At 61.3% G+C, this 55,167-nt stretch carries 60 protein-coding genes (2 of these 60 running past the window's edge); 20 read left to right on the top strand and 40 right to left on the bottom strand.

Annotated features, from left to right (window positions below):
• Positions 1-438 carry the 5' end (the start) of a GNAT family N-acetyltransferase gene (locus tag H6M51_RS07320; RefSeq protein ID WP_185809211.1) on the bottom strand. It extends 456 nt beyond the left edge of the window, so the window shows 438 of its 894 coding nt (coding positions 1-438); its start codon is at positions 436-438; its stop codon lies beyond the left edge, outside the window.
• 121 nt (positions 439-559) lie between these two features.
• Here H6M51_RS07320 and H6M51_RS07315 point away from each other — a divergent pair, with 121 nt between their 5' ends.
• Together H6M51_RS07315 and H6M51_RS07310 are read left to right on the top strand one after the other, a co-directional pair.
• Complete coding sequence (locus H6M51_RS07315; protein WP_185809210.1) at positions 560-1,504, top strand: tyrosine recombinase XerC; 945 nt, start codon at positions 560-562, stop codon at positions 1,502-1,504.
• 90 nt (positions 1,505-1,594) lie between these two features.
• Positions 1,595-2,683, top strand: a complete 1,089-nt coding sequence (locus H6M51_RS07310; protein ID WP_185809209.1) for a TraB/GumN family protein — start codon at positions 1,595-1,597, stop codon at positions 2,681-2,683.
• Here H6M51_RS07310 and H6M51_RS07305 read toward each other — a convergent pair.
• From H6M51_RS07305 to sdhC, 18 genes are all read right to left on the bottom strand, one after another.
• Positions 2,664-3,164 carry a DUF2867 domain-containing protein gene (locus H6M51_RS07305; protein WP_185809208.1) on the bottom strand — a complete coding sequence of 167 codons (501 nt, stop codon included), beginning with the start codon at positions 3,162-3,164 and terminating at the stop codon, positions 2,664-2,666. The two genes, H6M51_RS07310 and H6M51_RS07305, sit on opposite strands and share 20 nt — an antisense overlap.
• A 17-nt stretch (positions 3,165-3,181) precedes the next feature.
• Entirely contained in the window at positions 3,182-3,682 is a 501-nt protein-coding gene (locus H6M51_RS07300) for a cytochrome b (RefSeq protein WP_185809207.1), read from the bottom strand.
• Positions 3,683-3,812: 130 nt separating this feature from the next.
• Positions 3,813-5,219 (bottom strand): dihydrolipoyl dehydrogenase, encoded by a 1,407-nt coding sequence (lpdA, locus tag H6M51_RS07295; RefSeq protein WP_185809206.1) that lies wholly within the window; start codon positions 5,217-5,219, stop codon positions 3,813-3,815.
• A gap of 25 nt (positions 5,220-5,244) precedes the next feature.
• A complete protein-coding gene (locus H6M51_RS07290) occupies positions 5,245-5,994 on the bottom strand; it encodes an SDR family oxidoreductase (RefSeq protein WP_185809205.1) in 750 nt (249 codons plus the stop codon).
• Positions 5,991-6,485 carry a hypothetical protein gene (locus H6M51_RS07285; protein ID WP_185809204.1) on the bottom strand — a complete coding sequence of 165 codons (495 nt, stop codon included), beginning with the start codon at positions 6,483-6,485 and terminating at the stop codon, positions 5,991-5,993. Before H6M51_RS07285 ends, H6M51_RS07290 begins: the two co-directional genes overlap by 4 nt.
• Before the next feature lie 8 nt (positions 6,486-6,493).
• Positions 6,494-6,907 (bottom strand): MAPEG family protein, encoded by a 414-nt coding sequence (locus H6M51_RS07280; RefSeq protein ID WP_185809203.1) that lies wholly within the window; start codon positions 6,905-6,907, stop codon positions 6,494-6,496.
• 12 nt (positions 6,908-6,919) lie between these two features.
• Positions 6,920-8,149: a 2-oxoglutarate dehydrogenase complex dihydrolipoyllysine-residue succinyltransferase gene (gene odhB, locus H6M51_RS07275; protein WP_185809202.1), complete on the bottom strand. Its 1,230-nt coding sequence runs from the start codon at positions 8,147-8,149 to the stop codon at positions 6,920-6,922.
• A gap of 57 nt (positions 8,150-8,206) precedes the next feature.
• Entirely contained in the window at positions 8,207-11,203 is a 2,997-nt protein-coding gene (locus H6M51_RS07270) for a 2-oxoglutarate dehydrogenase E1 component (protein WP_185809201.1), read from the bottom strand.
• A 2-nt stretch (positions 11,204-11,205) separates the two neighbouring features.
• On the bottom strand, positions 11,206-12,039 hold the full coding sequence (locus H6M51_RS07265) for a hypothetical protein (RefSeq protein ID WP_185809200.1): 834 nt from the start codon (positions 12,037-12,039) through the stop codon (positions 11,206-11,208).
• Positions 12,040-12,042: 3 nt separating this feature from the next.
• Positions 12,043-12,945: a succinate--CoA ligase subunit alpha gene (gene sucD / locus H6M51_RS07260; RefSeq protein WP_113379200.1), complete on the bottom strand. Its 903-nt coding sequence runs from the start codon at positions 12,943-12,945 to the stop codon at positions 12,043-12,045.
• A 17-nt stretch (positions 12,946-12,962) separates the two neighbouring features.
• The gene (sucC, locus tag H6M51_RS07255) at positions 12,963-14,156 is read right to left on the bottom strand and encodes an ADP-forming succinate--CoA ligase subunit beta (RefSeq protein WP_185809199.1); all 1,194 of its coding nucleotides are present in this window, start codon (positions 14,154-14,156) and stop codon (positions 12,963-12,965) included.
• A gap of 30 nt (positions 14,157-14,186) precedes the next feature.
• Positions 14,187-15,149, bottom strand: coding sequence for a malate dehydrogenase (mdh, locus tag H6M51_RS07250; protein WP_185809198.1), 963 nt, complete (start codon positions 15,147-15,149; stop codon positions 14,187-14,189).
• Between the two features lie 161 nt (positions 15,150-15,310).
• The gene (gene zapE / locus H6M51_RS07245; protein WP_185809197.1) at positions 15,311-16,486 is read right to left on the bottom strand and encodes a cell division protein ZapE; all 1,176 of its coding nucleotides are present in this window, start codon (positions 16,484-16,486) and stop codon (positions 15,311-15,313) included.
• A 60-nt stretch (positions 16,487-16,546) separates the two neighbouring features.
• Positions 16,547-17,074, bottom strand: coding sequence for a protease inhibitor Inh/omp19 family protein (locus H6M51_RS07240; protein ID WP_185809196.1), 528 nt, complete (start codon positions 17,072-17,074; stop codon positions 16,547-16,549).
• Positions 17,075-17,258: 184 nt separating this feature from the next.
• Entirely contained in the window at positions 17,259-18,038 is a 780-nt protein-coding gene (locus H6M51_RS07235) for a succinate dehydrogenase iron-sulfur subunit (RefSeq protein ID WP_185809195.1), read from the bottom strand.
• Between the two features lie 15 nt (positions 18,039-18,053).
• The gene (sdhA, locus tag H6M51_RS07230; protein ID WP_185809194.1) at positions 18,054-19,898 is read right to left on the bottom strand and encodes a succinate dehydrogenase flavoprotein subunit; all 1,845 of its coding nucleotides are present in this window, start codon (positions 19,896-19,898) and stop codon (positions 18,054-18,056) included.
• Between the two features lie 6 nt (positions 19,899-19,904).
• Positions 19,905-20,285, bottom strand: a complete 381-nt coding sequence (gene sdhD, locus H6M51_RS07225; protein WP_162548967.1) for a succinate dehydrogenase, hydrophobic membrane anchor protein — start codon at positions 20,283-20,285, stop codon at positions 19,905-19,907.
• An 11-nt stretch (positions 20,286-20,296) separates the two neighbouring features.
• Entirely contained in the window at positions 20,297-20,692 is a 396-nt protein-coding gene (sdhC, locus tag H6M51_RS07220) for a succinate dehydrogenase, cytochrome b556 subunit (RefSeq protein ID WP_162548968.1), read from the bottom strand.
• Between the two features lie 288 nt (positions 20,693-20,980).
• Here sdhC and H6M51_RS07215 point away from each other — a divergent pair, with 288 nt between their 5' ends.
• Entirely contained in the window at positions 20,981-21,340 is a 360-nt protein-coding gene (locus tag H6M51_RS07215) for a hypothetical protein (RefSeq protein ID WP_185809193.1), read from the top strand.
• Between the two features lie 269 nt (positions 21,341-21,609).
• Here H6M51_RS07215 and H6M51_RS07210 read toward each other — a convergent pair whose 3' ends face one another.
• The 5 genes from H6M51_RS07210 to tsaD are packed head-to-tail and all read right to left on the bottom strand — an operon-like array spanning position 21,610 to position 25,095.
• On the bottom strand, positions 21,610-22,254 hold the full coding sequence (locus tag H6M51_RS07210) for a methyltransferase (RefSeq protein ID WP_185809192.1): 645 nt from the start codon (positions 22,252-22,254) through the stop codon (positions 21,610-21,612).
• A 7-nt stretch (positions 22,255-22,261) separates the two neighbouring features.
• Positions 22,262-22,693, bottom strand: a complete 432-nt coding sequence (locus H6M51_RS07205) for an EVE domain-containing protein (RefSeq protein ID WP_185809191.1) — start codon at positions 22,691-22,693, stop codon at positions 22,262-22,264.
• 5 nt (positions 22,694-22,698) lie between these two features.
• Positions 22,699-22,992 (bottom strand): YciI-like protein, encoded by a 294-nt coding sequence (locus H6M51_RS07200; protein ID WP_185809190.1) that lies wholly within the window; start codon positions 22,990-22,992, stop codon positions 22,699-22,701.
• A gap of 22 nt (positions 22,993-23,014) precedes the next feature.
• Complete coding sequence (locus H6M51_RS07195) at positions 23,015-24,004, bottom strand: NAD(P)H-dependent glycerol-3-phosphate dehydrogenase (RefSeq protein ID WP_185809189.1); 990 nt, start codon at positions 24,002-24,004, stop codon at positions 23,015-23,017.
• Entirely contained in the window at positions 24,001-25,095 is a 1,095-nt protein-coding gene (gene tsaD / locus H6M51_RS07190; protein ID WP_185809188.1) for a tRNA (adenosine(37)-N6)-threonylcarbamoyltransferase complex transferase subunit TsaD, read from the bottom strand. The genes H6M51_RS07195 and tsaD overlap by 4 nt, the downstream gene beginning before the upstream one ends.
• A gap of 73 nt (positions 25,096-25,168) precedes the next feature.
• Here tsaD and hemC point away from each other — a divergent pair, with 73 nt between their 5' ends.
• From hemC to H6M51_RS07160, 6 genes are all read left to right on the top strand, one after another.
• Positions 25,169-26,098, top strand: a complete 930-nt coding sequence (gene hemC, locus H6M51_RS07185) for a hydroxymethylbilane synthase (RefSeq protein ID WP_185809187.1) — start codon at positions 25,169-25,171, stop codon at positions 26,096-26,098.
• 4 nt (positions 26,099-26,102) lie between these two features.
• On the top strand, positions 26,103-26,822 hold the full coding sequence (locus H6M51_RS07180) for a uroporphyrinogen-III synthase (RefSeq protein WP_185809186.1): 720 nt from the start codon (positions 26,103-26,105) through the stop codon (positions 26,820-26,822).
• A 90-nt stretch (positions 26,823-26,912) separates the two neighbouring features.
• Entirely contained in the window at positions 26,913-28,193 is a 1,281-nt protein-coding gene (locus tag H6M51_RS07175) for a COG4223 family protein (protein WP_185809185.1), read from the top strand.
• 3 nt (positions 28,194-28,196) lie between these two features.
• Entirely contained in the window at positions 28,197-29,831 is a 1,635-nt protein-coding gene (locus H6M51_RS07170) for a heme biosynthesis protein HemY (protein WP_210314738.1), read from the top strand.
• Positions 29,832-29,841: 10 nt separating this feature from the next.
• Entirely contained in the window at positions 29,842-30,321 is a 480-nt protein-coding gene (locus tag H6M51_RS07165) for a TerB family tellurite resistance protein (RefSeq protein ID WP_162548979.1), read from the top strand.
• Positions 30,311-31,045 carry a glutamine amidotransferase gene (locus H6M51_RS07160; RefSeq protein ID WP_185809184.1) on the top strand — a complete coding sequence of 245 codons (735 nt, stop codon included), beginning with the start codon at positions 30,311-30,313 and terminating at the stop codon, positions 31,043-31,045. The genes H6M51_RS07165 and H6M51_RS07160 overlap by 11 nt, the downstream gene beginning before the upstream one ends.
• Here the strand turns inward: H6M51_RS07160 and H6M51_RS07155 are convergent.
• Complete coding sequence (locus H6M51_RS07155; RefSeq protein ID WP_185809183.1) at positions 31,030-32,277, bottom strand: MFS transporter; 1,248 nt, start codon at positions 32,275-32,277, stop codon at positions 31,030-31,032. The two genes, H6M51_RS07160 and H6M51_RS07155, sit on opposite strands and share 16 nt — an antisense overlap.
• Before the next feature lie 124 nt (positions 32,278-32,401).
• Between H6M51_RS07155 and H6M51_RS07150 the strand changes: the two genes are divergently transcribed.
• Both H6M51_RS07150 and H6M51_RS07145 read left to right on the top strand, forming a co-directional pair.
• Positions 32,402-32,692, top strand: a complete 291-nt coding sequence (locus H6M51_RS07150) for a YggT family protein (RefSeq protein ID WP_185809182.1) — start codon at positions 32,402-32,404, stop codon at positions 32,690-32,692.
• Positions 32,689-33,003 carry a DUF167 domain-containing protein gene (locus H6M51_RS07145; RefSeq protein WP_185809181.1) on the top strand — a complete coding sequence of 105 codons (315 nt, stop codon included), beginning with the start codon at positions 32,689-32,691 and terminating at the stop codon, positions 33,001-33,003. The genes H6M51_RS07150 and H6M51_RS07145 overlap by 4 nt, the downstream gene beginning before the upstream one ends.
• A gap of 2 nt (positions 33,004-33,005) precedes the next feature.
• On the opposite strand, the gene ppa is transcribed toward H6M51_RS07145, so the two are convergent.
• Positions 33,006-33,542: an inorganic diphosphatase gene (gene ppa / locus H6M51_RS07140; RefSeq protein WP_185809180.1), complete on the bottom strand. Its 537-nt coding sequence runs from the start codon at positions 33,540-33,542 to the stop codon at positions 33,006-33,008.
• A gap of 126 nt (positions 33,543-33,668) precedes the next feature.
• Here ppa and H6M51_RS07135 point away from each other — a divergent pair, with 126 nt between their 5' ends.
• Positions 33,669-34,301 carry a hypothetical protein gene (locus tag H6M51_RS07135; RefSeq protein ID WP_246780428.1) on the top strand — a complete coding sequence of 211 codons (633 nt, stop codon included), beginning with the start codon at positions 33,669-33,671 and terminating at the stop codon, positions 34,299-34,301.
• A gap of 11 nt (positions 34,302-34,312) precedes the next feature.
• Here the strand turns inward: H6M51_RS07135 and H6M51_RS07130 are convergent, their stop codons facing one another.
• From H6M51_RS07130 to H6M51_RS07120, 3 genes are all read right to left on the bottom strand, one after another.
• Complete coding sequence (locus H6M51_RS07130) at positions 34,313-34,819, bottom strand: GNAT family N-acetyltransferase (protein WP_185809179.1); 507 nt, start codon at positions 34,817-34,819, stop codon at positions 34,313-34,315.
• Positions 34,820-34,997: 178 nt separating this feature from the next.
• Positions 34,998-36,827 (bottom strand): translational GTPase TypA, encoded by a 1,830-nt coding sequence (typA, locus tag H6M51_RS07125; protein WP_185809178.1) that lies wholly within the window; start codon positions 36,825-36,827, stop codon positions 34,998-35,000.
• A 158-nt stretch (positions 36,828-36,985) separates the two neighbouring features.
• Positions 36,986-39,049, bottom strand: a complete 2,064-nt coding sequence (locus H6M51_RS07120) for a M3 family metallopeptidase (protein ID WP_185809177.1) — start codon at positions 39,047-39,049, stop codon at positions 36,986-36,988.
• A 196-nt stretch (positions 39,050-39,245) separates the two neighbouring features.
• Between H6M51_RS07120 and H6M51_RS07115 the strand changes: the two genes are divergently transcribed.
• Both H6M51_RS07115 and H6M51_RS07110 read left to right on the top strand, forming a co-directional pair.
• Positions 39,246-39,674, top strand: coding sequence for a hypothetical protein (locus H6M51_RS07115; RefSeq protein WP_162548989.1), 429 nt, complete (start codon positions 39,246-39,248; stop codon positions 39,672-39,674).
• A 108-nt stretch (positions 39,675-39,782) separates the two neighbouring features.
• Positions 39,783-40,973 (top strand): multidrug effflux MFS transporter, encoded by a 1,191-nt coding sequence (locus tag H6M51_RS07110; protein ID WP_185809176.1) that lies wholly within the window; start codon positions 39,783-39,785, stop codon positions 40,971-40,973.
• A gap of 53 nt (positions 40,974-41,026) precedes the next feature.
• On the opposite strand, the gene H6M51_RS07105 is transcribed toward H6M51_RS07110, so the two are convergent.
• Positions 41,027-42,250, bottom strand: coding sequence for an argininosuccinate synthase (locus tag H6M51_RS07105; protein ID WP_185809175.1), 1,224 nt, complete (start codon positions 42,248-42,250; stop codon positions 41,027-41,029).
• 182 nt (positions 42,251-42,432) lie between these two features.
• A complete protein-coding gene (locus H6M51_RS07100) occupies positions 42,433-42,645 on the bottom strand; it encodes a type II toxin-antitoxin system ParD family antitoxin (RefSeq protein WP_185809174.1) in 213 nt (70 codons plus the stop codon).
• A gap of 42 nt (positions 42,646-42,687) precedes the next feature.
• Between H6M51_RS07100 and H6M51_RS07095 the strand changes: the two genes are divergently transcribed.
• Together H6M51_RS07095 and H6M51_RS07090 are read left to right on the top strand one after the other, a co-directional pair.
• Positions 42,688-43,551 (top strand): SDR family oxidoreductase, encoded by an 864-nt coding sequence (locus tag H6M51_RS07095; RefSeq protein WP_185809173.1) that lies wholly within the window; start codon positions 42,688-42,690, stop codon positions 43,549-43,551.
• Between the two features lie 74 nt (positions 43,552-43,625).
• Positions 43,626-44,267: a LysE family translocator gene (locus H6M51_RS07090; RefSeq protein ID WP_185809172.1), complete on the top strand. Its 642-nt coding sequence runs from the start codon at positions 43,626-43,628 to the stop codon at positions 44,265-44,267.
• Positions 44,268-44,300: 33 nt separating this feature from the next.
• Here the strand turns inward: H6M51_RS07090 and rlmN are convergent, their stop codons facing one another.
• The 4 genes from rlmN to H6M51_RS07070 all read right to left on the bottom strand — a co-directional run bounded on the left by rlmN (position 44,301) and on the right by H6M51_RS07070 (position 47,303).
• Entirely contained in the window at positions 44,301-45,482 is a 1,182-nt protein-coding gene (gene rlmN / locus H6M51_RS07085) for a 23S rRNA (adenine(2503)-C(2))-methyltransferase RlmN (protein WP_162549004.1), read from the bottom strand.
• 294 nt (positions 45,483-45,776) lie between these two features.
• A complete protein-coding gene (locus H6M51_RS07080; RefSeq protein WP_162549005.1) occupies positions 45,777-46,280 on the bottom strand; it encodes an invasion associated locus B family protein in 504 nt (167 codons plus the stop codon).
• Positions 46,281-46,544: 264 nt separating this feature from the next.
• Positions 46,545-46,925, bottom strand: a complete 381-nt coding sequence (locus H6M51_RS07075) for a YkvA family protein (RefSeq protein WP_162549006.1) — start codon at positions 46,923-46,925, stop codon at positions 46,545-46,547.
• Between the two features lie 75 nt (positions 46,926-47,000).
• Positions 47,001-47,303: a 4a-hydroxytetrahydrobiopterin dehydratase gene (locus H6M51_RS07070; RefSeq protein ID WP_162548993.1), complete on the bottom strand. Its 303-nt coding sequence runs from the start codon at positions 47,301-47,303 to the stop codon at positions 47,001-47,003.
• A gap of 27 nt (positions 47,304-47,330) precedes the next feature.
• On the opposite strand from H6M51_RS07070, the gene H6M51_RS07065 reads away from it, so the two are divergent.
• Complete coding sequence (locus tag H6M51_RS07065) at positions 47,331-47,789, top strand: low molecular weight protein-tyrosine-phosphatase (protein WP_162548994.1); 459 nt, start codon at positions 47,331-47,333, stop codon at positions 47,787-47,789.
• Here H6M51_RS07065 and thpR read toward each other — a convergent pair.
• Together thpR and H6M51_RS07055 are read right to left on the bottom strand one after the other, a co-directional pair.
• A complete protein-coding gene (thpR, locus tag H6M51_RS07060) occupies positions 47,738-48,328 on the bottom strand; it encodes an RNA 2',3'-cyclic phosphodiesterase (protein ID WP_185809171.1) in 591 nt (196 codons plus the stop codon). The genes H6M51_RS07065 and thpR overlap by 52 nt on opposite strands.
• A gap of 66 nt (positions 48,329-48,394) precedes the next feature.
• Positions 48,395-49,042, bottom strand: coding sequence for an arylesterase (locus H6M51_RS07055; protein ID WP_162548996.1), 648 nt, complete (start codon positions 49,040-49,042; stop codon positions 48,395-48,397).
• 73 nt (positions 49,043-49,115) lie between these two features.
• Between H6M51_RS07055 and H6M51_RS07050 the strand changes: the two genes are divergently transcribed.
• From H6M51_RS07050 to H6M51_RS07040, 3 genes are all read left to right on the top strand, one after another.
• Positions 49,116-49,829, top strand: coding sequence for an ABC transporter ATP-binding protein (locus H6M51_RS07050; RefSeq protein WP_162548997.1), 714 nt, complete (start codon positions 49,116-49,118; stop codon positions 49,827-49,829).
• Entirely contained in the window at positions 49,826-52,372 is a 2,547-nt protein-coding gene (locus tag H6M51_RS07045) for an ABC transporter permease (protein ID WP_185809170.1), read from the top strand. The genes H6M51_RS07050 and H6M51_RS07045 overlap by 4 nt, the downstream gene beginning before the upstream one ends.
• Before the next feature lie 175 nt (positions 52,373-52,547).
• Entirely contained in the window at positions 52,548-53,285 is a 738-nt protein-coding gene (locus H6M51_RS07040; RefSeq protein WP_162549007.1) for a Bax inhibitor-1/YccA family protein, read from the top strand.
• Between the two features lie 138 nt (positions 53,286-53,423).
• Here the strand turns inward: H6M51_RS07040 and H6M51_RS07035 are convergent, their stop codons facing one another.
• The 3 genes from H6M51_RS07035 to H6M51_RS07025 all read right to left on the bottom strand — a co-directional run.
• Complete coding sequence (locus tag H6M51_RS07035) at positions 53,424-53,996, bottom strand: CarD family transcriptional regulator (RefSeq protein WP_162548999.1); 573 nt, start codon at positions 53,994-53,996, stop codon at positions 53,424-53,426.
• Between the two features lie 384 nt (positions 53,997-54,380).
• Positions 54,381-54,719: a ferredoxin FdxA gene (gene fdxA, locus H6M51_RS07030; RefSeq protein WP_162549008.1), complete on the bottom strand. Its 339-nt coding sequence runs from the start codon at positions 54,717-54,719 to the stop codon at positions 54,381-54,383.
• A gap of 191 nt (positions 54,720-54,910) precedes the next feature.
• Positions 54,911-55,167, bottom strand: the 3' portion of a protein-coding gene (locus H6M51_RS07025; protein WP_162549000.1) for an RNA-binding S4 domain-containing protein. The gene runs 154 nt beyond the window's last position; the window shows 257 of its 411 coding nt (coding positions 155-411); the start codon falls outside the window, past its right edge; it ends in the stop codon at positions 54,911-54,913.

The following is a 55,167-nucleotide window of genomic DNA, read 5'->3' as shown; positions in this document are numbered from 1 at the left end:
CTCTGCAAGACGCGGATTGACCCTGACGGCATCGCGGTTCGCAAAGAAGGTCATGTCGGGACGACGATCTTTCAGCAGGTCATACATGGCCACCCCGTCGGCGATGCCCGTCGGATGGTTGCTGACCAGGATGAAGCCGCCGGATGACGGGATGCGGTCGGCATACCGGACCTGGATATCGAGACCGAGGGCCGCACTCAGATAGTCAAAGACCTGAGGGCCCGGCAGGTTGGCGACATCATTGGCGAACTGGATCGCCTTGTCATAGCGCAGCACGCTGTAAAGGAAGGGCCGCATGACGGGCCAGAGCGGATGCTGGACGAGCTTCTGCCCGCGCTCGGCGATCAGCGTGTCGACGATATGTCCCGGGCGCCCCTGTGATAGGAGCGAAAGCGTGTCGGTGACGGTCGCGAAGGTGGAGACGGGAGAACGGCGCATCAGCAAATACCTCGCCAGTGTTCCAGCGTTCTGGCAGCGCTTTGTGATCCGATCATGACAGCCCCGGCATTCGTCTTTCGTTAACCCTCCCGCGCCATCGTGAGCGGGGTGGCCAACATCCATGAACGCGAGAGGCCTGCAATTGATCCCGGCAGACGAAAAGATTCTCGGCGAGCGCGCCGCATGGCTGGAGAGCCTGGGCGCCGAGCGCCGCCTGTCGGCCAACACGCTTGAGGCCTACGAGCGCGACACGCGCCAGTTCCTGCAATTTCTCTCCGGTTATGTCGGCAGTACTGTGAAGATCGACGACATCAAGGCCCTGCGCCCTGCGGATCTACGCAGCTTCCTCGCCCACCGCCGAAAGGACGGTGCGGGTGCCCGCTCGCTCGGCCGACATCTGGCAGGTCTGCGATCCTTCCTGCGCCACTTGGAGCGCAAGGGGCTGGTGAATGCCGCAGGTGCGAGCGCCATTCGCTCACCAAAGCAGCCAAAGTCGCTGCCGAAGCCCCTGACCGGCAGTCAGGCCTTGGCAGTCGTAGATCAAGGCACACAGATGAACGAGGAACCCTGGATCGCAGCCCGCGATGCAGCCGTGCTCTCGCTTCTCTACGGCTGCGGTCTTCGCATATCCGAGGCACTCGGTCTGACGCCGGAGGTCTTCGAGGGCAGGCCGAAGAGCCTGCGCATCACCGGCAAGGGCGGCAAGACCCGGCTCGTCCCACTCTTGCCCGTCGTTATGGAAGCAGTTGAGACCTATTACGGTCTGTGTCCTTATCATCTCGAACCCGGCGCCCCGCTCTTCAGAGGCGCCCGCGGCGGCCCGCTGCAGCCGGCGATCATCCAGCGCGAGATGCAGAAGCTGCGCTCGGCGCTCGGCCTGCCGGACACCGCGACCCCGCATGCACTTCGCCATTCCTTCGCCACCCATCTTCTCGGCAGCGGCGGCGACCTGAGGACGATCCAGGAATTGCTCGGCCATGCGAGCCTGTCGACCACGCAGATCTATACCGGCGTCGACAGCGCCCGGCTCCTAGACATCTATGACCGCGCCCATCCCCGCGCCTGACGCGCCCCGAACGCCCCCGCGTTAACCAAGATCCTTAATCGATCGTGAGGGCGATCGCTTCTATTCTCCGCACTTCTGACAGGAGACGACATGAACGCGCATCGCCTTTTCTCGCTGCGGCCACACCTGCCGCGCCTTTCGCCGTCCGAGATCGGTCTCTGGATCGCCGGCGCACTGCCGCTCGCACTTGTCGCCTTCCTGCTCGCAGCGCTCCTTGCCGTCAGTCCCGCGCGCGCATCGGATGTCGCCTGCCATGGCGAAAACCTTCTCATTGCGATGGAGAAGGAAAAGCCGGACGAGCTTGCCAAAATCCGTGCGGAAGCGGCCAAGGTTCCGAATGGCCAGGGCATCTTCTGGAAGGTCGAGAAGGAGGGGCTGAAGCCCTCCTACCTGCTCGGCACCATGCATGTCACCGATCCCCGGGTTCTGACCATGCCGAAGGGTGCGCGAGAGGCCGCCGCCGCGGCCGATTTGGTGGTCATCGAGTCAGATGAAATCCTCGACGAGAAGAAGGCGGCAGCCTCTCTTCTGATGCATCCCGAACTCACCATGTTCACCGACGGCAAGTCGGTGAAGGACCATCTCGATGCTGCGGAACTGGAAAAGCTCGAAGCCGGCCTGAAGGAGCGCGGCTTGGCCCTCGGCGCCGTCGCCCGGATGAAACCATGGATCCTGGCAAGCTTCGTGGCGCTTCCCGCCTGCGAACTGTCCCGCAAGGCAGCGGGGGCATCCTTCCTCGACAAGCAGATCGCCGAGGATGCGGTAAAGGCCGGCAAGCCGGTCGCCGGACTTGAAACCCTCGTAGAGCAGCTCGAAGCCATGGCCGACCTGCCTGTCGATTTTCACTTCAAGGCTTTGATCGAGACCATCGCCCTCGGCGACAAGATGGAGGACGTCATCGAGACAATGACCGAGCTTTATCTCGCCGGCGATATCGGCATGACCATGCCGATGCTCAAGGCGGTCGCCCCGACATCCGGCGAGGACGAAAGCGCCTATGCCGCCTTCGAGACCCGGATCGTGCGCGACCGAAACCTGGTGATGGCCGAAGGCAGCAGGCAGCATCTGGAAAAGGGCAACGTCTTCATCGCCGTCGGTGCGCTGCATCTGCCGGGCGAAGAAGGTCTCATCGAACTGATCCGCAAACAGGGCTACACCGTCACGCGGATAGACGGCTGACGCTCCTGGAGGCGGCAAAGCGCTTGAGGAAGGTCTTTACGATCAGCCTGTGAAAGGGCGTGACGAAGAGGATGTAGATCCGGCCGAAGAGATTGTGTCGCTTGACGAGTGTCGTCAGCGACACATGCTGGTGCCTGGCACCCTCCGGCTCGACAGCAACGATGATCCGGAAATCGAGATGTTTGTCGTTGAAGCCGAGCAGTACGTGCCGGTCATCATGCGTCAGAACCGGAAAGCCGCCGATCCGGTCCTGGCCGGTCAGCTCAAGCTCGGCGGACTTCAATCCGAAGAACCCGACGATCACGTTGCGGATCTTGAGCAGAGCCGCGACCCAGCGCGGCGCTCGCCCCATCAACTCGCTCGCAACCTCCATCGGTACGAGATCGTTTCGATCGAGGCGGACACTGTAGCTGTCGGCCCAGTCGGCTCCGGGAAGATCGCGATGCGGAAGCGTGACACGCTGTTCAACGACGAGACCCATCCGCCCTCCCTTGGCATTCACCCCCGCGTCATGCGCGTGGCGATCGGCGTCTTCCAGTAAAACTGGTGTACCAGAAGCGCGAGGATGTGCACTGCGATCAAAAGCCACATCAGGCTTTTCAGCGGGCCGCCATGCAGAAAGCCAGCGGTTTCATTGCCGAAATAATAGGCGCCGATGCCGCTCAGCGGTATGAGGAAGAAGAGCGCATAGAAGGTGCCATGCGCAAGCTTCGCCGCCATCGCCAGGAGCGGCGGCTCCTCGGCCGGCGCCGGCGGGGCGCCACGGGTCAGCCGGATGGCGAGGCGAACAAGCCCGAGACAGAGGACGGCGATACCCACATAGGCATGGATATTGGCAAAGGTCAGATCGTCGGCCGATGGCACCTCGCCCCGTTCATACGCTTCGGCAACCTCTTCCATCGCTTCGGCGAAGATGAGGTTGAACAGGATGAGCAGGGCCATCAGCCAATGCAGGGCCTTCTGCGGGATCGAATAGGAGGTGGGAGCAGCGGCAGCCATGGGTCATTGCCTTTCGTGCGGTTCGAAGGGAGGCATTGCGACCACATGATAAAGGCCGCCACTTGCGGAACAAGCGACGGCCTTCAACCTTACCGAAATATAATATTTGACCTATGTCAGGTCGCTAGCATCACATGTGCAGCGGCTTGAAGAAGGTTGCGAGTGCTGCTTCCTTCACGGCCTCCGACATGGTCGGATGCGCATGGCAGGTGCGGCCGAGATCTTCCGAGGAACCGCCGAATTCCATCAGCACGGCCGCTTCGTGGATCATTTCGCCGGCGCCGAGACCGATGATGTGCACACCGAGAACACGATCGGTGTCCTTGTCGGCGAGTACCTTGACGAAGCCATCGGAAGCGAGCATCGCGCGGGCACGACCATTGGCCGTGAACGGGAACTTGCCGACCTTGTAGGATACGCCTGCGGCCTTGAGCTCTTCCTCGGTCTTGCCGACGGAGGCGACTTCCGGCTGGGTGTAGACGACGCCCGGGATGACTTCGTAGTTCACGTGGCCATGCTGGCCGGCAAGGATTTCGGCAAGCGCCACGCCCTCGTCTTCCGCCTTGTGGGCGAGCATCGGACCCTTGACCACGTCGCCGATGGCATAGATGCCGGCAACATTGGTGCGGTAGTGGCCGTCGATCTCGACGCGACCGCGATTGTCGAGGGCAACGCCCGCTTCTTCGAGGCCGAGGCCAGCCGTGTAAGGCTTGCGGCCGGTCGCGACGAGCACGACGTCGGCGTCGAGCGTCTGGGCTTCGCCGCCCTTGACCGGCTCGAACGTCACCTTGGCACCCTCACCCGACTTGACCACGCCGGTGACCTTGGCGCCGAGATTGAATTCCATGCCCTGCTTGGCAAGGATGCGCTGGAACTGCTTGGAGACTTCGCCGTCCATGCCGCCGAGGATCGTGTCGAGATATTCGACAACGGTGACCTTGGCGCCGAGGCGCGACCAGACCGAGCCGAGCTCAAGGCCGATAACGCCACCGCCGACGACGATCATCTTGGCGGGCACCTTTTCGAGGGCGATCCCACCGGTCGAGGACACGATGACCTTTTCGTCGATCTCCACGGCAACACCCGGGATGCCGGCGACGTCGGAGCCCGTGGCAATGACGATGTTCTTGGTTTCGAGGACCTGGACTTCACCGGCATCGTTGGTGACCTGTACCTTGCCGGCGCCGAGGATCTTGCCCGTGCCCTGGATGCCATCGATCTTGTTCTTCTTGAACAGGAAGGAAACGCCCTCGACGTTCGACTTCACGGTCGCGTCCTTGTGCGCCATCATCTTGGAAAGGTTGAGCGTCGGCGCGCCAACTTCCACTCCGAGATCGCCCATGCCATGGGCGGCGTGGTGGAAAACCTCCGACGCATGCAGCAGGGCCTTGGACGGGATGCAGCCGATGTTGAGGCAGGTGCCGCCATAGGTGGCGCGCTTCTCGACGACGGCAACCTTCATGCCGAGCTGGGCCGCCTTGATGGCGCAGACATAGCCGCCGGGGCCGGAGCCGATAACGATGACATCATAAGACATGGGGAGCTTCCTTCGATTTCGACGGTTACCGACCGCCGCTGACATTCAAGATGGCACCCGTCACATAGGATGCCTGAGGCGAGAGGAGATAAAGAACGCTGTCGGCCACCTCATCCGCCGTGCCGGGCCGCTGCATTGGAACGATGGGCGCAAGATCACGGGCACGGTTCGGCAGGCCGCCGGATGCATGGATTTCGGTGTCGATGATGCCGGGCCTGACAGCATTGACCCGGATGCCTTCGGTCGCGACTTCGCGCGCCAGTCCGAGGGTGAAGGTATCTACGGCGCCCTTGGCGGCGGCATAGTCGACATATTGACCGGGAGCACCGAGCACCGCCGCAATGGAAGACAGGTTGACGATGACACCGCCCGCGCCACCATGCTTGGTCGACATGCGCTTGACGGCTTCTGTGGCGCAACGGATCTTGCCGATCACATTGATGGCAAAGATCCGCTCGAGCCGCGCCCGGTCGAATTCATCGACCCGCGCGGTGACGTCGACGACGCCGGCATTGTTGACGAGACCGAAGAGCGGTCCCAGGCGATCGACAGCGGCAAACATGGCGGCGATGCCCTCTTCGTCAGAAGTGTCTCCCTGGACGATGTCGGCATGGGCGCCAAGCGCGCGGCAGTCGGCGGCGACGGCCTCTGCGGCCTGCTTGTCCGAACGATTGTTGACGAGGAGGTCGTAGCCCTGTGCTGCGGCCTTGCGGCAGACGGCAGCACCGATGCCTCGGCTCCCGCCGGTGACGAGAAGAAGCGGACGGCCTGTCATGACGCGCATCCCTTGAACTCGAAGACATCCCAGGGGCCGCTCTCCATGCCCTTGCCGACAACCGACTGCAGGATGGCCGGGCCGAAGCCGGGCAGAAGAAGAACATCGGGGGCAGCTGCGCCCTCAGGCGGCAGAAGGTCGACACGACCCGTCGTTTCATCGACGGCGTAGACGATACCCTTCCAGACGGTGCAGGCGGCAATGGTCGCGCCGGTGACGTCGCCATCGGGACAGTTGTTCATCAGCATGCCGATCGGCCGCTCGATCTCGGGATCGAAGAGCACGTGGCCGTTGAGCTTGAACTTGCCGATCTCACTGCGGAAGCCATGGGTCACTGGGGTGTTTTCACCGCTGGCCGCCGTGAAGACCAGCTCGACCCCGGTTTCGGCTTCGCGATAGGTGGCTTTTTCAATCAGGCACTCAGCGGCAGACGCCGCGTGGGAGAACGCAAGCGCGGCAAGAAGAACGGCTGCCCCTGATGACGCGCCCATGATCCACCTCAAAACACCAGCGCGAGGAACATCAGGCCGAGACCGGCCATGGCCCCGAGCCAGACAAGCGAGCGGATATAGGGAATGCCGGCGAGGTAGAGCGGGTAGTAGACGATGCGGCCGACGAACCAGATGATCGCACCGACGAGGCCGAGACCCGAGGTCTCGCCCGTGAAGAGCAGCCCGGCAGTAAGGGCCACGAAGGCCGGATAGGTTTCGCGAAAATTCGAGGAGGCACGCGCCGCGCGACCGGCGAGCTTGCCCGCCGGTTGCTTGTTGTCGTCACGAGGGCCAGCATTCCATTCCTGCCCCAACTCCTTGGTTGCCAGCACGCCCTGCAATAGGACATGTGCAACCAGCAGGACCACGCTCCAGGCAAGGAGCATGACGAGCGGAGAGGCGGACGCGGATACCGGCTCCATCGTGAGGTCTCCTTAGAGATCGAGAACCAGACGTTCCGGATCCTCAAGGCTTTCCTTGACACGAACGAGGAAGGTGACAGCTTCCTTGCCGTCGACGATGCGGTGATCGTAGGAGAGCGCGAGATACATCATCGGGCGGATGACGATCTGGCCGCCGACGACGACCGGGCGCTCCTGGATCTTGTGCATGCCGAGGATACCCGACTGCGGTGCGTTCAGGATCGGCGAGGACATCAGCGAACCGTAGACGCCACCGTTCGAGATGGTGAAGGTGCCGCCCTGCATGTCGGCCATCGACAGCTGACCGTCACGGGCAGCCTTGCCGAGGCGACCGATTTCCTTCTCGATTTCGGCGATCGACATCTGGTCGGCATCGCGCACGACCGGAACGACGAGGCCCTTGTCCGTGCCGACGGCAACGCCGACATGGCAGTAGTTCTTGTAGATGATGTCGGTGCCGTCGATTTCGGCGTTGACGGCCGGCAGTTCCTTCAGCGCATGCGTGACAGCCTTGGTGAAGAAGCCCATGAAGCCGAGCTTCACGCCGTGCTTCTTCTCGAAGATGTCCTTGTAGCGGTTGCGCAGGTCCATGACCGCCTTCATGTCCACCTCGTTATAGGTGGTCAGCATGGCAGCCGTGTTCTGGGCATCCTTGAGGCGCTTGGCGATCGTCTGGCGCAGACGGGTCATCTTCACGCGCTCTTCGCGCGAGGCATCGTCAGCCGAAGAGGCCGGGCGCGGCGCAGCCGGGACGGCGGCCGGTGCTGGAGCGGAAACGCCCTTGGCGATGGCAGCGATCACGTCGCCCTTCAGCACCTGGCCACGCTTGCCGGAGCCGTCGACGTCGGCCGTCGAGATGTTGTTGTCGGCAGCGAGCTTGGCAGCCGCCGGGGCGGCCGGCATGGCGGATGGAGCAGCCGGGACAGCGGCGGCCGGAGCAGGCGCTGCAGCGGGAGCCGGTGCTGCGGCAGGCGCCGGAGCAGCCGCACCGGCAGAACCGGCGGCACCTTCGGCGATTTGGCCGAGCAGTGCGCCGAGACCGACGGTCTCGCCGTTCTGGGCGACGATTTCGGTCAGGACGCCCGAGACAGGCGACGGGACTTCGACGGTCACCTTGTCGGTTTCCAGTTCGACGAGCGGTTCGTCGGCCTTGACAGTGTCGCCGACCTTCTTGAACCAGGTGCCGACAGTGGCTTCGCTGACGGATTCGCCGAGGGTGGGTACGCGGATTTCAGTGGCCATGATCTCAATTCCGTTGATCAGAGAACGTTACGGTCTGCGAGGGAAAGACTGGGCGGATCAACCGCCCAGTGCGTCCTCGAGGAAGGCTTCGAGCTGGGCGAGGTGCTTCGACATCAGGCCCGTTGCCGGCGAGGCGGCAGCCGGGCGACCGGTGTAGCGCACGCGCTGGTACTTGGCGTCGATATGGGCAAGCACCCATTCCAGATACGGATCGATGAACGACCAGGCGCCCATGTTCTTCGGCTCTTCCTGGCACCAGACCATCTCCGCATTGCGGAAGCGCGAGAGCTCGTTGATGAGCGCCTTGGCCGGGAACGGATAGAGCTGTTCGATGCGCAGCAGGTAGATGTCGTCGATGCCGCGCTTTTCACGCTCTTCGAGCAGGTCGTAATAGACCTTGCCCGTGCACATGACGACACGACGGATCTTCGCATCCTTCTGCAGCTTGATCGGGCCGTCCTTGATGACCTCGGCATCGTCCCACAGCAGACGGTGAAACGAGCTTTCGCCGGCCATTTCGGCAAGGCTCGACGTTGCACGCTTGTGGCGCAGCAGCGACTTGGGCGTCATCATGATCAACGGCTTGCGGAAGTCGCGCTTCACCTGACGGCGCAGGATGTGGAAGTAGTTCGCCGGCGTCGTGACGTTGGCGACCTGCATGTTGTCTTCGGCACAGAGCTGCAGGAAGCGCTCGAGGCGGGCAGACGAATGTTCGGGACCCTGGCCTTCATAGCCATGCGGCAGAAGGCAGACGAGACCCGACATACGCAGCCACTTGCGCTCACCCGACGAGATGAACTGGTCGAAGACGACCTGTGCACCGTTGGCGAAGTCACCAAACTGGGCTTCCCAGAGCGTCAGCGCATTCGGACGGGCCAGCGAATAGCCATATTCGAAGCCGAGCACCGCTTCTTCCGAAAGCATCGAGTTGATGACTTCGTAACGGGCCTGGTTCGGCGCGAGATTGGCGAGCGGAATGTAGCGCTCCTCGGTCTCCTGATCGTAGAGAACGGAGTGACGCTGCGAGAAGGTGCCGCGTTCGCAATCCTGGCCCGACAGACGGATCTTGTGGCCGTCGAGGCAGAGCGAACCGAATGCGAGGGCTTCGCCCATCGCCCAGTCGATGCCTTCACCGGTCTCGATCATCTGAGCACGGTTTTCCATGAAGCGCTGGATAGTGCGGTGCGCCTTGAAACCATCGGGGATGGTCGACAGCTTGCGGCCGATTTCCTTCAGCTGCTTCATCGGCACGGCGGTCTTGCCGCGACGCTGCTCGTCGGCATTGTCGGCGGTGCGCAGACCCGACCAGGCACCATCAAGCCAGTCGGCCTTGTTCGGCTTGTAGCTCTGGCCTGCCTCGAACTCCTGCTCGAGATGCGCACGCCAGTCGGCCTTCATCTTCTCGAGTTCGCCTTCCGAGATCAGGCCTTCCGCGATCAGACGCTCGCCATAGAGCTGGACTACCGTCTTGTGGGCGCGGATTTCCTTGTACATCTTCGGCTGGGTGAAGCTCGGCTCGTCGCCTTCGTTGTGACCGAAGCGGCGATAGCAGAACATGTCGACGACGACAGGCTTGTGGAACTTCATCCGGTATTCGGTCGCGACCTTGGCCGCGTAGACGACGGCTTCCGGATCGTCACCGTTGACGTGGAAGATCGGCGCTTCGATCATCTTGGCGACGTCGGACGGATAGGGCGACGAGCGCGAGAAGGCCGGATTGGTGGTGAAGCCGATCTGGTTGTTGATGATGAAGTGCATCGTGCCGGCAACGCGGTGACCGCGCAGGCCGGACAGGCCGAGGATTTCGGCAACGACGCCCTGTCCCGCGAAGGCCGCATCACCATGCAGGAGCAGCGGCAGAACCTTGGCGCGCTCCTTCAGCGGGATGATGTCGCCGTCGAAGACCTTGGCGAGCTGGTCCTGCTTCGCACGGGCCTTGCCCATGACGACAGGGTTGACGATTTCGAGATGCGACGGGTTTGCCGTCAGCGACAGGTGCACCTTGTTGCCGTCGAACTCGCGGTCCGAGGAAGCGCCGAGGTGATACTTCACGTCGCCCGAACCTTCGACTTCGTCGGGCTTGAACGAACCGCCCTTGAACTCGTGGAAGATGGCGCGATGCGGCTTGCCCATGACCTGGGAGAGCACGTTCAGGCGGCCACGATGGGCCATGCCGAGAACGATCTCTTCCATGCCTTCCTGGCCACCACGCTTGATGATCTGCTCAAGCGCGGGGATCAGCGATTCACCGCCATCGAGACCGAAGCGCTTGGTACCCTTGTACTTCACATCGATGAACTGCTCGAAGCCCTCGGCCTCGATCAGCTTCTGAAGGATTGCCTTCTTGCCGTTCGGCGTGAATTCGACGCCCTTGCCTGGACCCTCTATGCGTTCCTGAATCCAGGCCTTTTCTTCCGGATCGGAGATGTGCATGAACTCGACGCCAAGGGTCGAGCAATAGGTGCGCTGCAGGATGTCGAGCATCTGCGGGATCGTGGCGTATTCCAGACCCAGCACGTTGTCGATGAAGATCTTGCGGCCGTAATCGGCTTCGGTGAAGCCATAAGCAGACGGAGACAGCTCGTTGTAGTCCTCGACCGGGGCGGCCAGACCGAGCGGGTCAAGCTTGGCATGCAGGTGACCACGCATGCGATAGGCGCGGATCATCATGATGGCGCGAACGCTGTCGCGCGTTGCCTGCAACACTTCGGCTTCGGACACGGCCTTGCCGGTCGAAGCGGCGGTTGCTTCGGCCTTGGCCTGAACCTTCTTTTCGATGGCCTTCTCGACCACGCCCCAGTTGCCGTCGAGCGCATTGACGAGATCGCCGCCCTCGGCGATCGGCCAGTTCTTGCGCTTCCAGGAGGCGCCCGAGGCTGCCTTCTTCACGTCACCCGGATTGTCGGCGAGCGCCTTGAAGAAGGCACGCCACTCTTCGGAGACCGAGGAGGGGTCTTCCTGATAGCGTGCGTAAAGCTGTTCGATATAGGCCGCATTCGATCCGTCGAGGAAGGACGTGATCAGAAACTGCTCGTTGGCTTCTTGCCTACCCATGGTCATATGTACCTATGTTCGTATTCGAGGTTGAGTTGTACAGATGCACGTCGAATATCAAATTTTCTGCAGAATTCCTGGACTCGGTCATCCGTCCTTAGACAGTTCAAACTCACCTGCCAGCCATCTCGTCCATCCACCTTGTCTTCAATATTGATGAACAAGGAACCACTGCGATAAAAATTTGAATGGTATCTATTTCGAGATACCTTCCATACAAATGAACTACTGATAAAGGCCCATGCATACTCTCTGACTTTGTCGTCAAAACTTATATATAACTCTATATACTTAGAATTTCCGTCGATGGTAGAAACGTAAATTGAAGTGTTTCCCAACGCGGGAGATGAGTAAACGCCGCTCCAATAACAGTCGTCCATAGACGCCACGTCACCTTTTAGTGGCAACGAACTAAAATGAGGTCGCTCAGAAGGTTCCGATACCTTCTCGAGAAGCGCGTCATAATCAGACCAATTGAAGTACTCATTTTTCGCCAATTCATTCACAATTCGTGAACGCTCAAGAAATGCGACTGAAGATTCAGTTCCCTGAACCCATCCGTTGTTGAGCAGAAATCCATCGATGCTAGAGAACACATGAAAGAAATTCATGTTGTCATCGATTGTTCTTTTTAAGCTGATCAATACGGCAACGACACGCAAAGCAGCTTCCAAAGGCATGCGTCCTTCGGTTCCCAGCTTCTCAAGGTTGGAGAAATCGAATCCGTCAATCTCCAGATCACATGGGCTAGAAATTCCGGAACCCACGGGCATTTGCGACCAGACAGAAGTATCCCGTCCGGCGTCGCAAAGATTGTTAGGTGGGCTCCGGAACATTAGTTAACCCTTGAGGACTTCGACCAGGGTCTTGCCCAGACGTGCCGGCGAAGGCGAAACCTTGATGCCGGCGGCTTCCATGGCAGCGATCTTCGATTCGGCATCACCCTTGCCACCAGAAACGACAGCACCGGCATGACCCATGGTGCGGCCCTTCGGCGCCGTACGACCGGCGATAAAGCCGGCCATCGGCTTCTTGCGACCCTTCTTGGCTTCGTCGATCAGGAACTGAGCTGCATCTTCTTCAGCCGAGCCACCGATTTCGCCGATCATGATGATCGAGGTCGTGGCCGGGTCGGCCAGGAACATCTCGAGCACGTCGATGAATTCGGTACCCTTGACCGGGTCGCCACCGATACCGACGGCGGTCGTCTGGCCGAGACCTTCGTTCGAGGTCTGGAACACCGCTTCATAGGTCAATGTTCCCGAGCGCGAGACGATACCGACCGAACCCTTGCGGAAGATCGAGCCCGGCATGATGCCGATCTTGCACTCTTCCGGCGTCAGGATGCCCGGGCAGTTCGGGCCCAGCAGACGCGACTTGGACTTGTCGAGCTTGGCCTTGACCCGCACCATGTCCATGACCGGGATACCCTCGGTGATGCAGGTGATGAACGGGATCTCGGCGTCGATCGCCTCGATGATGGCGTCGGCTGCACCGGCCGGCGGAACGTAGATCACGGATGCGTCTGCACCGGTCTTTTCCTTGGCTTCGGCAACGGTCGCGAAGATCGGCAGGGTTTCACCCTTGGAGCCGGTCCAGTTTTCGCCACCCTTCTTCGGATGGATGCCGCCGACCATCTGCGTGCCGTAATAGGCAAGCGCCTGTTCGGTGTGGAAGGTACCGGTCTTGCCGGTCAGGCCCTGAACGAGGACCTTGGTGTTCTTGTTTACAAGAATGGACATCGAATAGGTTCCTCAGATTAGCCGTTGATCGCCGCGACGATCTTCTTGGCAGCGTCGTCCAGATCGTCGGCAGCGGTGATCGCGAGGCCGGATTCGTTCAGGAGCTTCTTGCCAAGTTCGACATTCGTGCCTTCGAGGCGCACGACGAGCGGAACCTTCAGGCCGACTTCCTTCACGGCGGCGATCACGCCTTCCGCGATGACGTCGCACTTCATGATGCCGCCGAAGATGTTGACGAGGATGCCCTCGACCTTCGGGTCGGCCGTGATGATCTTGAAGGCTGCCGCGACCTTCTCCTTGCCGGCGCCGCCGCCGACGTCGCAGAAGTTTGCCGGCTCCTTGCCGTAGAGCTTGATGATGTCCATCGTCGCCATGGCAAGGCCGGCACCGTTGACCATGCAGCCGATATTGCCGTCGAGGGCGACATAGGCGAGGTCCCACTTGGAAGCTTCGATTTCCTTGGAGTCTTCTTCCGTCTCGTCACGCAGGGCGCGAACGTCGTCGTGGCGGAACAGCGCATTGCCGTCGAAGGAGACCTTGGCGTCGAGAACGCGCAGATGACCGTCCTGCATGACGATCAGCGGGTTGATCTCGAGCAGTGCCATGTCCTTTTCGGAGAAGGCCTTGTAGAGGATCGGGAAGAGCGACTTCGCGTCTTCTGCGGCAGCACCGGAGAGTTCCAGGGCAGCCGAGATCTTGGCAACGTCGGCAGCGGTGACGCCGGTTTCCGGGTTGATCGCGATCGTGTGGATCTTCTCGGGCGTGTCATGGGCCACGGCTTCGATGTCCATGCCACCTTCTGTCGAAACGACAAAGGCGACCTGACCGACCGAGCGGTCAACGAGCAGCGAGCAATAGAGTTCGCGGGCGATGTCCGCGCCGTCTTCGATATAGAGACGGTTGACCTGCTTGCCGGCTTCGCCGGTCTGGGCCGTCACCAGCGTGTTGCCGAGCATGTCCTTGGCATGTGCCACGACTTCCTCGATCGACTTGGCAAGGCGAACGCCGCCCTTGGCATCGGGGCCGAGTTCCTTGAACTTGCCCTTGCCGCGACCGCCGGCATGGATCTGGCTCTTCACCACATAGAGCGGGCCGGGGAGTTGCTTGGCGGCAGCTTCGGCTTCTTCGACCTTGAGGATCGCCACGCCCTTTGCGACCGGCGCGCCGAAGTCCTTCAGAAGGGCCTTGGCCTGGTATTCATGAATGTTCATCGTCGTGTCCCTGTTCTGGGCCTGAGGCGCTTACTTGAGAGCCGGGGCGATATTGATGCAGGCTTCGCAGAGGCCGGCGACGGCGCCGACAGACTTCTGGAAGGCTTCTTCCTCGGCCTTGTTCAGGTCGATCTCGATGACGCGCTCTACGCCACCTTCACCGATGATGACGGGCACGCCGACATACATGTCCTTCACGCCATACTGGCCGTTGAGGTAGGCGGCGCAGGGGAGAACGCGCTTCTTGTCCTTGAGGTAGGACTCGGCCATTTCGATGGCCGAAGCAGCAGGCGCATAATAGGCAGAACCGGTCTTCAGCAGGCCCACGATTTCGGCACCGCCATCACGTGTGCGCTGGATGATCTCTTCGAGGCGCTCCTTGGTGACCCAGCCCATCTTGACGAGGTCGGTCAGGGGAATGCCGGCGATGGTCGAGTAACGGGCGAGCGGCACCATGGTGTCGCCATGACCGCCGAGAACGAAGGCGGTGACGTCTTCGACCGAAACGTTGAACTCAGCCGACAGGAAGTGGCGGAAGCGGGCCGAGTCGAGAACGCCGGCCATACCCACGACCTTGTTGGTCGGAAGGCCAGAGAACTTCTGCAGGGCCCAGACCATCGCGTCGAGCGGGTTGGTGATGCAGATGACGAAGGCGTTCGGGGCATACTTCTTGATGCCGGCGCCGACCTGTTCCATGACCTTGAGGTTGATGCCGAGCAGATCGTCGCGGCTCATGCCCGGCTTGCGGGCGACACCGGCGGTGACGATGCAGACGTCAGCGCCTTCGATGGCAGCGTAGTCGCTTGCCCCGGAGAGCTTGGCATTGAAGCCTTCGACAGGACCGGACTGGGCAATGTCGAGACCCTTGCCCTGCGGGATGCCGTCAGCAATGTCGAACAGGACGATGTCGCCCAGTTCCTTCAGACTGGCGAGATGCGCCAGCGTTCCACCAATCATTCCAGAACCGATAAGAGCGATCTTTTTGCGCGCCATTGTAGACTTCCTTTTGGATCCGCGACCAAGGTCGAGACAAGTTTTAGCCTGCCCTTGAGGACAAACCGCATAGCTCCAAAGGCTCTAAATCGCAAACGATAATTTTCTGTGTATCAAATTCAATCGGTTAGAACATAAAATTCTTACGTAAACGTCAAAAATTATGTCACCGATCCGTCACGATTCTGTCGTTTTGCATGGTGCAGTTCGAGATAATCTGCACTTCGCATTTCAAAAAGCCGCGAGACTGTTCTGTCGAACTCGAAGCCTTCTGTGCCCTTCTTTTCGGTCAGCAGCGCCTCCGGCATTGCGACGGCTGAGGCGAACAGCCTGACGCTGGCGTCATAAAGCGCGTCGATCAGGATGATGAAGCGCTTGGTCTCGTTGCGCTTGTCCGGTCCGAGATGCGGGATGTTTTCGACGAAGACGACATCGAACCTCTTTGCGATGGCGAGATAATCGGACGCACCGAGCGGACGCTCGCACAGGTCGCGGAAATTGAAACGCGCAGCCCGCCCTGCCGCTCGCGGGATGTCGATGGCTCTGCCTTTCATCTCGATCGAGACGGGCGCCTCAGCCGCGCCGTCCGTCACCCGTGTCCAGGCGATGTCCATCATCTTCGGGGCGTCATCGAGCGGCGCTATATAGACCGGAAGACTCTCCATCTTCTCAAGCCGGTAGTCGGTCGGTGAATCGAGTGTCGAGACCTGAACATTGGCTTTCAGGAGATCCACGAAAGGCAGGAAAAGACCGCGGTTGAGGCCATCCCTGTAAAGGTTGTCTGGCTCAACATTGGATGTTGCGACCAGGATGCAGCCACGGGCGAAAAGCTCCGTGAACAGCCGCGCGAGGATCATCGCATCGGCAATGTCGGTCACGGTGAATTCGTCGAAACACAGGAGTTGCGCCTCGTCCCGCAGAGCAGCGGCCACCGGCGGGACCGGATCGGCCTGCTTGGTCTCGCCGGCCTTCAGCTTCTGTCGATGCGCATGGATCCGCGCATGCACATCGGCCATGAACTCGTGGAAATGTGCGCGGCGCTTCTTCTCGACAGGCGCGAGCTTGAAGAAGAGGTCCATCAGCATGGTCTTGCCGCGCCCGACACTGCCGTGGATATACAAACCCTTGATCGGGATCTCCGGCTTCCTTGCCCGTGCGAACATCCAGCCAAGCGCGCTCTTCTTCGCGGCCGGTCGACGCGCCTTCAGTTCGGTCAGGATGCGGTCAAGTTTTTCGGCGACACCGAGCTGATATCGGTCAGGCTGAAGAGTCCCCGCTCCCGTCATCGCGCGCAATTGCTCGGCGACGCTCAAGCCGTAGTCAGGAACTGGCTGCATGGATTGGTGTCCCGCCGGGAGGGTGGCCCGCTGGGGGCCACCGCAGGGTATGACGAAAAATCAGCGGCTGAGGCTGACCGGCTGGCCGGAAGCGGTGCTGCCGTCGAAGCGCGCATCGGCAGTCTTGTAGAGGCTGCCGATTGTGTTGCCGTTGCGGTCCTTCAGGACGACCTGCTTGCCGGAGACTTCCCAAGAACCCATGGCCGTCAGTTCGCCGGCGCAACCGCGCGTACCGCCGCGCGAGCCACTGCCGAGATTGGTCAGCGTCAGGAACATGTCGCAGCTCGTACCCGCACTCTGGACGCGCCAATTGCCCACCATCGATTCCTTGGTGACATCCAGCGCCGTTGTCGGCGCCGCAGGCGTCCCGACCGCAGCAACTGTCGCCGTCGCCGGCGCAGCGGGAAACTGTGACGGATCCGTTGCGCCAGGTGGTGGAAGCTGTCCGGACTGCACCGAGGGAACCGGCTGGGCCTGCAGCGGCGGAAGGGCGCTATTGGCAGCATTCATGTTGCTGTAGGATGTACGCTGGCACCCCGCAAGCGCCAGGAGAATGGCTGCTCCGGTGACTGCATGGCTGAATTTCATCATTATACTCCCGCTCTCGCGATCTGCGTCGCAACCTGCCGTACAACTGGGTTTTAAATATGTTACGCGAATATGGTTAATCAAGTTCCATATCACGTTCGATCGATAGCCGGCACTATGAGGATAAATTAAGGCCGCCCGAAACGGTTCCCGGGCGGCCTCTCATTCTTTTTGATGCTGTGGCTCAGGCGCGGCGTTCGACCATCATTTTCTTGATTTCGGCGATGGCCTTGGCCGGGTTCAAGCCCTTTGGGCAGGCCTGGGCGCAGTTCATGATCGTGTGGCAGCGATAGAGACGGAACGGATCCTCGAGATTGTCGAGGCGTTCGCCGGTCGCTTCGTCACGGCTGTCGATCAGCCAGCGATAGGCCTGCAGGAGGACGGCCGGGCCGAGATAACGGTCGCCATTCCACCAGTAGCTCGGACAGGAGGTCGAGCAGCAGGCGCAGAGAATGCACTCGTAGAGACCGTCGAGCTTCTGACGGTCTTCGTGGCTCTGCTTCCACTCCTTCGCCGGCGTCGGCGATACCGTCTTCAGCCACGGCTCGATCGAGCGATGCTGCGCGTAAAAGTTGGTGAGGTCGGGCACAAGGTCCTTGACCACAGGCATATGCGGCAGCGGATAAACCTTTACCGTGCCGTTGATCTCTTCCATGCCCTTGGTGCAGGCGAGCGTGTTCGTACCGTCGATGTTCATCGCGCAGGAACCGCAGATACCTTCGCGACAGGAGCGGCGCAGCGTCAGCGTCGGGTCGATGTTGTTCTTGATGTAGAGAAGACCATCGAGAACCATCGGACCGCAGTCATCGACATCGATGTAATATGTATCAATCCGCGGATTGGCGCCGTCATCTGGATTCCAGCGATAGATCCGGTATTCGCGGACATTCTTGGCGCCTGCCGGCTTCGGCCAGACCTTGCCTTCGGTGGTCTGGGAATTCTTGGGGAGAGCGAGTTCTACCATGATGAGTTCCTCAAATCAGTAGACGCGAGCCTTCGGCGCGATCTTCTTGGGATCGATGCCATCGGCGATGAGCTCGGTATGGACGGGGCGGTAGTCGAGCTTGACCTCACCCGCTTCGGAGACCCAGGCGAGCGTGTGCTTGCGCCAGTTCTCGTCGTCGCGGCCGGCGAACGGGCCGGAGGTGTAGTCCTCGCGGGCGTGCGAACCGCGGCTTTCCTTGCGGGCCTCGGCGCCATAGACCGTTGTGATCGCATTGGCCATCAGGTTGTGCAGCTCGAGCGTTTCCACAAGGTCGGAATTCCAGATCATCGAGCGGTCGGTGACCTTGATGTCAGGCAGCTCCTTCCAGATCGCATCCAGGCGGCGGCAGCCGCTTTCAAGCGATTCCTGCGTGCGGAAGACGGCCGCGTCTTCCTGCATGGCGCGCTGCATCTTGTCGCGCAGCACGGCAGTCGGGGTCTGGCCCGAAGCGTGACGCGTTTTGTCAAAGCGGTCCATGATCTTGTCGCAGGCGGCAACATTCAAGTGCGGGATCGGCTCGGCCTTGTTGATGACCTCGGCAGCCCGGATCGCGGCAGCGCGACCGAAGACCACGAGGTCGATCAGCGAGTTGGAGCCGAGACGGTTGGCACCGTGAACCGAGGCGCAACCGGCTTCGCCGACGGCCATCAGACCCGGGATGATGCGCTCCGGGTTGCTCGAGTCGGCGTTCAGGACTTCACCCCAGTAGTTGGTCGGAATGCCGCCCATGTTGTAGTGAACGGTCGGCAGAACCGGGATCGGTTCGCGGGTCACGTCGACACCGGCAAAGATCTTCGCCGATTCCGAGATGCCCGGCAGGCGCTCGTGCAGGACGGCCGGATCGAGGTGATCCAGATGCAGGAAGATGTGGTCCTTGTTCTTGCCGACGCCGCGGCCTTCACGGATTTCCATCGTCATGCAGCGCGAGACGACGTCGCGCGAGGCGAGGTCCTTGGCCGACGGTGCATAGCGCTCCATGAAGCGCTCGCCTTCGGAGTTGACGAGATAACCGCCTTCGCCGCGCGCACCCTCGGTGATCAGGCAGCCGGCGCCATAGATGCCCGTCGGGTGGAACTGGACGAATTCCATGTCCTGCAGCGGAAGGCCCACACGGGCGATCATGCCGCCGCCGTCACCGGTGCAGGTATGCGCTGAAGTTGCCGAGAAATAGGCGCGACCGTAGCCGCCCGTCGCCAGCACGACCATCTTCGCAGAGAAGCGATGGATGGTGCCGTCATCGAGATTCCAGGCGACGACGCCGGTGCAGCGGCTGCCATCGTCCGACATGATCAGGTCAAGCGCGAAATATTCGATGAAGAATTCCGCGTTGTTGCGCAGCGACTGGCCGTAGAGCGTGTGCAGGATGGCGTGGCCGGTACGGTCGGCAGCAGCACAGGTGCGCTGGACCGGCGGGCCTTCGCCATAGTTCTGCATGTGACCGCCGAACGGGCGCTGGTAGATCTTGCCTTCCTCGTTGCGCGAGAAGGGAACGCCGTAATGTTCGAGCTCATAGACCGCCTTCGGCGCTTCCATGGCGAGATACTGCATGGCATCGACGTCGCCGAGCCAGTCGGACCCCTTGACGGTGTCATAGAGGTGCCACTGCCAGCAATCGGGCGTCATGTTGTTGAGCGAAGCGGCAATACCGCCCTGGGCCGCAACCGTATGCGAACGGGTCGGGAAGACCTTGGTGATGCAGGCCGTCTTGAAGCCCTGTTCGGCCATACCGAGCGTCGCGCGTAGGCCGGCGCCACCGGCACCGACGACCACGACGTCGTAGGAATGGTCAACATAGGTATAGGCTTTGCCGGTCTGGGCGAAGTTGTGAATGGTTGCCATGTTGATTTACCCTACGAATGCGATCTTCAAGATGGCGAAAAGACAGAGGCCACCGATCAGAATTGCAAAGAACGTGTTCAGCATCAGAAGAAGCAGCTTGGCGATTTCGGCATGGACATAGTCCTCGATGATCACCTGCATGCCGAGCTTCATATGGATCAGGGCCGAAAGCACGACCAGGCCCATGACGACGGCAACGAGCGGGTGCGACAATGCGCCAACCACTTCGGCGTAAGGCGCGCCGTTGTACATCACCAGGAAGCCAACGAAGAACAGAATGAGCGGAATGTTTGCGACCGCGGTGACGCGCTGGCGCCAGAAATGCTCGGTGCCTTCCTTGGCCGAGCCGAGACCGCGGACCTTGCCGAGCGGAGTACGCATATCCATGGAATGGTGCCTCAGGTGCGAATGATGTAGGCAACGACCCAGACGAGGATCGTCAGGACGACGGATGCGATGATGTTGGCCTTGGCAAGCTTGGTCGAGAAGTGTTTCTCGAAGCCGTAGCCGACATCCCACATCAGGTGGCGAAGTCCGCCGAGCATGTGGTGGATCAGCGCCCAGGTGTAGCCGAACAGGATCAGGCGACCGATGAAGGTGCCCATGAACCAATTGACCCATTCGAAGTATTCGGCACCCGTCGATGCTGCGACCAGCCACCAGGCGACCAAGATCGTGCCGAAATAGAGCGCCCCGCCCGTGATACGGTGGAGGATCGACATGACCATGGTAGGGATCGGCTTGTAGATTTGCAGATGCGGCGACAGGGGCCGGTTTTTTGTCACATTCGCCATCTAAACCTCGCGGCGTCTCGATGCGGTCCGACAGTTCGGACATCAATTTCGCAATGCGTCATAACGTTTGTGGTGCATTGCATCAGGGGGACGTTTAATCCTCGAAAACCCGGACGACAAGCACATTCGCTTGACGATTTCAATTTAATCGATTCGCGTGAATAGAACTTTAGCGCCACGCGGAACCGCAGTTTCCATTACGAAAAAAGCGTGGAACTGGATGACTTTAGCAAGCGAATGAGGCATGCTGCGTTAACGACTTGTTAACCGTCCTCCGGAGGCTGCCGCATGCTAAAGTATGGTTCTGTTCTGACGGCCGCGACCCTTGCACTTACCTCTTTCACGACTTTCGCAGTCGCTGGCGAACGATACGAGGGCGGTGGGTACTTCCACCACGGCCGTGGCGAAGCGGTGATCGGCGGCAATGGCCTGCCTTCGGTCATCCCTGGCATCGGTACCTTCACCGGCAACATTTCCGGTGTCCGCATCAAGGGCAACGGGGTCTATCTGGCGATCGAGCGCAACACGCGGCCAAAGGTCCTCGCATACCGTGCACCCAAGGCCAAGATCATTGAAATTTCAGAAGAAAACCAGAAAGAAGCCTGCTCCTTCGAAGCCGGCGTCTGTGTCATCCGGCCGAAGAACTAGAGCCGTCCATTTCCCAATGGAAGCAGTTCTGCCGGAGCAGATTTTTGTTGGGGCAGCGACGATCGGCGCAGCGCATACCCTGAGCTATGGGCGAGACGATCGCCGCTGATCCCGGCGGAAAGATGCCCGGCCCTCCGGGTTGGCTGGAACGGGCTGCCTGATCGCCCGGCTGGCTTGGCCGTATGCTATGGCTACGACGCGCGCCAGCCGGGCGGCCATCCGACTCCGTTTCAGCCAACAGAACTGATTCCATTTGGAAATGAACGGTTCTAGAGAAATTTCCAGACCGTTGTCTTCTTCACTTCGCTGTCTTCCAGCACCCGTGTGACCGCCACCTGATAGGTCGCGAGCGGTTCCAGATGCTCGGTCGGGCGATAGCTTCGGCCGGGATCGCCGACCAAGACGAGGCAGCCTTCCTTCGCGGTTGCGCTGAACCAGGCAACCAGCGCCTTGGCGAAATCGCTCTCATAGAAGACGTCACCTGCAAGGATCACGTCGACATCGACCGATCGGCCGATGAGGTCGTCACCGGTAAAGTCGATGTTCACGCCATTAAGAGCGGCATTCAGCCGCACCGCACATTTCGCCCAGGGGTCGATGTCGGCAGCGAGCACCGCTTGCGCCCCCGACATGGCGGCGGCAATAGCCACCATCCCTGAACCGCTGGCAAAATCGAGCACCCGTTTTCCCCGAACCGTTTCCGGATGGTCGAGAATGTAGCGCGCCAGCCCCTGCCCGCCCGCCCAGGCAAAGGCCCAGAACGGCGGTGGCAGACCGATCGCTTCCAGATCCTCTTCGGTTTTCAGCCAGAGATCATGCACCTCGCTTGCGAGATGCAGCTGGATCTCCGGCACATGCGGCGGCGAGAGCACGCTGGTGTTTTCGAGGATGAAGCGGTCCGGATCGGTCTTCACGGGCGGATCAAACGGGCGGATTGTAAAGGCCGCCCATGCGGCAGACCTCGAAATATTCGTCTTCGGTCACCGGCTGGACGGAGAGCCGCATGGAGGTGACCAACGACATCTTGGCAAGCTTTTCGTTTGCCTTGATGTCCTTCAGGCTCACCGGCTTCGGCATGTCGCACACCGCTCGGATGTCGACGCAGTCCCAGCAGGCATCGCCCTCGGCGGTCGAATCCGGATGCGACAGCGCACAGACCTCGACGATCCCGACCACTTCCAGTCCCTCGTTCGAGTGATAGAAGAAGCCCTTGTCGCCGATCTTCATCGCCCGCATGTTGTTGCGGGCGAGATAGTTGCGCACGCCGGTCCATTCTTCACCGACATCGCCCTTGGCCTTCTGCATTTCCCAGGACCATTTGAAGGGTTCGGACTTGTAGAGCCAGAATGCCATTGTCTTTACGCCTCGGGATTGTTGAAGACCCAGTTATAGGGCTTGATCTCGACCGTTTCGAACAGGCCCGCCTTGGCATAGGGATCCTGCGCTGCCAGCGCCTTGGCAGCGTCGATATCGTCGGCAGCAATCAGCAACATCGAACCGCAGGGCTTGCCGTCGCCATCGAGGAAGGGGCCGGCGATCTTCAGCTGGCCGGCGGCGTTCAGCCCGTTCAGCCATTCGACATGCGGCGGACGCGTTTCCATGCGAAGGTTCAGGTGGCCTGGCTTGTCGGCGCAGATGACGGCAAACAGCATCTTCTCTCTCCTAGGGGATCTCTTATTCGGTGGTGATCGGTCGTGACATCAGTTGGGTGATGGCGGTCGGGATGTCCAGCCTGCCATCGATGATCGCAGCAACGGCCTCTGTGATCGGCATTTCGATCTCGTAGCCTTCCGCCAGTCTTGCAGCAACCGCAGCCGCAACGGCCCCTTCAACGAGCGATCCCTGCTGCGTGCCGATCGGCTCGCCCTTGCCGAGCGCGATACCGAAACGGAGATTGCGGGACTGGTGGCTGGTCGCCGTCAGCACGAGGTCGCCGAGACCCGACAAGCCCCGCACCGTATCCCCGCGTCCACCCATGGCATCCACAAGCCGCGACATCTCGGCAAGCCCGCGCGCAATGAGCGCCGCCCGCGCCGAATCGCCGAGGCCCATGCCCTCGACGATCCCGCAGGCAATGGCGAGTACGTTCTTCAAGGCACCCCCGAGCTGCACGCCGATCCGGTCGTCCGACGCATAAAGACGAAAGGTCTGGCCGGAAATTGCCTTGGCCAGTTGCTCGGCAAGCACAAGGTCCTCCGCTGCGATCGCCATCGCCGTCGGCAGGCCCTTGGCGATATCCGCCGCGAAACCGGGACCCGAGAGCATGGCGATTGCATGGCCCGGCAGCGCGCTTTCAAGCACATCCGTCAGAAGACGCGAGGTCTGCTTCTCGATGCCCTTCGCGCAAATGACGACGGGCGCACCCGGCTTCAGATACGGCCCATAGGTTTCCGCCGCCGCGATCTGCGCCTGGGACGGCATGGCAAAGAGCACGATATCAGCGCCGGCGAGATCCGCCGGCCTGGACGAAAAGGTGAGCGTGTCCGGCAGGCGGATACCGGGGAGCGCGGCCTCATGCACCCGACTGGCCGCAAGATCCGCCATCACCGAGGCATCACGGCCAATCAGAACCACCTCCGCCTTCCCGGTCTGGGCGATCACGGCGGCGAGTGCGGTGCCGAAAGCACCGGCGCCGCTGACGGCGATACGCTGCATCCCGCTCATGCCTTGGCTCCGCGCTTGCCGTAAGCAAGCAAAGCCTTGGCATCCTGATCCAGCGGCCAGCGCGACCGGGGGGCGACGGTCAGATCATCCGAGGGCATGCCGAGCGCCATGCGCTCAAGCCCTGCCCAGGCAATCATCACGGCATTGTCGGTACACAGATGATGCGGCGGCGCGACGAAGCGGAAGCGATGCTCGGCGCAGAGCGTATCGAGCGTCTGGCGCACTTCCTTGTTGGCCGCGACGCCACCGGCAACGACCAGCGCAGGCTCGGCGACATCGGGAAACGTCTCTTTGAACCGCTGGAGACCACGGCCGATGCGATCCTTCAGCGTGCGCGAGATGGCATGCTGGAAGGAGGCGCAGATGTCGGCGATGTCCTGCTCGGTGACGGGCGCAATGCCCTCTGCAGCCTGGCGCACGGCGGTCTTCAAGCCCGAAAACGAAAAGTCGAGACGCGCCTCGCCGACCAATGGGCGGGGAAAGGCAAAACGCTTGGGATTGCCCGTGGCCGCCGCCTGCTCGACGGCGGGCCCACCCGGATAGGGAAGCCCAAGCAGCTTGGCTGTCTTGTCGAAGGCCTCACCCAGCGCATCGTCGATCGTGGTGCCCCAGCGCTCGTAGTCTCCGACCCCCTTGACCAGAACGAGCTGCGTGTGACCGCCCGAAACGAGCAGCATCAGATAGGGAAAGGCAACACCATCCGTCAGCCGCGCTGTCAGCGCATGACCTTCGAGATGATTGACGGCATAGAGCGGTTTGCCGGTGGCCCGCGCAATCGCCTTGCCGGTCATGAGGCCCACCAGCAAGCCGCCGATCAGGCCGGGACCGGAAGTGGCAGCAATGGCATCCACCTCGGCAAGCGTGATGCCTGCCCGGGTCAGGGCTTCCTCGATCAGCGTGTCCAGCGCATCCACATGGGCGCGCGCTGCAATCTCCGGCACCACGCCGCCATAGGCGCTGTGCTCGTTGAGCTGACTCAAGACGACATCCGCTTCGGTGACAGCCGAGCCATCCTCAAGCCGCGTGACGACAGCGGCTGCCGTCTCGTCACAGCTCGTTTCGATGCCGAGGATGCGCAGTTTGGATGTCATGGAACCTGTTCATTGATTGCGGTCGCCGAGAAACCGGTCTACGAAATCTGTCGGTAACAACGGACAAGTTCGGATGCAAACAAAACCTTTCCGCATCGGCACGCGTGGCAGCCCGCTCGCTCTCGCCCAGGCTTCAGAGACACGCGCAAGGCTGATGATCGCCCATGACCTGCCTGAGGACATGTTCGAGATAGTCGTCCTGTCGACGAAAGGTGATCGCATCACCGACAGGCCCCTCTCGGAGATCGGCGGCAAGGGGCTTTTCACCGAAGAACTGGAAGCCCAGCTTCTGTCCGGCGATCTGGATTTTGCGGTCCATTCGTCCAAGGATATGCCGACGAAGCTGCCGGAAGGCCTGTTTCTTTCGGCCTATCTTCCGCGCGAGGATGTCCGTGACGCCGTGGTTGGCCGCACGGCCCCGACGCTGAAGGAACTCCCCGAGGGAGCAACCGTCGGTTCCTCGTCGCTGCGCCGTCAGGCACTGATCCGCCGCATCCGCCCGGATATCAACGTCATTACCTTCCGCGGCCTGGTCGATACCCGCCTTCGCAAGCTTGCCGACGGCGAAGTCGATGCGACCCTCCTTGCTTATGCAGGGCTCCGTCGTCTCGGAAAGCCCGATGTTCCAACCGAACTGCTCGAACCCGCCGACTTCCCACCGGCACCGGCGCAAGGCGCAATCTGCATCGAAAGCCGCATCGGCGACAGCAGGGTCAACGACCTGCTAGAGGCGATCAACGACCGCGACACCTTCGATGCCGTCAGCTGCGAACGGGCCTTCCTCGGCGCCCTCGACGGCTCCTGCCGGACCCCGATCGCGGGTCATGCAACGGTCGATGGAGACGCGATCCGCTTTGCCGGCATGATCCTGACACCCGATGGCAGCCGCTGGCACGATGTCGAGATCGAAGGCAGCCGCACGGAAGCCGCAGTGCTTGGTGCGCGGGCCGGTGGCACGGTGCGCAGCAAGGCCGGCAGCGACTTCTTCGACAGCTGGAGTTGAGGCGATGCGCGTTCTGGTGACGCGCCCTGAACCGGCGTCGGCCAGAACCGCTGCCGAACTTGAGCGTCGTGGCCATGAGCCGATCCTGCTGCCGCTGATGCAGGCGGTTCAGCAGCCGAAAGTCCTGACCTCGCCCCCCCTGCCCGGTGCGACTGCCTTAGCCGTGACCAGCGCCGAGGCAATGCGCGTGCTACAAACACTGCCCGACGACGCGCGACATCCCTTCCTCGCTCTGCCCCTCTTCGCCGTCGGCCGCGCCACGGCCCGCGCAGCAAGAGAAGCAGGTTTCCAGGATGTTTCGATCGCCGATGGCGATGGTCGTTCCCTCGCCAGGCTGCTGATTGCAAAAACCGACCAAAATCCAGGTGCGCCGATCCTTTATCTCACCGGCACACCACGTTCACCCGAGTTCGAAACGACCTTGGCCGACGCAGGCCGCATCGTAGATGTGCGGGCGTGTTACCACATGGTTCCGACCGCCCATGACGATACTGAACTCGCCCGGAAGCTCACGCCGATGCCCGAAGCCATTCTGGCCTATTCCTCGGAGACGGCGCTGCGGATCGGCGAGATTTTCGAAGAGACGCAGGCATCCTTGAATTGGTCTGAGGCGCGTTTCCTGTGCCTCAGCGAGAAGATCGCAAAGGCGCTTCCCAAAGAATTTCAACCGCGAGCCCGCTGGCCGATGGAACCTCGCGAGGATCTGCTCCTTCTTCTGCTTTGATGCAGTGCCGCGTGAAATGGAACCTCAGGCCTTTCCTTCGCCACGAGGACTGACTAGGTTTAGCCACACGCGCGAAATGAAGAGGTTGCCATGGTTTCCGGAAAGCCACCCCGTCGATCGAAAGCCCCCGATGAGCCGGTGACAATCGACCTGACCGCCGAGGAAACCGCGGCCCCGAAGGATGGCGCGAATGCCGAGACCGGCGCGCAAGCCGATATCGATGCCACCGCCCCGTCGTCTGCCTTCGACGGTGGGGCCGCAGAAGCCACGGGGGCAGGCACCACCTCGACCGATACGCCAGTTGATCCCTGGACACCGGCATCCGAGACCTCCGCAGCAAGCACGCCGGCCGACGAGAAAGACCCGGGCGTCGACACCACGCCGAAGACAGAGACACCGCCGGCGCGAGAGCCGGTGCGCCAATCGCCCGCGACCTCGACCCTGGTCGCCTCCGGCATTTTCGGCGGGCTCGTGGCCCTCGCCCTTGCCGGCAGCATGCAGTATGCCGGGATCGTGCCGGGCCTTGGACCGGAACAGAGGGTCGAGGCCCCTGCAATCGACACTGCAGAACTCGGCGCCCTCAAGGCCGAGGTGGCCCGGCTCGCGGCCCAGCCCGCAACCCCCGCAGCCGATCCTGCTCTTGCCGAGCGCATTGCGGCACTGGAAACCAGTGTGGCGAATGCCGGCGCGACGCCTGCTGCCGACGCTGCAGCCGTAGAAGCTCTGAAAACACAGCTTGTCGCCGCCGAACAGGCAATCGAATCGCTGCGTGCCGAAATCGCCAGCAACAAGCAGGCCCTCGACCAGAGCGCGACACGCCTGACGGAAGCCGAACGCAAGCTGGAAGAACCCCGCAGCGATGTCGAAATGGCGCGCGCAATTGCGCTTGCCGGCCTGAAGACGGCAATCGATCGCGGTGGCCCCTTCCTCTCCGAGCTCGATGCGCTGAAAAGCGTTTCGCCCGAAGACCCGGCCATCGCAACGCTGACCCCGCTTGCAAGCGCCGGTGTGCCCTCTCGCTCGGATCTCGCTCGCGGCTTCAATCAGGTTGCAGAGGATATACTCGCGGCCATCAATCAGCCCGCCACGGGCGAAGGCTGGATCGATCGCCTGCTGGCGAGTGCCCGCTCGCTGGTCAAGGTGCGGCCTGTGGGAAATGTTGAAGGTGAGACGCCGGAAGCCATCGTCGCCCGGATCGAAAACAAACTGCAAAATGGCGACCTGAAGGGTGCGTCACTCGAATGGGAAACGCTGCCCGAGATGGGCAAGCAAGCATCGTCCGATTTCGCGACCAGGCTGAAGAGCAGAATTGAGGCGGAAGACAGCGTATCTGCTGCCCTGTCTCAGACTGTCGCTGGCAACGGAGGCTGATGCATGACCACGATCCTCAAGATCCTCTTTTTCTTCGGCCTCATCCTGGCGCTGGCTTTCGGCTTTTCCTGGATCGCCGAACGCCCGGGCGAGATCTCGCTGATCTGGGAGGGACAGCAGTACCAGACGGACCTGATGGTCACTGTAACAGCCCTCGTCGCGCTCGTCGCCGTGATCATGCTGCTGTGGTGGATGCTGCGCGCCCTCTGGACATCTCCCCATTCGGTCCGCCGCTTCTTCCGCGCCCGCAAGCGTGACCGTGGCTATCAGGCGCTTTCGACCGGTCTGATCGCCGCCGGCGCCGGCAACGCCCTTCTCGCAAGGCGCATGAGCGCCCGTGCTCGCAGTCTCATCCGCGCCGACCAGGAGCCCCTGATACGCGTCCTCGACGCCCAGGCAGCCCTGATCGAAGGACGCTATGATGAGGCACGCCGGCTGTTCCAGGAAATGTCGGAGGATCCCGAAACCCGCGAACTCGGCCTGCGCGGTCTCTATGTCGAGGCAAACCGTCTGGGGGCCCATGAGGCCGCCCGGCAATATGCCGAGCAGGCGGCCGAAGCGGCACCCTACCTGCCCTGGGCGGCCAAGGCGACGCTCGAATATCGCTGCCGCGCCGGGCACTGGGATGATGCGATCCGCCTGCTCGACCAGCAGAAGATTGCCCATGTCCTGGAGCGTCACGAGGCAGAGCGTCTGAAGGCCGTGCTGCTGACGGCAAAAGCCGAAGACCAGCTGGAGGCCGATCCGGCCGGTGCTCGCGACAGCGCCCTGAAGGCGCTGAAGCTGGCCAAGGATCTGGTCCCGGCCGCGATTGTCGCCGCGAAGGCTTACACGCGCGAAGACAACCTGCGCAAGGCCTCGAGCACGCTCGAACAGGTATGGAGAATCGACCCGCATCCGGAAGTCGCCCGCTCCTATGTGAGAGCCAGAAGCGGCGACAGCGCGGTGGATCGCCTGAAGAAGGCGGAAAAGCTGGAAGCCCTGAAGCCGAACAACTACGAATCCCTGCTGGCTGTCGCGGAAGCGGCGCTCGATGCGCAGGACTTCAAGAAGGCCCGCGCCAAGGCGGAAGCTGCAGCCCGGATCGCCTCGCGCGAGCGCGTCTATCTGCTGCTGGCCGACATCGAGGAAGCCGAAACCGGGGATCAGGGCCGTATACGCCACTGGATGGGCCAGGCGCTGAAGGCACCGCGCGATCCGGCCTGGGTGGCCGACGGCCATGTCTCTGAGCGCTGGATGCCGATCTCGCCGGTCACCGGCCGTCTCGACGCGTTTGAGTGGAAGACGCCCTTCGACCAGCTCGCCGGACCGATCGAGGAAGGCAGCGTGTCAGAAGGCGAAAAGGCACTGGCGTCCCTGCCGCCGGTCTTGAACGCCGACGCGCCGGCAGAGCCGAAACCGGCCGTCGAAATACCATCCCCGAAGCCGGTGGAAGGTGAAGAGCTGGTGATCAACGCAGACACGCCAGCCAAGCCGGCGAAGACTGACGTACCTGCGGCAGAACCGGCCCGGTCGAACGAGCCGATTAAGGAGGCGGTTGTCGTCGAACCCTTCTTTGGCCGACCACCCGATGACCCGGGGGTCAAGGATCCGGCAGTCGCAACCCAGGAACCCAAGACACGGCTGAAACTCTTCTGACGGAATTCGGATGCTCGACCGCCTTCAAGCCTTCTTCCAATCCATGATGCAGGACCGCCCCAAGGCGGTCTTTGCACCTGACGATCCCCGCATCGCCGTAGCCGCTCTCTGCCTCCAGGTCATGGAAGCCGATGGTGTCATCAGGGATTCGGAGCGGCAAAAGCTGCGCGAAATCCTGCGGGAACAGTACGAACTCGAGGATGAGGCACTCGATGCCCTGATCGCGGCCGGGCAGGATGCCGAGAGCGAGGCGGTCGACTACTATCGCTTCACCACCGAGCTGAAGCGCCAGCTGAACGAAGACGAGCGCCAGCACCTCGTCGGCATCCTCTGGGACATCGTCTATGCCGATGGCAACAGAAGCGAAATGGAAGATCACGCGATCTGGCGGGTTGCCGATCTGCTCGGCGTCTCCGGACGGGAGCGCATCGTCCAGCGGCAGGAAGCGGCCGAACGGGCGGGTCTTGGAGCGATCGACGATGCCACGTGAGGACCGGTCGCGCCCGCGCGATCGCAAGCAGCCTGTCCTGATTGTCCTGCATCAGGAACGGTCTAGCCCCGGCCGTGTCGGCCAGATGCTCGAAGAGAAGGGTTACCCCCTCGACATCCGGCGTCCCGTGCTCGGCCAGGAACTGCCGAAAACGCTGAAGGACCATGCCGGCGCGGTCGTCTTTGGCGGCCCGATGAGCGCCAACGACCCGGACGATTACATCAAGACCGAAATCAACTGGCTCGACGTGCCGCTCAAGGAGGACAAGCCTTTCCTCGGCATCTGCCTCGGCGCGCAGATGCTGGTCCGCCATCTCGGCGGCAAGGTCGAGGCCGACCGGGAAGAGCGCACCGAAATCGGCTGGTATCCGATCCACCCGACGGAGCATGGGCGGCTTCTGATGCACTGGCCGAAGATGGTTTATCACTTCCACCGCGAAGGCTTCAGCCTGCCGCGCGGAGCAAAGCTGCTGGCAAGTGGTGACGTTTATCCCAACCAGGCCTTCCGCTACGGCGAAAACGCCTGGGCCGTGCAGTTCCACGCCGAACTGACCCGCGCCATGATGCACCGATGGGTGGTTCACGGCGCCCATCGCTTCGTCCTGCCGAACGCCCAGCAGGGCCGCGAACATCTGGAGGGCCGGATGATCTTCGACGCGCCGCTCAAGGCCTGGCTATCGGATTTCCTCGACCTGATCTTCGAGCGCGATCAGCGCGCCTCCTGACGCTCCGGCGCTTCCAGGCTGTCGATCTTGCGCAGTTGGGGGAAGCCGAGCGCCCAGACGGCAGCGACGGCAAGCGTGCCGAAGCCACCGAGCACGACGGCAGGCACCGGCCCGAAGAAATGCGCCATGGTGCCGGCGCGGAATTCGCCGAGTTCGTTGGACGCACCGACAAAGACCATGTTGACCGCGTTGACGCGACCACGCACTTCGTCCGGCGTCCACAATGCGATCAGCGTTTCGCGCACATAGACCGACGCCATGTCGGCGGCACCCATCAGCATCAACGCGAGGATCGAAAGCCAGGCGATCTCCGAGAAGCCGAACAGGATGGTCCCGACACCGAACAGCGCCACGCCGATGAACATGAAGATCCCGGCATTGTGGCGGATCGGGAAGCTCGCAAGCGCAATGGCGACGATGATGGCACCGATCCCCGGCGCGGCGCGCAAGAGGCCGAGACCCCACGGACCGAGATCGAGAATGTCGCGCGCAAAGACAGGCATCAGCGCCACGGCGCCGCCAAGCAGCACGGCAAAGAGATCGAGCGAGATCGCGCCCAGCACCACTTTCTCGCCGAAGATGAAGCGGAAGCCGGCAAACAGTGTGTCGAGGCTGACGGCCTTCTGGGATCTCTGCTGCGGTGGCCGCTTGACGAGGAAGACCAGGATGGCCGCGAAGGAGAAGAAGGCAAACGATACCGAATAGGCGACAACCGGGCTTGCGCCGTAAAGCAGGCCGCCTGCGACCGGTCCGACGATCGAGGCCGTTTGCCAGGAGGACGAGTTCCACGCGACCGCATTGGAGAGATCCTTCTGCGGCACGAGATTGGGCGCGAGCGATTGGACCGCGGGTGCGGCAAAGGCACGTTCGATGCCGAAGACCACGAGGATCGCGAACACGATCGTCGGCTCGAAGGCGTCGGTCACAGTGAGGGCAAGAAGGGCGCCGGCACAGACAGCGCTGACGATCATGCAGATCGAGACGATGGCGCGGCGATTGTATCTGTCAGCGACCGAACCGGTCACCAAGATCAGAAGCAGCGACGGCAGAAACTGCACGAGACCGATCAGGCCGAGATAGAAGACATTGCCCGTCTTGTCGTACATCTGCCAGCCGACCGAAACGCTGAGGATCTGCGTGGCGAAGGCACCGAGAAAGCGGGCGAAGAAGAAGCGGGTATAGGAGGAATGCCGAAACGCCGCGAAACGATCGTCGGCCGAGGACGGGTGCATCGAAAATACCTTAAGCTGCGGGCAGGCCCGCCGTTAAACATGATTCGGATTGCGTGGGCCCCATCCACTTGTCCGTTAAGTCGCCAATGTCTACATCTCTGTCAACCGAGAAATGGAGACCTGAATGTACGCCCTGTTTCAGACGATTGACCTTGCGCTGAGCATCTTCACCTGGATTCTGATCGGGAGTGCCATCTTCTCCTGGCTCTACGCCTTCAACGTGATCAATTCCAGCAACCGCTTCGTCGCCACGCTCGGCCAGTTCTTCTACAATGTGACCGAGCCCGTCCTGCGTCCGATCCGCCGCTTCATGCCGGATCTGGGGGGCATCGACATCTCGCCGATCGTTGTTCTGCTGATCATCTTCTTCCTGCGTTCCTTCCTCTGGAACAGCATCTATCCGCTGGTGGCGTGACCCTCCCCTATCGCCTTTGCGATAATCACATCCTGCTCGCCGTCCGGCTGACACCGAACGGCGGGCGCGACGCGTTGGACGGTGTGGAAACGGTCGCCGACGGGCAGGCCCATTTGAAGGCACGCGTGACTGCAGTGCCAGAAAAGGGCAAGGCCAACAAGGCGCTTGTCGCCCTGCTCTCGAAAACACTGAAGGTCCCGAAGTCGGCGATATCCGTCGTCTCAGGCGAAACCGCCAGACAAAAAATCCTCCGGATCGAAGGCGACCCGGAGGATTTGAGAACAAGGATAGACGCGCTGGCGTCGACCTGAACTTACTTCTTTTCGGCCTTGGCGCGCTCGATCGAGTCCAGGATGATCTGCTTGGCAGCATCGACATTCATCCAGTCGCCGATCTTGACCCACTTGCCGGGCTCCAGATCCTTGTAGTGCTCGAAGAAGTGCTGGATCTGCTTCAGGGTGATTTCCGGAAGATCCGTGTAGTTGGCGATCTTGTCGTAGCGACGCGTCAGCTTCGGTACCGGAACGGCGAGGATCTTCTCGTCCATGCCGCCATCGTCTTCCATCATCATAACGCCGATCGGGCGCACATTGATGACGCAGCCCGGCACCAGCGGACGGGTATTGCAGATCAGAACGTCGAGTGGGTCGCCGTCCTTGCAGAGCGTGTGCGGCACGAAGCCGTAATTGCCCGGATAGGTCATCGGGGTGTAGAGGAAGCGGTCTACGACGAGTGTGCCGGCATCCTTGTCCATTTCATACTTGATCGGCTGGCCGCCGACAGGAACTTCGACGATGACGTTGATGTCTTCCGGCGGGTTCTTGCCGATGGCAATGGCATCAATACGCATATTATTGGACCCCGTAGAGTGTTGAATTCCTGCGCTACCTAATGCGAATTATGGCGCAATGCAACACGGCTTTCGGCGGACGCGAGGCGCTCTGCGGCGGGCAAGTCACAAAGGGGACCTTCTGCGATGTTAACGAGAATTGAAAGCCTGCGGATGGGCTTGCGAATGCTGGGCTGCCTTGCACTTCTGGCGGCCCCCGCACACGCTGCGGAAAGCGTCTATACCGATCTCGACCTCGACGCCTGCGAGACCTTGGCGGAAGACCCGATGGGCGTATCGCTCAGATGCGAGGGTTACCAGGACTATCCCGTCTATTTCAAGGAAGGAGATCTGCGCCAGAGCGCGATTTTCGGCCAAATCGACCAGGAACTGATCGATGGCGCCTTCGAAAGCTTTGCGGCCTTCAACCGGGTGAACACGAAGGTAGAATGGCGGCTTGATGCAAGCGGAAGGCCCTTTGCCGCAATCCTCCGCTGGTTCATCGAAAATCCCGGCCCCAGCGGATCACCGAGCCCTGAAAGCACGGGTCAGGTTCTCGTCATCTCGCGTGTTGGGACATCAGCCTATCCGGGCTCATGCTTCGTCGGCATGGTGGATGTAAAATCGACACCGAAAGCAAATGAGCTGGCGAGGCGTATCGCTGACGAGGTTGCAGGCAGTTTCGACTGCGGCATGCAGCCGCCGGAATGGTACGGCAAGCGTGGAGAACTGACGAGTGACCGCACTTTCAGCTGGCCGGAAGGTTATGTCGTGGACTGAGGGAAACTCCCTCAGTTCCAGATGAAGCCGAGCTTCTTCAGATGAACGTCGTCGAAGTCTTCCATGCCTTCGACGGCATCGATGCCACCATTGGTACGGAAGAAATTGGCAGCGATCTCGCTGTCTTCGAGGCACCAGACGACCATGCCTTTGCAGCCGAGCGACTTCAAAAGGCGCCGTGCTTCATGGAAGAGTTGGTAACCGAGCCCGATGCCCTGATACTCCGGCCGGAGATAGAGCTCGTAGATCTCCCCTTCATGCGGCAAGGCTCGAGCGCGATTGTGGCCGAGCGATGCATAGCCCGCGACGACACCTGCAACTTCCGCAACGAGGATGGTGGCAGGGCCGCGCGTGGCCTTGCGCCACCAGCTTTCGCCACGTCGCTCGATCATGCGGGACAGGGCGCGATAGGGAATGATCCCTGAATAGGCGTGCATCCAGGCATTGCGATGGGCGTCCGCGATCGCTGCGGCATCACCGGGACCTGCCAAGCGCATGTCGATCGACAACGTCTTCATAACGTAAACTCACCCTGGCGCGCCGAGGAAGGAGACGCGGAGCCCGGGCCTACATCGGCCCACCGGGAAAATTTAACGCTTTTTTAAGATTGCTCGCAAGGCAGAACCGGGCGCATTCACAAACAAAACCCCGGCCGAGACGACCGGGGTTTCAAAATGAGACGTATTTTCAAAAGGTTCAGCCGGCGACGGCAGCCTTGGCCTTTTCCATGCGCTTGCGGTCGTTGGCATCGAGGAACATCTTGCGCAGGCGAATGGACTTCGGCGTGACTTCGACCAGCTCGTCGTCCTGGATCCAGGACAGCGCGCGCTCGAGGGTGAAACGGATCGGCGGGGTGAGCTTGACCGCTTCATCCTTGCCGGCGGCACGGATGTTGGTGAGCTTCTTGCCCTTGAGCACGTTCACTTCCAGATCGTTGTCGCGGCTATGGATGCCGATGATCATGCCCATATAGACCTTCTCGCCGGCATCGATGATCATCGGGCCGCGATCTTCCAGGTTGAACAGGGCATAGGCCACGGCTTCGCCGGCTTCGTTGGCGAGCAGGACGCCGTTTACGCGGCCGCCGATCTCGCCCTTGTAGGGCTGGTAGTCGTGGAACAGGCGGTTCATCACGGCCGTACCGCGCGTGTCGGTCAAGAGTTCCGACTGATAGCCGATCAGGCCACGGGTCGGAGCGAAGAAGACCAGGCGAACGCGGTTGCCGCCCGAGGGACGCAACTCGACCATTTCGGCCTTGCGCTCGGACATCTTCTGCACGACGACGCCGGAATGCTCTTCGTCGACGTCGATGACGACTTCTTCGATCGGCTCCATCATCTGGCCGGTCGCTTCATCCTTGTGCATGACGACGCGCGGACGCGATACGGCAAGCTCGAAACCTTCGCGGCGCATGTTTTCGATGAGGACGGCGAGCTGAAGTTCGCCACGACCGGACACGAAGAACGAGTCCTTGTCAGCCGACTCTTCGATCTTCAGCGCGACATTGCCTTCCGCTTCCTTGAACAGGCGATCGCGGATGACACGGCTCGTGACCTTGTCGCCTTCGGTGCCGGCAAGCGGACTATCATTGACGATGAAGGACATCGTCACGGTCGGCGGGTCGATCGGCTGCGCCTTCATCGCTTCGGTCACGGCCGGATCGCAGAAGGTGTCGGCAACGGTGCCCTTGGAGAGGCCGGCAATGGCGACGATGTCGCCGGCATGGGCTTCTTCGATTGCCGTGCGCTCGATGCCGCGGAAGGCGAGGATCTTGGAGATACGCCCCTGTTCGATGAGCTTGCCGTCCTGGCCGAGAACCTTGACGGCCTGGTTCGGCTTGATCGAGCCGGCAGCGATACGGCCGGTGATGATGCGGCCGAGGAAGTTGTTGGCTTCCAGGATCGTGCCGATCATCTTGAACGGGCCTTCTTCGACCGTCGGAGCCGGAACATGCTTGACCACGAGGTCGAGCAGCGGCTTCAGGCCTTCTTCCTGCGAACCGTTCGGATCGGTGTTCATCCAGCCGGAGCGGCCCGAACCGTAGAGGATCGGGAAGTCGAGCTGCTCGTCGGTCGCGTCGAGCGCGGCGAAGAGATCGAAGACTTCGTTGACGACTTCATCGATACGGGCGTCCGGACGGTCGACCTTGTTGATAGCAACGATGGGGCGAAGACCGACCTTGAGCGCCTTGCCGACCACGAACTTGGTCTGCGGCATCGGGCCTTCGGCAGCATCGACGAGAACGATTGCGCCGTCCACCATCGAGAGAATGCGCTCGACTTCTCCGCCGAAGTCGGCGTGGCCGGGGGTGTCGACGATGTTGATGCGGGTGTCCTTCCACTCGATCGACGTCGCCTTGGCGAGAATGGTGATCCCGCGCTCCTTTTCGATGTCGTTCGAGTCCATAACGCGTTCCATCACGCGCTGGTTCTCGCGGAACGAGCCGGACTGCTTGAGGAGCTCGTCGACGAGGGTCGTTTTCCCATGGTCAACGTGCGCAATGATCGCGATATTGCGGAGGTTCATATCCAAGATCTCTGAGTGCTGGGGCGCAATACGGGAGAGAGGCGCCGATTTACTTTGGCGCGCTCATACCCTGTTTTTTGCATTTGCGAAAGGGGGAAACGCGGGAACGCGCCGGCGATGGTTACCGCCGGCGGCGCATTTCAGCGGCGTCGCGACGCTTAGGCCGCAAGGCCTTTCTTCTTTAGCATCGCCTCCGGGCTCGGCATCTTGCCCCGGAAGGCCTTGTAGGCATCCTCCGGATCGACCGATCCGCCGGACGCATAGATATGTGTTTTGAGTTTCGTTGCCATCTCCGGATCGAAGGGATTACCGGTTTCCTCGAAGGCGGCAAAGGCATCCGCGTCGAGCACTTCCGACCACATGTAGGAATAGTAACCCGCCGAATAGCCGTCGCCGGAGAACACATGCTGGAAGTGTGGCGTGGCATGGCGCATGACGATCGATGAGGGCATGCCGATCTTTTCGAGCACTTCGGCCTGTACCGCCATCGGGTCCTCGACAGACCCACGCGTATGGAAGGCCATGTCGACCAGTGCCGAGGAGGTGAACTCGACCGTATTGAAGCCGGCATTGAAGGTCCGGGCCGCGAGCACCTTGTCGAGCAGCGCTTGCGGCATCGGCTCGCCTGTCTGGTAGTGCACCGCATAGGTCTTGAGGATCTCGGGCACCGTCAGCCAATGTTCGTAGAGCTGGGACGGCAATTCGACGAAATCGCGCGAGACGCCGGTACCGGAAACCGAGGGGTAGGTGACGTTGGAGAGCATGCCATGGGCGGCATGGCCGAATTCGTGGAACAGCGTCCGTGCATCGTCGAGCGACAGCAGAGCCGGCTTGCCGGGTTCGGGCTTCGCGAAATTGCAGACATTGTAGATGATCGGCAGCTCGCCCTGGCGACCGTTTTTCAACGGCAGGCGATGCTGTGACTGGAAGCTGCTCATCCAGGCACCGGAACGCTTGGACGGACGTGCGAAATAGTCACCCAGGAAGAGGGCAACCAGCGCGTCGTTGCGGTCGCGGATTTCGAAGACGCGCACATCCGGATGGTACCCGACGACATTGGCAAGGGGCACTGCGCGAATGCCGAAGATGCGGCCCGCCACGTCGAAGCAGGCCTCGATGATCTTCTCGAGCTGCAGATAGGGCTTCAGCTCTGCCTCGGAGAAATCGAACTTCTTCGCCCTGAGCTTTTCGGCATAGTGGCGCCAGTCCCAGGGCGCGACCTCGTGGTTCTTGCCCTCATCGGCGATGAGCGCGGCGAGTTCGGCCTCTTCCGCCCGTGCCTGCGATACGGCCTTTTCCCAGACCTGCATCAACAGACCGTTCACCGCGTCGGGCGTCTTCGCCATCGTATTGTCGAGCTTGAAGGAGGCGAAATCCTTGTAGCCGAGAAGCCCCGCCTTCTCCGCCCGAAGCGCCAGCGTCTCCTTGACGATGCGGCGATTGTCGGTCTCGCCACCGTTGATGCCGCGCGACGTCCAGGCCTTGAAGGCGGTCTCGCGCAGATCCCGGCGTTCCGAGAAGGTGAGGAAGGGCTCGATAATCGAGCGCGACAGCGTCACCACATGGCTGTGCCCGCCACCGTGTGCGGCCGCGGCGGAAGCCATGGCGTCTCGGAGAAAGGCTGGGATGCCGGCAAGGTCGTCTTCGCCAGAGAGCGGCAGGATCCAGGAGGATTCATCCGCCAGAACGTTCTGGCCGAAATTGGCACCGAGGCTTGCCAGCCGCTCGTTGATCGCAGCCAGACGCTCCTGCTCCGCCTTCGGCAGTTTGGCGCCCGCCTTCACGAAACCCTTCCAGTGGCGCTCCAGGACACGCGTCTGTTCGACGGTCAGGTCAAGTTCAGCCCGACGGGTCCACAGATCGTCGATCCGGGCAAACAGCGCGGCATTCATCCCAATCTTCGAGTAGTGGCGGGACATCTTAGGGGCGATCTCGCGTTCCAGAGCCTGTATACCCGGATTGGTATGCGCACCCGCCCGGTTCCAGAACAGCGCCGAGACGCGCGACAGGGCATCACCTGCGATTTCGAGCGCCACGATTGTGTTCTCAAAGGTTGCCGGCTGCGGATTGTCGGCGATCGCGTCGATCTCCGCGTCATGCTCTTTCAAAGCCGCCTCGAATGCCGGCGCGTAGTCACCATCACCGACCTGTTCGAATTGCGGCAGGCCATGAGCACCCTGCCAGTCGATGACGGCGGAATTGAAAGCGGGCGAATCAACCATGCGTAAACCTCCTGAAGCTTCGCTCGAAAGCAGGCGAAGCACTGATTTTCCACCATGTTATCCCGGCAAAGGGGCCGCAGGCACGCAAAAATCAGTGAACAAGACGAGATTTTTCCACAGGCGAAACCGAGGCCAATTGACGTACATTCGAATAGGCCCATAGATCGATTCATCCTATGAAAGGACGGTCACGGCCATGGAAATCTTTCCAATCCAACCGGTAGGCGTTTCATCCCTTCGCGTCAAAGAAATCACCCCACAGTCGGATGTTCGGCTTTCCGATCTGGCACCGAAGGTAAAGCCTTCCAAAGAGACAGAGGTTTTCGAGGAAGCACTGTCGGTCTTCGCCAGCATGACGCCCCGGCGCCTGCGCGAGATTGCCTCGGAAAGCTTCCAGCGCGAAGAGATCGATGCGGATACCTATCGCGAACTCTCCACGGAACTCCCACTCCAGAGCGTCGACCGCAACGGCAACATCATGGATCTGTCGACACTGACCGAGGATTCCCAGTTCGACTATGCGGAATACTACCGCACGCAGCAGTCGCTCGCCGAAATGATCGGCGACATGGATATGGCGGACTCCTACGCCAAGGTCCTGGACTTCTTCGCCAAGACGACCTGACCGGACGACAGGCGGAAATTGACACTCGATCTCGGGCATCAACAGCACTAAGTCATCTCCAGGAGGCGCCGCAGCGGCGCCTTTCTTCATGATGCCGGACCTGAGCGAATGACCGAAATGCGCATGAGCGAGCGGCGTACCACCTTCCTGGGCGCCTTCCTGACCACGCTCGGTCCGATCTCCATGGCGATCTATACGCCGGCAATGCCCGAACTCGTCAGAGCCTTCGGCACGACCGATGCGGCAATCAAGCTCAGCCTCTCGATGTTCTTCGCCGGCTTCGCCCTCGCCCAATTGGTTGCCGGACCGCTCGCGGATGCCCTGGGCCGCAAGAAGGCGACGCTGATTTTCCTCGCCATCTACCTGGCGGGCTCGCTGCTGGCGACGCTTGCACCGAGCGTCGAATTCATCCTGGCCGCACGACTGGTCCAGGGCATCGGCGCCTCGGTCGGTGTCGTCGTTGGGCGCGCGATTGTCCGCGATCTCTACACCGGCGCGGATGCCAGCCGCATCTTGAACACCATCGGCATCTTTCTTGCGGTCGGCCCGGCCATGGGGCCCACGCTTGGCGGGTTGACGCTTGCAGCCTTCGGCTGGAATGCGGTCTTTCTCCTGATGGTCGCGTTCGGTCTGATGGCCATGGGCTTCACCCTGACACTGCTGAAAGAGACGATCGTACCGGATCTCGGGCGACTGCGCCCCGGCCAGCTGGTGAAGAACTATCTGGAGGTTGCAGGCCATGCCCGCTTCCTGGCGGCATCGCTGGTGCTGAGCGGCACGATCGGCGCGCTTTACGCGCAGTCGACCATGCTGCCTTTCGTCCTGATCAATAAGGTGGGGCTGACGCCCACCCAGTTCGGCATGGGCATGCTGATGCAATCCGGCGCCTATCTGACCGGCTCACTGACCCTGAAGCTCGTTTCCCGCCATATCTCGGGCCTGACCGCTTCGCGGATCGGAATTACGCTCTGCGGCGCCGGCGCCATCATCATGGCGCTGTCCGTAGCTCTCGTGCCACCATTCTTTCTGTCGATCATGGGGCCCGTAGCGATCTGCACCTTCGGCCTCGCCTTCCTGAGCCCGCATGTCGTCACCACCAGCATGGCGCCCTTTCCGCACATTGCGGGTTCGGCTTCAGCACTCACCGGTTTCCTGCAGATGAGCGCAGGCTTTGCCGGCGGTGTCGCGGCCGCTTCGATCGGCGATCCGCTGACCGCCTTCGGCATCATCATCCCCGTCATGGAATTGAGCGCTGTTGCCGGGTTCCTCTGGCTGCGCCGGCTAGAAGGTCGGGCATGAAAAAACCCGCCTCCCCGAGGGGAAGGCGGGCGATCCGTTTTCAGACGTGCTGCTTACTTGCCGAGGTTGCGCTTGGCGAGCGTGCGCAGGCGAAGCGCGTTCAGCTTGATGAAGCCGGCGGCATCCTTCTGATCGTAGGCGCCCTGGTCGTCCTCGAAGGTCACCAGCTTGTCGGAATAGAGCGACTTTTCCGATTCACGGCCGATGACCATGACATTGCCCTTGTAGAGCTTCAGTGTCACTTCGCCCTCGACATGCTCCTGGCTCTTGTCGATGAGCGCCTGCAGCATTTCGCGCTCCGGCGAGAACCAGAAGCCGTAATAGATGAGCTCCGCATAACGCGGCATCAGCTCGTCCTTCAGGTGCGCAGCACCGCGGTCAAGCGTGATCGATTCAATCGCACGGTGTGCCGACAGCAGGATCGTGCCACCGGGGGTCTCGTAGACGCCACGCGACTTCATGCCGACGAAGCGGTTCTCGACGAGGTCGAGACGGCCGATGCCGTTGTCACGACCGTAATTGTTAAGCTCGGCAAGCAGGGTGGCCGGGCTCATCTCGACGCCATTGATCGAGCAGGCATCCCCCTTGCGGAAACCGACCTTGATGATGGTTGCCTTGTCCGGTGCGGCTTCCGGCGAAATCGTGCGCATATGCACGTATTCCGGTGCTTCCTGGGCCGGATCCTCGAGAACCTTGCCCTCCGAGGAAGAGTGCAGGAGGTTGGCATCGACGGAGAACGGTGCCTCGCCCTTCTTGTCCTTGGCGACAGGAATCTGGTGCTGTTCGGCGAAGTTCAGGAGGTCGGTGCGGCTCTTGAACGCCCAGTCGCGCCATGGAGCGATGATCTTGATGTCAGGGTTTAACGCATAGGCCGACAGCTCGAAACGGACCTGGTCGTTGCCCTTGCCGGTCGCACCATGCGCGATGGCGTCTGCGCCGGTCTTCTTGGCGATCTCGATCAGGTGCTTGGAGATCAGCGGACGGGCAATCGAGGTGCCGAGCAGATAGACGCCTTCGTAGACGGCATTTGCGCGGAACATCGGGAAGACGAAGTCGCGGACGAATTCCTCGCGTACGTCCTCGATGAAGATCTCCTTGATGCCGAGCATCTCGGCCTTCTTGCGCGCCGGCTCGAGTTCTTCGCCCTGGCCGAGATCGGCGGTGAAGGTCACGACTTCAGCACCGAGTTCGGTCTGCAGCCATTTCAGGATGATCGAGGTGTCGAGGCCGCCGGAATAGGCGAGGACGACTTTCTTCACGTCTTTGGGGAGTGCCATGTCGATGCGTTCCGTCTGGAGGGAGCGAGGCTCAAACCCCGCCTGGATCAAGAATGGCGGCACTTTTAGCGAGATTCCGCCCGCGTGCAAGGGCGGGGACCACGTCTGTGTCAGAGATGGTCGCGGATATTCATGCGCTGGTGGAGGATACGACTGACAATGATTGTACCGGCTTACTTGAGCTAAGAGCGCCGGTGCATATCTTGGAGGAACTCGTCAAAGTCAAACGGCTGCGGCTCACCCGAGGCTTCACCTTCCTCGATCGCGGCTTTGATGGCGGCAAGGCCATCCACCTCATCGCGCAGCAGCGCGAGGGCAGCCGCGATGACTTCCGTTTCCGACGCATAGTCTCCATCACGCGCTGTCACGTTGACGATGTCTCGTAAGGGTACCATATCGCCTTCAACTACAACACCACCGGTTTAAGGAGATTGCCCATGACGATCCAGCATCCCGCGCTCGTGAAAGGTCATGTCGCCGTTATCACCGGTGCAGCATCCGGTATCGGTCTCGCGGCTGCAAAGGCCTTCGCCCGCATGGGTCTCTGCGTTGTGCTCGTCGATCTGGAGGGTGACCGCCTAGCGAACGCGGCCGCCGAAGTGACCGCTCTCGCGGCTGGCGGTGAAGCTGATGTCGTCGCAATCGGCACCGACGTTTCGAAGCTAGACGAGATTGAATCCCTTGAGCGCGCCGTCATCCAGCGCTTCGGACGCGTGCACGTGCTGATGAACAATGCCGGCATCCAGCCGGGCAGCGCGCTCTTCGGCCCGCAGGCGAACTGGGAGAATGTACTCGGCGTCAACCTGATGGCGGTCATCAACGGTACGCGCACATTTGGCCCCGGCATGATCGCCCACAAGGATGCGGGCCTTATCATCAATACTGGCTCCAAACAGGGCATCACCACGCCTCCAGGCGACCCGGCCTACAATGTCTCCAAGGCAGGCGTGAAGGCCTTCACCGAGGCGCTGCAGCACGAGCTGCGCAACACGCCCGATTGCAACGTCACCGCCCATCTGCTGATCCCCGGCTTCGTCTTTACGGGTCTGACCGCAAACGGCCGCACCGAGAAACCGGCAGGCGCCTGGACACCGGAGGAAACCGTCGATTTCATGCTGCAAAGCCTGGTCGCGGGCGATTTCTACATTCTCTGCCCGGACAACGAGGTCACCCGCGCGCTGGACGAAAAGCGCATCGCCTGGGCCGCAGGCGATATCATCGAAAACCGTCCGCCGCTCTCGCGCTGGCATCCCGACTACACAGACGCCTTCAAGACCTATTTGTCGATCCCCAAAGGCTGATTGGCAAGGTCATCGAACGCCGCTAAGGATGAAGCACCCGCAGCTCGCGGGTACTTCATCATACGGTGACATCAATGGATTTCATCCCGAGCCTTCCCGTCTTTCTCGCCTTCAGCCTGGCGCTTCTGTTGCTGGCCATCACGCCCGGTCCCGACATGACGCTCTGGATCAGCCGCTCGCTGCGTGACGGGCGTGCCATCGGCCTGATGACGCTTGCCGGTACGAGTTTCGGCATCTCGATCCACACCCTGCTGGTCGCCTTCGGCATCTCGGCCCTGATCGTCGCTTCTCCGACGGCCTTCCTGCTTTTGAAGACGGGGGGAGCGGCCTATCTGCTCTGGCTGGCCCTGCAGGCTGTTCGACACGGCTCGAACTTCGTCATCAAGGCCGATGGTGATGCGGTGGTGTCCAAGAAGGGCGCCTTCCTGAACGGACTCTGGGTCAATCTCCTGAACCCGAAGGTCATCATCTTCTTCATGACCTTCCTGCCGCAGTTCGTCACCGCCACCGACCCCAACGTCACGGGCAAGCTGATCTTCCTCGGCCTCTGGTCGATCATCCTGTCGCTGCCGATCGGCGTCGGCATCGTCTATGGCGCAGATTTCATGTCGAGCTGGCTGCAGAATAACCGCAAGGTTCTGCGCGGCATCGACTACACCTTTGCCGGCGTCTTCTCGATCTTCGCGGTGAAGATCTTCATGACTCAGGCCAAGTAAGGTCGAAGGCGGGAGAGCGACCCCGCCTCACGCTCAATCGTCGTCTTCGCCGTGATTGGCGATCATCATCGCTTCGAACGCCAGACGCTCGGTCTTGCGCATGCGCTCCGATTCCGACTTCAGCTGACCGCAGGCGGCGAGGATGTCGCGGCCCCGCGGCGTGCGGATCGGCGAGGCGTAACCGGCCTGATTGATGAAGTCGGCGAATTTCTCGATCTGCGCCCAGTCGGAACACTGGTAGTTGGTACCGGGCCACGGGTTGAACGGGATCAGGTTGATCTTCGCCGGCACGCCCTTCAAGAGCTGGATCAGGCCCTTGGCGTCTTCCAGGCTGTCGTTGACGTCCTTCAGCATCACATATTCGAAGGTGATGCGGCGGGCATTCGACAGGCCGGGGTAGTTGCGACAGGCTTCGATCAGCTCCTTCAGCGGATACTTCTTGTTGATCGGCACCAGCATGTCGCGCAGCTCGTCGCGGACGGCGTGCAGCGAGATCGCCAGCATCACGCCGATCTCTTCGCCGGTCCGGTAGATCTCCGGCACGACGCCCGAGGTCGACAGGGTGACCCGACGCTTCGACAGCGACAGGCCGTCGCCGTCGGTGGCGATCAGCAGAGCCTTTTTCACCTCTTCGAAATTGTAGAGCGGCTCGCCCATGCCCATCATGACGATGTTGGTGATCTTGCGGTCGCTCGACGGCATCATCGTGCCAACAGGGATCTCGCGGTCGGGGAAATCGCCGAGACGATCGCGCGCGAGCAGCAGCTGCGAGAGGATTTCCTCGGCCGTGAGGTTGCGCACCAGCTTCTGGGTGCCGGTATGACAGAAGGAACAGGTGAGCGTGCAGCCGACCTGGCTCGAGATGCAGAGCGTGCCGCGACCCTCTTCAGGAATATAGACGCTTTCGACCTCGACCGGACGGCCAGCACCGCGCGGCGGGAAACGCAGCAGCCATTTGCGGGTACCGTCGTTCGAGACCTGCTCTTCGACGATCTCGGGCCGCGCAATGGTGAAATGCGTCTTCAGCATTTCGCGCATGTCCTTGGAGACATTGGCCATATGGTCGAAGTCGGAAATGCCACGGACATAAAGCCAGTTCCAGATCTGCGCGACGCGCATCTTGATCTGTTTTTCCGGCACGCCCTTTTCGCGCAGGGCGTCGCCCAAGGCTTCACGGTCAAGACCGATCAGGCTCGGCTTCTCAACGGAACCCATCGGGCGAACCGGGGCCGCAGTCTGGCTACGCTCGGGCAGCGTCACGGTGACAGTCATCGTCTGAACCTCTGGACCATAGGGGCAGGCACGCTGTGATCGAGCGTTTCCCGGCTGGCAGGTATGAATTCATGGATCATGGTGGACAGGGGATCGAGCCCTATGCCCTCGTTTGCAGCGGCCAATAGCAGCTTTTTTAGCTTCCGTCACCCCGATCGCGAGGCGGGCGGCCATGCACGCATGAAAGAGGCCGGCGGATACCACCGGCCTCTGGTCAAATTCTCCGCGACCCGGAACTTACTTGCAGTTCTGGATCTTCTGGAGGGCTGCCGAAATTCCCGACAGCGAATAGGTGTAGCTGGTTGCCGTTCCGCGCGCCGAGGTCGCCTTGACCGTCATCGAAGAACCACCCTTCATCGCGGCGACGAGCGCCGGCTCTTCGGCCGCGTTTTCGACCCAGGCCGAACTGTCCTTGACGAACATCACGAAGTTCTTGTTGTCGATGGTCACATTGACCTTGGAGTCGCCCTTCATCGGGTAACCCATCATCGCCTGCGGCTCGTACGAGATGTTCTGCCCGGGACGCTGCGACACGACGAAGAAAATGTCACCGTGATTGACGCTGGCCGGTTCCTTGGTTGTCGGGACTGACAGCACGTAGCAAACCGTGCCGCCGTTCGACTTGTAGGAGTAGGCACCCCAGGCCTTGAACTGCTCGATCCGCGTGGGCGATTGCGCGTTGGCGAGCCCGCTGCTCGCCAGGAGGATTGCCAGTGCGGTTACGCTACTTCTTACGAACATGTCTTCCTGCCGGTTGTTTCCATCCATCACCCGACCAGCCGGCCGGGCGCTCATCGTCAAAACCTGTGTTCAGTTTGACTTAATTTACCTTACCAAACGATGAACAGCGCGCGCCTTCTTGTCACATTTGGCGTCGGCATTCCATTTGGCGCCCCGAAATCCGGCGAAAAACGCTGTCGGACCCCGACCTTGCGCACGATGTAGAAGGAAAGAAAAAGGCAAGAGTGGGGCTGATCAACGGTTTTCGAACCAGCTTTAAGCCCCTCAGCGAAGAGGTTCGTCGTCCGCCAGGGTCCTGTCGGCCGCCTCGTAATGCCGATCCTTGATATGTCGATTTATCAAGGCGATGGCCGTGGTCAGCACCGCGATGTCATCGGTGAAGCCGATCACCGCCAGCATGTCAGGGACGGTATCGATGGGCATGATGAAATAGCCCAGTGCGGCCAGCAGAATGCCTCGCACACGAAAAGGTGTTTCACGGTCCGTCGCACAGTAATAGGCAGCAACCAGATCGCGCGAGAAAGGAATCTGGCGGGCGGCCTTCTTGAAGGTCGGCCAGAACCGGCTGCGAACCTTTGCTTCCTGACGCTCCTGGGTTGCCTCGTCGCCAGGAAGCAGGATTTCACCAATCTTCACGTCATCCATAGCCATCGATCCCTCCGTCCGGACCCGATCAATCATATGTGAATGGCCGTCCGGGAATTCAATCACCGGGGACCGTCAGCCGTTGCGCACGGCAGCCAGATCCATGAGAACGGCGAGCCTGAAGTCCAGTTCCGTCACACCGCCAGCCGAATGGGTGGTGAGCGTCACGTCGACCTTGCGATAGACGTTGAACCATTCGGGGTGGTGATCGAGCTTCTCGGCGGCCAATGCACATTCGGTCATGAAGCCGAAGGCCTGGCGGAAGTCGCGAAAGGCGAACTGCTTTTCAATGGCGGCTCCGTCCCTGCCGAGCGCCCACCCGTGCAACTCGCTCAGGCGCGCCGCAATGGACGGGGCATCCAGTTTCTCGTATTTCATCTGAACTTTCTCCTCCAGGATCAATCGATGCCGGCGCCATCCATTCTGTTCGTCTGTCTGGGCAATATCTGCCGCTCGCCTCTCGCGGAAGGAATCTACCGCCACCTGACGATACGGACCAGCGAAAAGCCCGTGATCGCCTCGGCAGGCATTGGCAACTGGCATATCGGCAATCCGCCGGACAGGCGGTCCATCAAGGTGGCCGCATCCCACGGCATCGACATCTCACGACAGCGTGCCCGGCAGGTGAAAGCGGAGGATTTTCGGCTCTTCGACTTCATCCTGGCGATGGATCAGAGCAATCTGGTGCGCCTGGAGACGCTGAGGCCTGAAAACGCGACCGCTCGCCTGCAGCTCTTTGCTGACTTTGCTTTGGGGACCAATCAGGATGTGCCCGACCCCTATTACGGGGACCTTGCCGACTTCGAAGACGTCTACAGCATGCTCTTTTCAGGCTGCAACGCCGTGGTCTCCAGATTCGCGTAGCCGGCCTCGTAGAGCGGGAAGACCTCTTCGGTCAGATAGGGGCCACCGCCGACGGATTCCTTGGAGGACAGAAGCACGAATCGCCCGATGCGAAACGGCATTGTATGGAAATCACCGCGTCCGCTCAGGTAACGGACGACATCTTCGACGCGGGAGGTCTTGAGCCTGGCGAGCGTCACATGCGGGGTAAACTTGCGCGGATCCGGCGGCAGGCCGATCCGCTGGCAGATCCGCTCGATCTCGCCTTGCAAGGCATAGAGCTCGGGCGCGGGGGAAACGCCCGCCCAGAGCGAATGCGGCTTCTTCGATCCGAAGGAGCCGATGCCGTTCAGGGTGAGCGAAAACTCCGGCCGATCGATACGATCAAGCCTGTCGACGATCTCATCCGCCGTTCTGCCATCCACATCACCGATGAAACGCAAGGTGATGTGGTAGTTTTCTACGTCGATCCAGCGAGCCCCGGGGAGACCACCGCGCAGCAATGAAAGGCTCATGGCAGCGTTGCGCGGAATTTCGAGGGCAGTGAACAATCTCGGCATGGAGCGCTCCCCGAATCTTTTGCAGGTGCTCACAGCGAATCATGCAATGAGATCATGCGCAAGCGATTAATTCGATTGTCCCTTGATGCCGGCCACCCAAGATTCGGCGAGAGGCAACATTCGTTCGGCCATGATCTGCAGGCCCTTGGTGTTGGGATGCATGCCGTCTTCCAGAAGAAGACTACGGTCCGTGATTACCCCGTCGAGAACGAAGGGATACAGCGGCAGATCGTGTTTCTCCGCAAGCCGCGGATAGATCGCGTTGAACTTCTGGCCGTAATCGCCCCCCATGTTCGGCGGCGCCAGCATCCCGACCAGGAGGATCGGGATATTGCGCTGCTTCAGCCGTGTGATGATCTGCTCCAGGTTCTTCTCCGTCTGCTCCGGCGGTATGCCGCGCAGAGCGTCATTGGCCCCGAGCTCCAGAATGACACCGTCAGTTCCGTCCGGCACCGACCAGTCGACACGGGACAATCCGCCAGAGGTCGTGTCGCCGGAAACGCCCGCATTGGCGATGACCACATCATGCCCCTTGGCAACGAGCTGACGTTGAAGCTGAGCCGGCAGTGCGTCTTCCTGCGGCAGCTGATAACCCGCCATCAGGCTGTCACCGAGGCCGACAAGCTGCAGAGGCTCGGCCGCAGCGATTTTTGGGGCGGTGAACGCACAAGCCAGGATCACGGCGAAATGAAGGAGCTGAGCTTTAAAAGTCATGGGGCCTTTCCTAGATTGCCTGGAATGCCGCACTGCGGCGAACTTCGTCTTGCCAGATATAGGATGGCCGAGTGTGAGAAACAGCATCATCGAACTGAAAAGCGCCGATCTCACCCTGGGCAATGCCGCTGCCTCCGTTCACGTCCTGAAGAGCATTGACCTCTCGATCGCCGAAAGCGAGGCCGTCGGGATCGTGGGACCGTCCGGCTCGGGCAAGTCGACGCTCCTGATGGTGCTGGCGGGTCTGGAGCGCCTCGACAGCGGCGAGATCCATGTTCGCAACACGCCGCTTCACACGCTAAGCGAGGACCGGCTGGCCGATTTTCGCGGCAAGAACATCGGCATCGTCTTTCAGTCCTTCCATCTGATCGCCAACATGACGGCGCTCGAAAACGTCGCCGTGCCGCTTGAACTCGCCAATGTAAAGGGCGCCTTCGACATCGCCCGAAAGGAACTGGAATCCGTCGGCCTCGGCGAACGCCTCAGCCACTATCCCGGCCAACTCTCCGGCGGCGAACAGCAGCGCGTCGCGATTGCTCGGGCGCTGGCACCCTCTCCGGCAGTCTTGATCGCTGACGAGCCGACCGGCAACCTCGACACCGAAACCGGCCGTCAGATTGCCGATCTGCTTTTCTCCAAGCAGAAGGAGCGCGGCATGACACTGATCCTCGTCACCCATGACCCGTCGCTCGCCGCCCGTTGCACCCGGCAGATCAAGGTGGCCTCCGGCCGCATCGCCGGCGACAGCCGAACCGAGCAGACCCGCCTCGCTTCGGTGCCGGCATGACGTCTTTCAATGCTCGTCTCACAGTCGCCTTACGGATCGCACTGCGCGAACTGCGCGGGGGCCTGAAGGGCTTTTACATCTTCCTCGCCTGCATCGCACTGGGGACGGGTGCCATCGCCGCCGTGAACTCGGTCTCCACGGCCATCACCGATGCGATTTCTTCCGAAGGCCGTACGCTGCTGGCCGGCGATGTTCGTTTCGAACTCGACAATCGCGAGGCAACCCCTGAGGAACTGGCCTTCCTGGAGAGTTTCGGAACAGTTTCGGTCACCACCAACCTGCGGTCAATGGCGCGACTTGCCGATGGCTCCGACCAGTCCCTGGTCGAGATCAAGGCGGTGGACAGCGCCTACCCGCTCTATGGCAGGCTCGTCGCCGATCCGGATCGCCCGCTCAACGAGCTGCTTGCGTCCGACAACGGCGCCTATGGTGCTGTCGTCGCTCCGCTCCTCCTGGACCGCATGGGTTTGAAGGTCGGTGATGAACTGCTGGTTGGCAATGGCCGCTTCCGCATCAATGGGACGATCATCACCGAACCGGATTCCATCTCGGACGGCTTCGGGTTTGCCCCGCGCTTCCTGACCAGCCGCGAAGGCCTCTTCGCCAGCGGCCTGATTGCAACCGGCAGCCTTGTCGAGCACGCCTACAAGATCCGCTACAACGATCCCGCTCCAACGCCTGAAGGCATTCGCCAACGCGCGCAGGCAGAACTGCCGACGGCAGGCTGGTCCATCCGCAGCAGCGATCGCGCAGCACCGTCCCTGACCGAGAATGTCGAACGCTTCTCCCAGTTCCTGACCCTGGTCGGACTGACAGCGCTCGTGGTCGGCGGCGTCGGCGTTGCCAACGCCGTCCGCGCCTTCCTCGATTCCAAGAGGACGGTCATCGCAACGCTGAAATGCGTCGGTGCCCCGGCCTCGGTTGTCGTGATGGTCTACCTGATCCAGATCACGCTGGTCGCCTCTGTCGGGATCCTGGCAGGACTGGTGCTGGGTGCAGCCGCGCCGCCGCTCGTCGCAAGCTATCTCGCCGGCATTCTGCCGATCTCGGCCGAAGCGACGCTTTACCCGCGCGCCCTGCTTCTCGCTGCCGTCTTTGGCATACTCGTCACCTTTGCCTTCGCCATTCTGCCCCTGGGCCATGCCCGCAAGGTACCGGCCACGGCGCTATTCCGCGAACAGGGCTTCGAGGCGTCGGGACTTCCCTCCTGGCCATACCTCCTCGCCATGGCATTGGCGCTCACTGCACTGGCGGCCTTGGCCATTTTCACCTCAGAACAACAGCGGATCGCGACGATCTTCCTGGCAGCAATGGCCGCCGGGTTCATGCTGCTGCGTGTCGTGGCCTTCGGCATCGCCTGGCTCGCGAAACGTAGCCCGCGCATCCATTCGGCAGCCCTCAGGCTTGCCGTTGGCAACATCCACCGCCCGGGTGCACTTACGCCGGCAGTGACCCTGTCTCTCGGGCTCGGATTGAGCCTTCTCGTGGCACTCGCGCTGATCGACGGCAACCTCCGGCGGGAACTGACCGGAAATCTTCCGGAACGCGCACCGAACTTCTTCTTCGTTGACATTCAGGGCAGCGAGATCGACGGCTTCCGCACGCTGGTCGAAGGCATGGCCCCGCAAGGCAAGCTGATCGAAGTGCCGATGCTGCGCGGCCGCATCGTCGAACTCAACGGCACGGATGTCGCCAAGGTCGACGTTCCGCCGGAAGGTCGCTGGGTGCTGCGCGGCGATCGCGGCCTGACCTACGCGATCAATGTGCCGGAAAACAGCACGGTAACGGAAGGCGAATGGTGGCCGAAAGGATATGCAGGCGAACCCCTGGTTTCCTTTGCCGAGGAAGAGGGCCGTGAACTCGGCCTGAAAGTCGGCGACACGGTGACGATCAACGTGCTCGGCCGCAACATCACCGCCAGGATCGCGAACTTCCGCACGGTCGAGTGGGAAAGCCTGTCGATGAATTTCGTGATGGTGTTCTCCCCGAACACCTTTGCCGGCGCCCCGCATGCCTGGCTCGCAACCCTGATCGACCAGGACGCGAGCGCTGCACAGGAAGCAGCAATCCTGCGTTCGGTGACCCAGCAATTTCCGACGATCACCACGGTCCGCGTGAAGGACGCGCTGGAAGTCGTTGATCGCCTCGTCGGACAGCTGGCGACTGCCATTCGTGCCGCAGCGGCGATCGCGCTGATCGCCTCGGTGCTCGTTCTCTCGGGCGCGCTTGCAGCCGGCAATCGTGCGCGCACCCATGATGCCGTGATCCTGAAGACGCTGGGAGCCACCCGCGCGATGCTGATCCGGGCCTTCACCTATGAGTACATGCTCCTCGGTGCGGCAACGGCGATCTTCGCGCTGATCGCAGGCGGTGGGATCGCCTGGTTCGTGCTCAGCCAGATCATGAACCTGCCGTCCAACTTCCTGCCGGACGTGGCTCTGATGACCCTGGTCATTGCCCTCGTCGTGACCATCGGCATCGGGCTGGCGGGAACCTGGCGAATTCTCGGCCAGAAGGCAGCTCCCGTACTGCGGGAGCTGTGAGCGGATAGCGGTGGGCAATACCCGCCGTTTACAGTATTACGCCGATTTAAGATTGCAGCCCTTGTCGAGAACAAGGGAACCTCTCATATTGAAGACACGCATGCTGGGCTTCGCAGCGGCGCGAGAGCCGATTGAGGCTCTGCCGTCTAATTTCGAAGCTTTGAGAGAGGAAAACATGTCCGAACTTCGCAACTATCAGAGCCGCCAGGGTCAGACCCAGTCGGCCACGATGATCGACGAAGGTCTGCGGGCCTATATGCTGAAGGTCTACAACCTGATGGCATTGGGCCTCGCCATCACCGGTATCGCAGCCTTCGCCACCTTCCAGATGGCCGTTTCAGGCGGACAGCTCACGGCCTTCGGCCAGGCGATCTTCCTGAGCCCGCTGAAGTGGGTGGTCATCCTGGCACCGGTCGCCATGGTGTTCTTCCTGAGCTTCCGCATTCATAAGATGAGCGTGTCCGCAGCCCAGACGACCTTCTGGGTCTATGCCGCACTGATGGGTCTGTCCCTGTCGTCGATCTTCCTGATCTACACGGGCGCCAGCATTGTGCAGACCTTCTTCGTCACGGCCGCGTCCTTCGGTGCCCTGTCGCTCTACGGCTACACCACGAAGCGTGACCTTTCGGCGATGGGCTCGTTCCTGATGATGGGTCTCTTCGGCCTGATCATCGCCTCGCTGGTCAATCTGTTCATGGCCTCCTCGGCTCTGGACTTTGCGATCTCCGTCATCGGCGTCCTGATCTTTGCAGGTCTGACCGCGTATGACACCCAGGCGATCAAGGAATCCTACCACGAGAGCCATTCGAGCGAGATGGCGGGCCGCAACGCCATCATGGGCGCCCTGCGTCTCTACCTCGACTTCATCAACCTCTTCCTGTTCCTGCTGCGTTTCCTCGGAAACCGCGAGTAACAGCGGAAAGGCAAGCTCTGGGACACCCCGCTTCGGCGGGGTTTCTCTTGGTCTGGACAAGAGCCGGGCTTAAAGCAGGCACAAAAAAACCTCCGGCGGCGACCGGAGGTTTTTTCATGACCTTGCGTCGAAGCAGCGTTAGGCGGCTTCTTCCTGGGTGTCGTCTTCTTCGATCGTCTTGCCGCGCTTGGGACCCTTGGCGAGGTTGACCTCGACAAGCCGAACGGCTTCCGTCTCGGACATCTTGTTCACGGCAGCGATTTCGCGTGCCATACGGTCAAGCGCGGCTTCGTAGAGCTGGCGCTCCGAATAGGACTGCTCGGGCTGGTTCTCTGCGCGATAGAGGTCGCGAACCACTTCCGCGATCGAGATCAGGTCGCCGGAGTTGATCTTGGCATCATATTCCTGGGCGCGACGCGACCACATGGTGCGCTTTACGCGGGCCTTGCCCTGCACAACCTTGAGCGCGCGATCGACGAAATCCGTCTCGGACAGCTTGCGCATTCCGATGCTCACGGCCTTGGCGACCGGAACCTTCAGACGCATCTTGTCCTTTTCGAAATCGATCACGAAAAGCTCGAGCTTCATGCCGGCGACTTCTTGCTCTTCGATGGCGGTGATGGTACCCACGCCATGGGCCGGGTATACGATCGACTCGCCGGTCTTGAAGCCGTGGCGTGCCGAGGAATTCTTCTTCTGCTGGGTCGTCATTCTATTCAAATACTCCCTGTTTTGCTCCCGGCGTGATGCCGGCGCCGGGTCGGTCAGGCCCGGATGAGACGACAAGATTGCGAGCCTCGTCATCCTGATCCAGTCCGCCACACAATCAAACGCCACCCTCGTCGCGACTGAGACACGACACAGGAGTGTCGCCGATGTCACGTATATCGCGCGGTGGTGAATTTGCTTTCGTGATGGTTCAGGGCATAGCTATGCCGCAAAGTGGAACAGTTTCAACACGCTATCACAAAAAGACGAGGAAATCAATATTTTAGTGCAGTGCGCCACAATCGTGACGCACCAGGCGGCAGATTCGCGGCCAAGTGATGGAAATTTGGGCAGGATTCGCCAATGAACCCGGCCCGCTGCGACGAATCAGTCGCCGGCGCCCGGGTTTTCGGAGAAGAACTTCTCGAACTTGCCTTCGACGCCATCCATCTCCTTGGCCTCGGGCATCGGGTCCTTCTTGACCGTGATGTTCGGCCAGATCTTCGCATAATCAGCGTTGATCTTCAGCCACTTGTCCAAGCCCGGCTCGGTATCCGGCTTGATCGCTTCCGCAGGACATTCGGGCTCGCAGACACCGCAGTCGATGCATTCATCCGGATGGATCACGAGAAAATTCTCACCCTCGTAGAAGCAATCGACGGGGCAGACCTCGACACAATCGGTGTATTTGCAGCGAATGCAGTTGTCGGTGACGATATAGGTCATGCGGCACTCCAGGATGACGTTCTCGAACGGCAGGAGAGAGGCGAACGCTTGTCTTTCCGTCAGGATTTGCACCCCGCTCGGAAGGCTCGCGCCCTGCCGGAATTTTCTGTCGGACGGCAAGTGAGCTAATGCGGAATCCGAGACAAGGCAAGGATAAACGCCCTCAATTCCGGCGGCTTCGTAGAAATTTTCTAATCGGCCGACCAATCGGGCGCGCCGCGCAGATCGTCGAGCGCTCGCCGCTCCTTCTTCGTCGGGCGACCGGCACCAGGCTCGCGCGTCGCCTGTTCAAGCGCGGAGAATGGCTTCTTCTCGCGCGGTGGCGTCAGGTCCTCATAAAGCAGCCTGGCTTCTTCATAAGGACCACGTCGCTCACCGGGAAGCTTGACGACGAGCACGAGATCCCGCTCGGGCATGGCGATCTCGAGACGATCGCCGATCTTCAGCT

Origin of the sequence: Rhizobium sp. AQ_MP (assembly GCF_014237835.1) — a bacterium.
Lineage (GTDB): Bacteria > Pseudomonadota > Alphaproteobacteria > Rhizobiales > Rhizobiaceae > Allorhizobium.
This window is presented reverse-complemented; position numbering and strand designations above follow the sequence as displayed.

Coding starts and splice junctions, on each gene's coding strand:
- sdhC (WP_162548968.1), bottom strand. CDS start 20,692: ATGGCGAATGTGACAAAAAACCGGCCCCTGTCGCCGCATCTGCAAATC.
- H6M51_RS07100 (WP_185809174.1), bottom strand. CDS start 42,645: ATGGTACCCTTACGAGACATCGTCAACGTGACAGCGCGTGATGGAGAC.
- H6M51_RS07180 (WP_185809186.1), top strand. CDS start 26,103: ATGCGCGTTCTGGTGACGCGCCCTGAACCGGCGTCGGCCAGAACCGCT.
- zapE (WP_185809197.1), bottom strand. CDS start 16,486: ATGCAGCCAGTTCCTGACTACGGCTTGAGCGTCGCCGAGCAATTGCGC.
- sdhD (WP_162548967.1), bottom strand. CDS start 20,285: ATGGATATGCGTACTCCGCTCGGCAAGGTCCGCGGTCTCGGCTCGGCC.
- H6M51_RS07235 (WP_185809195.1), bottom strand. CDS start 18,038: ATGGTAGAACTCGCTCTCCCCAAGAATTCCCAGACCACCGAAGGCAAG.
- H6M51_RS07065 (WP_162548994.1), top strand. CDS start 47,331: ATGCCGGCGCCATCCATTCTGTTCGTCTGTCTGGGCAATATCTGCCGC.
- H6M51_RS07315 (WP_185809210.1), top strand. CDS start 560: ATGAACGCGAGAGGCCTGCAATTGATCCCGGCAGACGAAAAGATTCTC.
- H6M51_RS07270 (WP_185809201.1), bottom strand. CDS start 11,203: ATGGGTAGGCAAGAAGCCAACGAGCAGTTTCTGATCACGTCCTTCCTC.
- hemC (WP_185809187.1), top strand. CDS start 25,169: ATGCAAACAAAACCTTTCCGCATCGGCACGCGTGGCAGCCCGCTCGCT.
- H6M51_RS07130 (WP_185809179.1), bottom strand. CDS start 34,819: ATGAAGACGTTGTCGATCGACATGCGCTTGGCAGGTCCCGGTGATGCC.
- H6M51_RS07205 (WP_185809191.1), bottom strand. CDS start 22,693: ATGGCATTCTGGCTCTACAAGTCCGAACCCTTCAAATGGTCCTGGGAA.
- H6M51_RS07165 (WP_162548979.1), top strand. CDS start 29,842: ATGCTCGACCGCCTTCAAGCCTTCTTCCAATCCATGATGCAGGACCGC.
- H6M51_RS07095 (WP_185809173.1), top strand. CDS start 42,688: ATGACGATCCAGCATCCCGCGCTCGTGAAAGGTCATGTCGCCGTTATC.
- H6M51_RS07080 (WP_162549005.1), bottom strand. CDS start 46,280: ATGTTCGTAAGAAGTAGCGTAACCGCACTGGCAATCCTCCTGGCGAGC.
- H6M51_RS07150 (WP_185809182.1), top strand. CDS start 32,402: ATGTACGCCCTGTTTCAGACGATTGACCTTGCGCTGAGCATCTTCACC.
- H6M51_RS07215 (WP_185809193.1), top strand. CDS start 20,981: ATGCTAAAGTATGGTTCTGTTCTGACGGCCGCGACCCTTGCACTTACC.
- H6M51_RS07200 (WP_185809190.1), bottom strand. CDS start 22,992: ATGCTGTTTGCCGTCATCTGCGCCGACAAGCCAGGCCACCTGAACCTT.
- H6M51_RS07240 (WP_185809196.1), bottom strand. CDS start 17,074: ATGAAATTCAGCCATGCAGTCACCGGAGCAGCCATTCTCCTGGCGCTT.
- H6M51_RS07195 (WP_185809189.1), bottom strand. CDS start 24,004: ATGAGCGGGATGCAGCGTATCGCCGTCAGCGGCGCCGGTGCTTTCGGC.
- sucC (WP_185809199.1), bottom strand. CDS start 14,156: ATGAACATTCATGAATACCAGGCCAAGGCCCTTCTGAAGGACTTCGGC.
- lpdA (WP_185809206.1), bottom strand. CDS start 5,219: ATGTCTTATGATGTCATCGTTATCGGCTCCGGCCCCGGCGGCTATGTC.
- typA (WP_185809178.1), bottom strand. CDS start 36,827: ATGAACCTCCGCAATATCGCGATCATTGCGCACGTTGACCATGGGAAA.
- H6M51_RS07160 (WP_185809184.1), top strand. CDS start 30,311: ATGCCACGTGAGGACCGGTCGCGCCCGCGCGATCGCAAGCAGCCTGTC.
- H6M51_RS07300 (WP_185809207.1), bottom strand. CDS start 3,682: ATGGCTGCCGCTGCTCCCACCTCCTATTCGATCCCGCAGAAGGCCCTG.
- H6M51_RS07090 (WP_185809172.1), top strand. CDS start 43,626: ATGGATTTCATCCCGAGCCTTCCCGTCTTTCTCGCCTTCAGCCTGGCG.
- sdhA (WP_185809194.1), bottom strand. CDS start 19,898: ATGGCAACCATTCACAACTTCGCCCAGACCGGCAAAGCCTATACCTAT.
- odhB (WP_185809202.1), bottom strand. CDS start 8,149: ATGGCCACTGAAATCCGCGTACCCACCCTCGGCGAATCCGTCAGCGAA.
- H6M51_RS07040 (WP_162549007.1), top strand. CDS start 52,548: ATGTCCGAACTTCGCAACTATCAGAGCCGCCAGGGTCAGACCCAGTCG.
- H6M51_RS07075 (WP_162549006.1), bottom strand. CDS start 46,925: ATGGATGACGTGAAGATTGGTGAAATCCTGCTTCCTGGCGACGAGGCA.
- H6M51_RS07055 (WP_162548996.1), bottom strand. CDS start 49,042: ATGACTTTTAAAGCTCAGCTCCTTCATTTCGCCGTGATCCTGGCTTGT.
- H6M51_RS07305 (WP_185809208.1), bottom strand. CDS start 3,164: ATGGGTCTCGTCGTTGAACAGCGTGTCACGCTTCCGCATCGCGATCTT.
- H6M51_RS07290 (WP_185809205.1), bottom strand. CDS start 5,994: ATGACAGGCCGTCCGCTTCTTCTCGTCACCGGCGGGAGCCGAGGCATC.
- H6M51_RS07265 (WP_185809200.1), bottom strand. CDS start 12,039: ATGTTCCGGAGCCCACCTAACAATCTTTGCGACGCCGGACGGGATACT.
- H6M51_RS07105 (WP_185809175.1), bottom strand. CDS start 42,250: ATGGCACTCCCCAAAGACGTGAAGAAAGTCGTCCTCGCCTATTCCGGC.
- ppa (WP_185809180.1), bottom strand. CDS start 33,542: ATGCGTATTGATGCCATTGCCATCGGCAAGAACCCGCCGGAAGACATC.
- H6M51_RS07120 (WP_185809177.1), bottom strand. CDS start 39,049: ATGGTTGATTCGCCCGCTTTCAATTCCGCCGTCATCGACTGGCAGGGT.
- thpR (WP_185809171.1), bottom strand. CDS start 48,328: ATGCCGAGATTGTTCACTGCCCTCGAAATTCCGCGCAACGCTGCCATG.
- tsaD (WP_185809188.1), bottom strand. CDS start 25,095: ATGACATCCAAACTGCGCATCCTCGGCATCGAAACGAGCTGTGACGAG.
- H6M51_RS07175 (WP_185809185.1), top strand. CDS start 26,913: ATGGTTTCCGGAAAGCCACCCCGTCGATCGAAAGCCCCCGATGAGCCG.
- H6M51_RS07285 (WP_185809204.1), bottom strand. CDS start 6,485: ATGGGCGCGTCATCAGGGGCAGCCGTTCTTCTTGCCGCGCTTGCGTTC.
- H6M51_RS07035 (WP_162548999.1), bottom strand. CDS start 53,996: ATGACGACCCAGCAGAAGAAGAATTCCTCGGCACGCCACGGCTTCAAG.
- H6M51_RS07170 (WP_210314738.1), top strand. CDS start 28,197: ATGACCACGATCCTCAAGATCCTCTTTTTCTTCGGCCTCATCCTGGCG.
- fdxA (WP_162549008.1), bottom strand. CDS start 54,719: ATGACCTATATCGTCACCGACAACTGCATTCGCTGCAAATACACCGAT.
- mdh (WP_185809198.1), bottom strand. CDS start 15,149: ATGGCGCGCAAAAAGATCGCTCTTATCGGTTCTGGAATGATTGGTGGA.
- H6M51_RS07135 (WP_246780428.1), top strand. CDS start 33,669: ATGTTAACGAGAATTGAAAGCCTGCGGATGGGCTTGCGAATGCTGGGC.
- H6M51_RS07280 (WP_185809203.1), bottom strand. CDS start 6,907: ATGGAGCCGGTATCCGCGTCCGCCTCTCCGCTCGTCATGCTCCTTGCC.
- H6M51_RS07110 (WP_185809176.1), top strand. CDS start 39,783: ATGACCGAAATGCGCATGAGCGAGCGGCGTACCACCTTCCTGGGCGCC.
- H6M51_RS07115 (WP_162548989.1), top strand. CDS start 39,246: ATGGAAATCTTTCCAATCCAACCGGTAGGCGTTTCATCCCTTCGCGTC.
- sucD (WP_113379200.1), bottom strand. CDS start 12,945: ATGTCCATTCTTGTAAACAAGAACACCAAGGTCCTCGTTCAGGGCCTG.
- H6M51_RS07310 (WP_185809209.1), top strand. CDS start 1,595: ATGAACGCGCATCGCCTTTTCTCGCTGCGGCCACACCTGCCGCGCCTT.
- H6M51_RS07070 (WP_162548993.1), bottom strand. CDS start 47,303: ATGAAATACGAGAAACTGGATGCCCCGTCCATTGCGGCGCGCCTGAGC.
- H6M51_RS07045 (WP_185809170.1), top strand. CDS start 49,826: ATGACGTCTTTCAATGCTCGTCTCACAGTCGCCTTACGGATCGCACTG.
- H6M51_RS07155 (WP_185809183.1), bottom strand. CDS start 32,277: ATGCACCCGTCCTCGGCCGACGATCGTTTCGCGGCGTTTCGGCATTCC.
- rlmN (WP_162549004.1), bottom strand. CDS start 45,482: ATGGGTTCCGTTGAGAAGCCGAGCCTGATCGGTCTTGACCGTGAAGCC.